Here is a 57,671-nt window from a genome sequence, read left to right as displayed (position 1 = left end):
CCATTGGTATCATAAAAAAGTGAGTCTGAAACTTTATATGAAAAACGCTGGGTTACGTACAATTGGGCGTTGGGAGGCGTGTATCTGAGCACGGGAGGCACATTTTGAGTTCCGTACAAATCCACCTTGATAACAAAAGCTGTCTCGACCGAATCGCCCCCATTGTCGTAAGCCCGAATTCCTAATTGATAGGTTCCCAATTGCGTTGGCGTTCCTGTCAACGTGCTTGTAGCGGCATCGTAGGTAAGCCACGCAGGAAGTCCTACCGCTTTTACTTTCGTGATTTGTCCATCAGGATCGGTGAAAATAGAAGTCGGGACTTTGAAACGAAAAGCTTTATTCTGAGCAATTGTTTTTTCGGGCAACAACTGTTTGACAATCGGCGACCGATTTAGGATTTTCACTTTAAAAGAAGTCTCCGCGTATGCACTGTCGTCATCAATGCCGCGCAACGTAATCGTAAACGTACCTTGTTCTTGTGGATACGCCGAAAACTCTTTTGAATTGAACGACATCCAAGGTCGTAAACCGATGGCCTGAGTGCGAACAATCACGCCGTCGGGGTCATCAAAAATATCACCCTGAATCGGGTACGAAATGGTTTGATTAAGCGAAGATTCAAAATCGGGAAGGGTTCGCTTGACGACAGGTTTTTGATTGACATTCACTATTTTAAGCAAAAAACTCGTTTGCACCGTTGCTCCTTCATCGTCGATTGCCCGCAAAGTAATTTTTGACTCTCCAAGTTGATCGGGCACTGTGCCCGTAAATGTACCATTTGAGAACGTCAACCACTGCGGTTTTTCAAGGGCTTCGATGGTCACGATTTCACCGTCAGGGTCTAAAAAAACGTCTTTGGGCAAGGTGTAAGAATACGTCTTTTTAGGTTTTGTGGCGCGGTCAATGATTGGATTTGCTACGACTGGATAGACATTGGCCGCCAAAATTCGCCAATAGTCTTCGCCCAAAATATCCTCTTCTAATTTTACATCAATGGGCGATGGCTGCGGATGGGTTCTCCACGCTTTTTCTACGATTGTTGAAGTCGAGTCGAGTACTTCGGTTGCTTTGTAAGTTATGGTCGCGTTGCTCCTTAGTTCACTCCAAGGTCTATTTTTCCATCGTGCTGCCACTGGACCAAAAATGGACGACAAACGGGCATCTTTTGTACTTGCCACCATGGTCACGACATTACAGCCGTTTTCAAAACATTCATCAAAATGTTTGATGAGCAAATCGTCCGAATAGACGGGCGAAAAGAACGTTTCGTTCATTATCCATTTCCCTGGACGATTAGACCGAACCACATCCGTAATAAAACGGTGATTCCAATAAAGGTCATTATGCACCTTGGTTCCGTCGGCGTTTTCGTCCAAATTTTTAAAGGCAATTGTACCCCGAACAGCGGCTTGTACGTCAATCACCGCGCCGTATTCATTGACCACTTTATACGACGGATTCACCTGTTTAATGGTACGAATGCTTTGGTCAATAAAGTTTTTAAGCTGGAGGTGCGAAAACAAATACCAATCTTTGCCCGCGCGGGTTCGGTACGCAGGCAAAGGGCGATAAGCAGTCGTTGGCGGTCGAACGTCGTTGAGGGACGTAAATTTGGCTCCCCAAATGTAGTTGAGTTTATTGATGCGCTTATACTGCTGCGTAATCCAACCTTTAAATGCCTCCAAGGAGGGCGACGAATAGTCAAAACCTGTGGGATACACCTGTTTGTAATCACCGTTTAATTCTGTCTCGTAATGATAGCCAAGCTCTTGGGTTGGGGTATTGACAAAAGTCACGTACAAGATAGTTCCTTGCGACTGATAGGCATTATAGCGTTGGCATACTTCTTTTAAAAAACTTTGGGCTTTGGTCACTGTTGGAGCGTGGGCAAAGCTAAAGCAGGTTCGCCCGTACGCCCCCCAAAGCGGTCGTCCTAAATCATCGTTCATGGTTTCGTTCAGCGTCCAAAAACCCTGAAGCCGTTCTATTTTCCGTCCAAGCATAATGCGGATGCCCGCTTTCACGCCCAGCCGTGCAATTTGTTCCATTTGGCGGTCGGGCTGTCGCCAATCGGGTTGTGAGGTGGCCGTTTTATATACTTCATCCCAATAAATCGTCAATACGACTAAATTGGCCCCCGCTCCTACTGACTGCTCGATGATGTCGGCGCCATAATCTGGTTCGGCATTTAGATTCAACAGCTGCAAACCTACGTATCGCTGTTGCGCTCCCTGCTGTGCAACCGCCATCGTAGCCCAAATCACTCCTAACCAAATTCCTACTATTTTTATCATTTTGGAATAATAAGTGGGTTGTGAGCAACCCTTGACACTTGAATACGGGTTGTGAGCAACCCTCTACACTCGAAATACGGGTTGTGAGCAACCCTCTACACTCGAAATACGGGTTGTGAGCAACCCTCTACACTTGAAATACGGGTTGTGAGCAACCCTCTACACTTGAAATACGGGTTGTGAACAACCCTTTTCACTTGATTAATACTTGACAACGCGAAACACTTTCCAGGTGGCATCTTCGAGTTGTAATTTTAAGAAATAAATGCCTGCACCAAGCCGCAGCTGCCGCAAATTGAACGAAATTTGCGTCCCTGAGCGGTACATTGTTTCTTCAGGAACAGTGATTTCCTGCCCCAAAAGCGTCACAAAACGAGGAGACAACAATTTGCCAGAGGGGTGTTTGAGATGGACAAAATCAGTGGCTGGATTTGGGAATACCGACCAATCTTCTACCGAAATAGGTTGTTTTGAGACTGGATCTGAGGGCAAAAACTCCAATTCATATTCTGTTGACGCAATCAGTTGTTTACGAAAATAAGCCTTGCCTCTCAAAAAATACTTCCCTGCCGTCACGGGAAGGCCAGCATCTCCTTCATAAAGCGAAAAAGGAGAGCTTGTTGTAGATGTTTTTTGGTACTGCGCACCCGTAATTTCCAAATCAAAAGCATCAAAAACGGCATCGCAATTGGCATACACATTGACCGCCGTTGGCAATTGGTGTTGCAACAATTGTTCTTTGGGCTGCAACCGTTTGATCAAAAATCGCTGTCCAGGTTTTCCCGCTTGGATTAAATCAAAGTAAACCGTGGGGTAATTGATGGTGATGGTAAAAGATGTTTCAACGACCGCATCTTCGTCGTCATACCCCCTTACCCGCAACGAATACACACCAACAGTATCCGCCAAACCACGAATTTCTCCTTTGCGGTACTGCGCCCATCCAGGCAAACCAATGACTTCCATTCGACTAATAAAACCATCTGAATCAACAAATGTGCTGTCTGAAATTGAAAAAATAAAGGGTTGTTTGTACAACCCTACAGCATTAGAGATACGTTTGCGAAGCGTCGGTGCTTGATTAAAACGGCCTAAATTATCGACAATAATCGTAAAGGTTGTTTCAACCGTCGCCCCGTCGTCGTCGGTGGCTCGAACGGTAAAAGTGTAAATTCCCGTTTGGGTCGGCGTTCCTGAAAAAATACCATTAGAAAACCTAAGCCATGACGGTTGTCCTTGCAGTACGACACTACTTATGGCACCATCGACGTCCACAAACACCTCCGAGCTCAAGCGATAAGAAAAGGGAGAGTTGACTTTAATGGTCTTGGTAGGTAGTGCGTTTTTGACATAAGGCGGGCGATTAATCGCTCCTTGCAGCGAATCAGCCAAAATATCTTCGACCATCCGAATATTCACTGGGCTTCGATTTGACTCTGGCCCTGCGCGATTGGCCCATTCCCCATAAACCCCTCCACTAAAATAGCCAAACTCCAACACCCGAGAAAGATTGTAGGTCATGTAATCCTTGGGCAATACATCGACAAAAGGAGCTGACAACCACTTAGTTGCTGTACTTTTTAGAATAGGTTTGGCTTGCTCCAATACTTCTTTTGTACCAAGTACCACACTAATCCAGCGTGCGCCGTGGGCGTAGCTTTCGTCAAATTGCTTGGTAATGAGATCACTTGCTTTTTGTGCCCTAAAATCGGGAAAAACTTCATTCAAAATCCACTGATTTGGCAATACATTGCTTCGCAGAATATCCATCGAAAAACGGTGGTCGTAGCGAACGTCGTTGTTGATTTTCACCCCATCCGTTCCTGCGTTTAAATCTCTGAACGCCACACTGCCACAAACCGCGCTGAGTTGGTCAAAGACTGAACCAAAATCTGTAATGACGCGGTAGCCCGAATGCACATTTTTGATGGTGCGGGTTGTTTGTTCGATAAACTGCTTAAAAATAGCATGCCGAAACACGTACCAATCTTTTCCCGCCTGCCCCCAAAATACTTGGTCGCGATTGGCCAAAGCCGTTTGGGGTTCCACATCTTGAAAGTCTTTGTAATCGGTTTGCCAAAAGACATTGAGACGGGCGATTTTGGTGTATTTTCGACTTAGCCAAATCCGAAACTCTCGCTTCATGGCGGGCGAATAATCAAACACCGTGGGGTGAGGATACCCCTCTGACGAATTTTCGAAAAAATAACCCGTTTCTTGCGTAGGAGTTAGACACACCGATACCCAAGAAATAATGCCTTGCTCTTGCGCAGTTTTATATCGCTCGCATACTTCTTTGATAAAACTATTGCCTTTATCAACCGCTGGCTGACTTGCAAAGCTAAAATACGTACTCGCATAGCCCGATACCAACGCACGGCCATGCTGGTCGCGCTGCCGTTCGTCATTGGACATAAAACCTGCAATTCTGCCCTCATTGCGGCCCAAATAAATACGCAACGCGACTTTTACGCCCAATTTCTGGGCCAACGCAATTTGGCTATCGTATTTTTTCCAATCGGGCTGAGAGGTGGCCGAAGGATACACGTAATCCCAATGTATCGTTAAGTGAACGGCATTACAGCCCGCCTTTACGGCCTCTTCCATCATGTCGAGTTCAGCATCCGCTGCCCGACTCAAATTGAGTTGAAGATAAGCCAAATACCGTTGCTGGTCGTTGGCATATACTCCCGAAACCATCAACATCATCCCCAACCACCACAAACACCATTGACGCTTCATAAGATGTGGATTATTAAAATGAAAAAAGGTTAGAAAGTAAAGAAAAGCAACGTTTTCCTAACTTCCTAACCTTCAAAAGTATTAAAAGGTTACTTAAATCGACTTTTTACCCGTCATACGGAAAGTATAAGTATAAGCTCTGCCCAAGCTATCTTTGTCATTTGAGACGTTCTCGAAAGTGATGGTATTGTTTCCAATTGTACCAATCTTCACGCCCGTATCCAACATTTCGTATTCAGACGTGCCTTCTACTTTTTTCAATTCAATACTGTCAAACGCATCGCTGTCTTTTTCAGTTTGGCCATTGGTGTATTTAACGGTTTGAACAAAGGCAATTGTAACAATATTTGACGCTTTTTTAGCAACGTCCAATACGGCCGTTAGTTCATAACCGTTGCCTTTGATTGGCAAAGAAATGGTCTCAGAAATCTCAGAAGCCGCAGAAGCATATTTGATTGATTCGGTTATTTTGTCAACGTTGTATGTTCCAATCACCTGTTCGGCAGGTTCTGGTTCTGGTTCCGTTTTCGAGCAGCCTGCCAAAAGTGCTACTGCGAAAAAGAGAGATGCGTAAACGTATTTTTTCATGGTGATTGAAATGTTAAAGTGGTTTCTTACTATGTATAACTGAGAATTCTTAGGCAAAGTATTAAATCTTTGGAAAAATTACAAATAAGGGCATTTTGTTTTGGTATATCTCTGCTCAAGGCCAATAGTCGTATTGTGCATAACGGGCGGCTTCGGTAGCAATTTCTGACCCTAGCAGCTTGCTTACCACGTAATACGACATGTCAATGCCCGCCGAAACCCCCGCCGATAAAATTACGGTTCCATTATCCATGTACCGAACTTTTTCGACTACCTCAATCTCAGCAGAAATAGCCCGCAACGAATCAAGCGCCATAAAATGCGTGGTTGCTTTTAACCCATTTAATAAACCTGCTTGTCCCAGAATCAATGCCCCCGTACAAACCGACAAAAGGAGTTCTACTTGTGTCGCCTGTTTTTTGACCCACTCCAGCACCACAGGGTTATTCATTTCACGTCGGCTACCAAAGGCTACTCCGTCGGGCGTATAACCACCCCCACCTGGTAGCAATACAATGTCCGCTTTGGGCATATTTTCGAATGTATAATCAGTGGTAACTTTCAGTCCGTTTCGTGCGACAATGGAAGGTTTTTCGGCCACCGTAAAAACATCAAACGGTTTCTGTGGGAGCGTCCGTAAACCAGCTACACTAAAGACCTCATAAGGCCCTGCAAAATCAAGCACTTCGACCTCATCGAAGAGAAAAATGGCTACGCTGCGTGTCATCAATTTTTTATTTTAGAGATTTTTAACAAAAAATAATTATTTTTTATATGTTTTTAATACAATAAAAACACAACTCAAATTAATATAACAGCCTGATTATCTGAATATAAGCATATAATTTTCTTTTAAATATTTTATTTGCAATATTTTTTATATTCTCTTCTTTTACGACTATTTTTTTTCTCGTAAATCCGCCAGATGAAAGCCAACCGTATGTACGGATGTATTTGATTTCCAAATGCAGTTAAACGTTACAATGCCTTATTTCTATGGAAAAATCAACTATTTCAGAAACAAAAGCCAAAGGGCCAACGGTTCCAAGCATTCCTTCTGCAGAGCGAAGATTATTTTTACGCCATTTGGGCATCTTTGCCGCATCTACGACTTCGTTTTTGATGGCTTGTTCAAAAAGCCTCGACCTTTCACCTACTGGTGGCTCGATGGCCCATTCTGGGGCAAGGGTAAATGCTGATGGCTCCATTGATTTGGGAGCAGGCGACATTGGAATCCTTAATTATGCGTATGCTTTGGAGCAATTAGAAACTGCTTTTTACACTGTTGCTCAAGAAAAAACGGCAGGATTGACTTTTAATGAACTCCAAATCTTGCAAGAAATTAGAGAGCACGAATTGGTACACCGCGAATTTTTCAGAGCAGTATTGGGGGCAAATGCCATTCCTGACCTAGACTTTGACTTTTCGACGGTCAACTTCAATGACCGTAACAACGTTTTTCAAGTTGCTAACATCCTAGAAAGTACTGGAGTGGGTGCTTATAATGGCGCGGCACGTTACATCAAAAACGCGGATATTATCGGAATTGCGGGTAAAATTGTCTCGGTAGAAGCCCGCCACGCTTCAGTTACGGGGCACATGTATTTGCCGCTACCTGGCTCTACTTACTCTTTCGGATTTGGTACGACTGATTCAAATGGTTTGGATATCGTCTATAAGCCATCGGAAGTGCTTCCTGTAGCGCAAGGGTTTATCAAACAAAAACTAAGCGGAGCCAATTTACCAACCACCAACGCCTAAAATCATAGCAAAACCATGAATATCTTCAATATTCTTTCTGACATTGAAAAAATTGACGGTGATGCCGCCGAAAAATTCAACTACTCGCGCCGCAAAATGTTAAAGACAACCTCTGTTGCAGCGGCAACGAGTGGCCTTTTTTTTGCAGGTGTACTAAATAAAGCCTATGGGCAAAGTAATACAATAACCGACGTGCTAAATTTTGCACTGGTACTGGAATACCTTGAAGCAGAGTTCTATATGAAAGGGATGAACTCTAGTCTTAACTTTGGGGCAGACCGAGGGCTTATTAACGAAATTGCCAAACACGAAGCACAACACGTTGCCTTTCTTAAAAGTGCATTGGGAGCTAGTGCAGTAGCAAAACCCGAGTTTGATTTTACTGCCAAAGGTGCTTTTCCCAATCCTTACACCAATTATCCTGTATTTCTTACCCTAGCGCAAGCATTTGAAGACACGGGGGTTCGTGCTTACAAGGGGCAAGCGCCTAATTTGGCAAGCAACCGAGATATTTTAGAGGCAGCGCTTCGTATTCACTCCGTGGAAGCTCGTCACGCTGGGGAAATTAGAATTATCCGTAGTATGTCGGCCTATGCCAGCGAAATGAACACAGGTGGGGTTCCTGCCGCTATCTATGCGCGTGAAAACAACACAACCCACGTAGCAGGGGTTGACATTGTGGCGCTTTCGCAACCAAAACTATTGTTCCAAAACAATGCTTCTCAAATGAGAGCCATGAAATTTGCGCAAGATTCGTTTGACGAGCCTTTGACAAAAGAAGAAGTATTGGCCATTGCAGGTCCATTCATTAAATAAGCGTTTAGATTAAAACGCGTGGGTATCTTTTTTAGCCTTAGCCTCGACTTTTGCGCATTCTATTGCAATAATGTTGAGGCTAAGGCCATTTTATTTACAAAGCAGTCATTTTAGCTTTTTACCGAAAAGCGGCGCCCCAACGTAATCAAAACCACTCCCGCCAACACCACCGCCGAAGCTACTAACGATCGGCTACTTGGCACTTCGTGAATAAACAAAGCGCCTAAAATGATGGCAACAACGGGATTGACATAAGCATAGGTAGCGGTCAACGTTGGAGGCGCATGGTGCAGCAGCCACACATAAGCCGAATACCCCACAAACGAACCCATAACGATAAGGTAAGCCAAAGAAAAATATGTTTGGTTCGTCATGTGCGACAAAGACTCACTCATTTTGGGCTCTAATGCCAAACTCATTACCAGCGAAAAAAACCCTCCCCCCAGCATTTGAATGGCAGTCGTTTGCATACGTGGTGGCATGTCCAAATAAGGGGATTGCAACGACCCCCACGCCCAAGTGATTGACCCAATAAATACCATGAATGCTGGCCAAAGCGGGATTTCACGGGTGTGTTCTTGCCCAAATGGGTTTAACAAAATATACATTCCAACTAGCCCCACGCCCAACCCAAGTACGGTAATCCATGAGGGTTTTTGACGCGCAAAGAAATAATAATCCAAACCCACCATCCAGCCTGGCAAAGTTGCAACCAACAAAGCCACTAACCCCGACGGCATGTAACCAATGGCATACGCTACTGCGCAGTTTCCGATGCCGCTCAACAACACACCTACCCAAGCTGCCGACAACCATTGTTTAAGCGAAGGAATACCGTATCCTCTGAGCAAGGTAAAGACAAATAAAAGGACACCACCCACTAAAAATCGAATGGTATTGGTCAACAACGGCGGTAACGTTTCGAGGGCATAGCGAACTCCTAAAAAGGTAGAACCCCAAATCACGTACACCAACAGAAGATTAACCCAAAGTTTTAACGAAGATGAAGATTGTTGCATTGTAGAATAATTCTCTAGTTTACTCTTTTCGCCCAATAACGGCCAACATTCGGCCTGTTTGCCCTTTTTCTAGTCGATAAGAGAAAAAGGTCTCGTTGTGCGTGATGGTTGAAAATGAGGAAATCTCTATTTGATTTTTTGGAATACCAAAAGCTACTAATTGAGCAGCATTGGCACGTTTTAAATCGACGAAGTATTTGTTAAGCCCTGTATCAAAGCGTTTGAATTCGGCCTCAAATTGGTCAGCTACCTCCTCTCCTACTTCAAACGAACACTCGTCGATGCAGGTTCCCACGTAGGCGAAACAATCTTTGGCTTGCGTCCCGTAAGTTTCGGCCATGGTTGTCAAGGTTTTGCGAACAATCTCGGCGACCGTTCCGCGCCAACCTGCATGAATGGCTCCTACGGCCAACTGTTTTGAGTCAAAAATCAAAATCGGGGTACAATCTGCCACCGTCACCCCCACAAACACATTTGGTTGATTGGTCACGAGCGCGTCGTACCCTTCAGCGCGGCCACCTTTTTCGACAATTTGCACTTCGGCACCGTGCACTTGAAATGACGACGCAAACTGAGTTTCTTCAATACCTAATTGTTGAAAAAAAATAGCCCGATTGGCTTGAACATTTTCAAAAGAATCTTGGGTATTAATTCCCAAATTTAACGACGAAAACGGTGGGCTACTTACTCCGCCAAGGCGGGTACTTTCGGCCGCAATTAGGTGATTAAATGGAGAAAATATAGATGGGATATTAACAGAGCTCATGCGAGAAGAATTAAAAACGCCCCGACAAAATGCCGAGGCGAGACAAATTTGTTATACGCCCCAGCTTCCTGGGTCTTTACGCCACTGCGCCAACGTTTCTAACTGGCCCTCAGTCACATAATCCAATTTTAAAGCCTCTTGTAATAAGCTATCGTAATTGCTTAAACACATTAACTCTACTCCTTTTTGGCTAAAGTTTTCATCGGCTAACGCAAAACCGTAGGTAAAAATGGCTGCCATTCCCAAGACTTCCGCACCTGCTTCACGCAAAACATCCACTACTTTCAACGAACTACCGCCCGTCGAAATCAAATCTTCCAAAACCACTACTTTTTGGCCTGGCAAAATACGCCCTTCGATTTGATTGCCCATGCCGTGTTTTTTGGGTTCAGGACGTACATAGGCATAAGGCATGTGCAGGACATCCGCAACAAGCGCTCCTTGAGCAATACCCGCTGTAGCAACGCCTGCAATCAGTTCGGCTGCTGGAAAAGCAACGCGAATGGCATCTGCAAGGGCATTTTTGATGTAAGTTCGTACTTCGGGGTACGAAAGTGAAAGGCGATTATCACAATAAATGGGTGAATTCCAGCCCGAGCTCCATTTAAAAGGTTGGTCGGGACGAAGACGAATGGCCTCGATATTGAGTAAGTGCGCCGCAATTTGACGCGATACATCCGAGTGGTTTTGCATGAAAATGCGTGCAAATGCACGAGTTTGAAGTTACTAGATACGCTATTTTGCGGGGCAAAATTACGCATAAAAAAAGAATGGCACGCCCCGCGCACCATTCTTTTCTGATTTTGTACGTCACTGTCAGACGATAGTCAAACAGTATTACGTCTAATCATCGTCTGACTATCGTCTGACAATGCGGCATTTAGTCAACATACCGTCTGACTATCGTCTGACGGTTGTTAATGACTCACTAATACTGGAATATCTGCATGATTAACAACGTCTTCGGCGATACTTCCATTGATAAAGTGATCCAAACCCTTGCGCCCGTGCGTGTACATCACAATAATATCCGCTTCTACTTCCTTGGCATAATCCAAAATTCCTTGCTCAATCGTATCATCATTAAAAATGGTAAACTCGTAATTTGTCAAGCCCAACTCAAGCGCAAGTTTTCCCATTTCATTTTTTAATTGCGGCCCGTCAAATTTTGCCATTCCGTTATCAACATACACAAAGTATGGTTCAATTTGCGCGGTATCCAACAAGGCCAATGACGTTTTAATAAATCCAATATTTTCAAAATCAATGGCTACTACAACGCGCTTAAACGCAGCAACGGGTGCTTTTACCACCAACACTGGGCAGCGAGAATAACGCACAACCTGCTCTGCATTAGAGCCTTTTGTCCACTCTTTCCAGCCCGTTGCCCCCGTAGAACCCATCACAATAAGGTCAACGTTTTGCTGCGTTACAATCGACGCCAGCGTATCCGTATCTCGCATGATTTTAAATCGAAACTTTACATTGTCGTACTTTGGCTTGTCCACCATGTCTTTAAGGCGCTCTTTCGAGTCTTGCGTTAAGTACTTATAAAATTCATCTTTCGACTCATAAAATTCGTTGTCTATCATGGTGTATTCGAGCGTTGGAAAAACAATTTTCTTCAACAGCGACACCGTTGCTCCTTGTTTTTTTGCAATTTCTACGGCTACCTCAAGGGCATATTCAGAGACATCGCTCAGGTCGGTGGGGACAAGTATCGTTTTCATTTTTAGGGAGAATTAGTTGGTGAACAGGTCAAATTTCTTTATTCAACCCACTAAAAAATATGATAAAACGCATTTATCTTGGCTGATAATTGTCACTTCTCTACAATTATTCGCACCTTCGCACGTTAGAAAAGTCAAGTTTCAAGAACTCTTGTACTCACCAACTCCTTTGTATCAATTCAACACAATTCACTATGGCAAATATCCTCTGGGCAGACGATGAAATAGACTTACTTAAACCCCATATTTTATTCTTAACGGGCAAAGGTTACACCATTACTCCAGTCAATAGCGGCGCAGACGCCCTCGAAAAAGTAGAGCAAGAACGTTTTGATGTCGTTTTTTTGGACGAAAATATGCCTGGGCTCACGGGGCTTGAAACCTTAGCTCAAATTAAGCAAAGTCGCCCAAACCTTCCCGTGGTTATGATTACCAAAAGCGAGGAAGAGCGCATCATGGAGGAAGCCATTGGTTCTAAAATTGCCGACTACCTCATCAAGCCGCTGAATCCCAATCAGATTTTATTGTCGGTCAAAAAGATTTTGGACAACAAGCGCTTGGTTAGTGAAAAAACAAACCACAATTACATGCAAGAGTTCCGCCAGCTGGCCATGCAATACCAAGACCGCATCGGCCACTCTGAGTGGGTAGAACTTTACAAAAAGCTCATATACTGGGAGTTAGAACTTGAGCAGAGCAAAGACAAAAGCATGGAAGAGGTGTTTTACACCCAAAAAGAAGAAGCAAACAACAACTTTTGCAAGTTTATCATTGACAATTACGAAGACTGGCTCAACGACCCTCATTCCGACAAACCCATTCTGTCGCACCAGTTAATGAAGCGGAAAGTATTTCCGTTGATGAAACCCAGCGAGCCGCTCTTTTTTATTCTCATCGACAACTTCCGTTTTGACCAATGGAAAGTAGTAGAACCTCTTCTGAATGAATACTTTACGATTGAAGAAGAAGGCTCTTATTATTCAATACTCCCTACGACGACGGGTTTTTCACGTAACTCCATTTTTGCGGGATTGATGCCGAGTGAAATCGAAAAACAATACCCAAATTGGTGGGTAAACGATGAAAACACTCCCGAAGGCGAAGAAGGGTTAAATAAGCACGAAGAAGATTTGTTGCGGAAGCAATTTGAACGTAATCGTATGCAAGTACGGTTTTCGTACAACAAAATCATCAACCAGAACCAAGGTAAAAACCTCGTTGATAACTTGCCTAATCTCTGGAAAAACCACTTGAACGTCATCGTCTATAACTTCGTGGACATGCTTTCGCACGCCCGAACCGACATGATGATGATCAAAGAATTAGCACCTGACGAAGCTGCCTATCGCTCCATTACCAAGTCTTGGTTTCAGCATTCGCCCATTATGGATTTGATTCAGAAAATTGCGGAGAAAAAAGGGCGCATTATCATTACTACCGATCATGGCATGACGCGTGTGAAGAAACCAGTAAAAATCGTCGGCTACCGCGAAACTAACACCAATTTGCGCTACAAACAGGGCAAAAACCTTGGTTTTGACGACAACCACCTTTACGTATGCCGCCGTCCTGAGCGATTGTTTTTACCGAAACTGAACGTATCAACTGCCTACGTTTTCACCCTTGGCGATTACTTTTTTGCCTACCCCAACAACTTCAATCAATACGTAAATATGTACCGTGATACGTTTCAACACGGAGGTGTCTCTATCGAAGAAATGATTATACCTTTTGTGTTTTTGAAGCCGAAAGGATAAACGGGAATATCGATTGTCGAATGCAAAATGTCGAACTGCTAAAGGGTAAAGGATGTTTTTTGAAGCATTCTTTACCCTTTTTCTTTCTCTCATTTTCAACAAATTACCCCTGCTTTTACCCTTATTCAATGACCAGCTCGATTAATTAATCTTCTAATTCTCTGAATTTTTCTGGTGAAATCGGAGTTGACTTTTTATAATCGCCTTTATTTAAACACATGACCAAACCACGCCTCATTTTAGACCAAGACGACGTATTGGCCGATACCCATGGTAAACTTGCAGACATCGTTCTTCGTGAATTTGACACCCAATTAACTTCAGCAGAACTTCACCAAGACTCTTTTTACGAAACCCTATCGCAAGCCGATCAAAAGCGACTTTACAAAATCCTCCACGAACCTGGCTTTTTTTCGGACATTCCACTCATTCCGAATGCCCAAGAAGCCGTGTTGGAATTGAGCAAAAAATACGAAATTTTTGTCGCAACAGCAGCGATGGAATTTCCCAACTCCTTTCGCGAAAAGTACGATTGGCTTCACCGTCATTTTGGGTTTATTTCTTGGTCAAACATCGTTTTTTGTGGCGATAAAAGTATCCTAAACGGCGATTACCTCATCGACGATATGCCCCGAAACCTGAAGACATTCAAAGGAAAAGGATTACTCTTCAACGCACCTCATAATCTCAAGGAAACGGAATTTGAGCGTGTCATGAACTGGGAAGAAATTTTAAAACGTCTCTTGTAGGGTTATTGCTTTGAAAATTTTCTCCAATAAAAAAGCGGGCTAGTTGACACTAACCCGCTTTTTTATTGGAAATATCTTTTGCTTCTTATGCCTCTCTTTCGTGCGCTGGTGCTGGTACCTCAACACCTACTTTTGATTCACGAAGTTTGATGATTTTAGTCCAACTCAAGAGTTTAATAACTGGATAAGTTGGGTCAAATTCAAACCATTTAGTACCAAAGTTGGCACGGTTTGGCAATTTGTGGTGGTTGTTTTGGAACAATTCGCCCATCATCAACAAATCAAAAATCAACGAATTTTTTGACTCATCGCGGTTGTCAAAGTTTTGGTAACCATACTTGTGACCACTCCAGTTGACGATAGCCCCGTGAACAGGCCCCATCAAAAAGTGGATAGGCAACAACAAGAAAAACGCCCAGTGCATATCCAAATAGATAAACGCAAAAATATAGAAAACCGAGTACGATACCCCCCAACCAACGCGCGAAATCCATGAGTCACCCAATTTTTCGAGTTTTTCCCAATATGGATAATCACGGTCAAAACGAGCTTCTACTTTCATTTTACGCTGCACAACGGCATTGTAAATATCTTTGGTTTTCCACATCATCGTAAACACGTTTTCGGTATGATGCGGCGAATGTGGGTCTTTTTCTGTGTCGCTAAACGCGTGGTGCATACGGTGTAAAATGGCGTAAGCACGTGGACTCAAATACGATGACCCTTGCGAAATGTAGGTCAAAGCGTAGAAAAACTTCTCCCAAAACTTGTTCATAGTGAACATCTTATGGGCAGAGTAACGGTGCAAAAAGAATGTTTGGCAAAACAATGAAAGATACCAATGTCCAAAAAAGGCAACCAAAACTGCGTACATGAAGCAAATGGATTATTTAAACTTATTATAAACTTGTACAAAACTAAGAAAAGCTTTGCTGACAAACAACCTTTTCGAGCGAATTTCCGCTTACTGGTTAACAGTAAGTGCGTACTGAACCAAATTCGCTCCCATACGCAAGGCTTGGAGGCGGAGTTCTTCGGGGTCGTTATAGACACTTTGGTCTTCCCAGCCGTTGCCTAGGTCGCATTCGTAGCTATAATAACAGACCAAACGTCCTTGCCAAAACAGCCCAAAACCTTGAGGGGGTTTAGAGTCGTGCTCGTGAACTTTGGGAAGCCCATTAGTGAAGTTAAATTTTTGGTGGTAAACGGGGTGATTAAAAGGCACTTCGACAAACTCCAGTTCGGGGAATACCTTTTTCATTTCTCGGCGAATAAATTTATCCAATCCGTAGTTATCGTCAAGATGAAGAAAACCTCCTGCAATCAGGTATTTACGAAGATTTCGGGCTTCCGAATCAGAAAAAAGGACGTTGCCGTGGCCTGTCAAGTGAACAAAAGGATATGAAAATAAATCGGGGCTTCCAGGCTCCACAATGTCTTCCTCGGGGAAAATATTCATGCGTAAGTTCTGATTGCAGAACTTAATGAGATTGGGTACTGATGTTTTGTTGGCGTACCAGTCGCCCCCACCACCGTACTTGAGTTTTGCGATTTTATAAGAATATTGGGCCGAAGCAGTGGTCAATATAAAGGCACTAAGCAACAGGGATAGAAACAGCTTTTGAAGGAGGCGCATAATGGGGGTGTCTTGATGAATGAACCGTTGCACGAACTTAACGTAAACGATTCAATCACGCAAGTTTGTACACCAATTACAACGAATCCTTATCAAATTTAGTACCAGTTTTAGAAGAAGGACTGTCTTGGCTATCTCTGGTATTTTTTTGAACAGCAATCGCCCCAAATAGTGCCAACAGAAACGCAAAAGCATAAAATCCTTTTTCGCTTGGAAGCATGGTGGCATTCCAAAGCCCTATCGCCAAAAGAGAAATGGACAAAATAGTTGAAAACCAACTGATTCCGTAATACACATCCGTCACTGGAATACCCTCCAAGCGGTCGCGCACGCTTTTTTGTACTGACACAACGGCGAATAACCCGTACATCAAAACCGTAAAATAATATCCTTTTTCATTAAGTGGGAGTTCGGCCCTCCAAAGCCCAATAATGTAGCCTGCCATGCCTGCGCCCAGTGCGACCCAAGAAGCGCCAATAAATGCCGAAGATGGTTTTTGATTCATGATTTGTATGGTTTACTAATTTCCCCAAAATTTTGTCAGTGCATTATCTTTTTTTAAGGCCCTACGTTTCCGCCGCGAAATGGGCAATTCTTCGCCGTTGAGCAACAGCACATTGTCAGGAGTCATCGTTACAATATGTTTGGCATTGACGAGGTACGACTTATGAATACGTACAAAATCAACGTTTCCCATAACTTCGTTGAAATGCTTCAAAGTTTTTGACTCCAAATAAGACTTCCCATTTTTTAAGAAAAGTCGGGTATAGTTCACCTCCGACTGCATATAGACGATTTGGAATTTATCGATAGGTCTAGGAATACCGCCCACATGCACAAATATATGCGATAAACGGCTTTCTTTTAACGGAGGGAGCGAAAAGTACGATGCCTGTGACATAATGGATGTAGCATTTTTAAGGGTTAAAATCAACATTCCAAAATTCAGGAAAGTAGCCACCATTAAAAAAAATGTCACAGTGAATCGGGATATTAAGTAAGTAAACCGTAGCAAACACGACCTAAACCGTGCAGCTTTATGGTATGTTTACGAGATGCAAAGTCTGACACGCCACCAACGCTGCCGTTTCCGTCCGCAAGCGGGTATTGCCCAACACGGCCATTTGAAACCCAAGTTGTTGCGTCAATTCGATTTCTTTGGTCGTAAAATCCCCCTCAGGGCCAATTAACACAAGGTAATTTTGTTTTGGAAGAGCACTTTTCAACAAATGCGGCGGAAGCACATCGTCGGGTAAATGGGCAATAAATTTTTGCGCCGTTGCTTCCGACGCTTTGGGCAACCATTTTTCAAAATCACCCACTTCTTCTAACTGAGGCAAGTACGCTTGCAACGACTGCTTCATGGCCGAAACGGCTATTTTTTGCAAGCGGTCTAGTTTAATCGTACGTCGTTCTGAGTGTTTGGTATAGAAAAACGAGATTTTATCCATTCCCATTTCCGTCGCTTTTTCGACAAACCATTCAATGCGGTCGATATTTTTGGTGGGGGCCAAAGCGATTTCGATGGAATACGGGCGTGGCTCGTAAGTGGTTTGTTTTAGAATTTGTAAATCACACCGCTTGGGCGTACTCTGACGCACTTGGGCGTCGTACCAACTTCCTTGGCCGTCGGTTACTTGAACGGTTTCTCCTTCGCGCAGGCGTAACACTTTGGCGGCGTGGAAAGCCTCATCGTCGGTGAGGGCAGAAATTGAAGAGAAATCAGGCTGGAAAAATAAATGCATATTTGGAGTTAAACTTTGCTGCGTTACCTTTAAACTTTCCCCGCAGATTTGCGCGGATTTAAAGTCGCAGATGACCGCAGATGAATATGTTTTACTATGTGTTTATCCTATCTGTGCCCTATGTGTTTTAAAATAGTTGGACTCAAACGCTCGTTTCAAATTTAATTTTAGGATTTTTCAAACATTTCATGGCTTGAGTCAATCCATTTAGGGTCAGTGGAAACATCCGATTTTCGGACCATTCTCGAATAATACTGATACTATGGGTATATTTCCAGTAGTCTGCTACCGCGATTGGATTTAACCATACGAAATGAGGGTATTGTTCTTTAAAACGATTCAACCACGTCATACCCGCTTCTTCGTTGTAATGTTCCACACTTCCTTTGGGATGAGTGATTTCGTAGGAAGCCATGGAAGCATCACCCACAAAAATTACTTTGTAGTCTTTGTTATACTTATGTAAAACCTCCAGCGTCGGTACTCGGCTCGACCGCCGACTGTTATCCCGCCAAAGGGTTTCGTAAATACAATTGTGGAAATAAAAGTATTCGATGTGCTTAAACTGGTATTTGGCCGCCGAAAACAACTGCGAACACAAATCAATGTGGTCGTCCATCGAACCTCCGACGTCGAGTAGCAACAGCACCTTTACGTTATTTTTTCGCGACGGGTGCAGATGAATATCCAAAATCCCACCATTTCGGCTTGTACCTTCGATGGTAGCGTTCATGTCAAGTTCTTCGTCGGCTCCTTCCCGCGTCAGGATTCGTAAACGCCGAAGGGCCATTTTCATGTTTCGGGTATTGAGTTCTACGTCTTCATCGTAGTTCTTGTACTCGCGTTGCTCCCACACTTTCAACGCCGTTCGGTTTCCTGCCGAAGGGCCTTTCACTCGAAAACCCTCAGGATTGTAACCATTATTGCCAAAAGGAGAAGTTCCCCCCGAACCAATCCACGTATTTCCTCCCGAATGACGTTCGTTTTGCTCATGCAATAATTGTTGAAAGCGCTCAAAGAGTTTCTCCAAACCTCCCATTTTTTCAATCAATTCTTTTTCTTCCTCCGTCAATTCTCGTTTGAGGGCGTCTTCAAACCAATCGGGCGGCACATTCACTTCCAACAATTTGGCTTCAACAGTTTCGGCGTTTTTGAAATACTCCGCAAACAGTCGGTCAAACAAATCGTAGTGCATTTCATTCTTAATCAATACCGTCCGACTGAAGTAGTAAAACTCTTCCACACTCATTTGAATGACCTGCTGCTTGAGTCCTTCCAACAGGTTCAGATACTCCCCCACTGATACAGGAAGTGCGTGTTTTTTGAGCAATAAAAAAAAGTCTAAAAACATCTTTGTGAGCGACGAAGTAAAGAATTAATGGATAATCACAAGCGCTTAATAAGGCCGAAAACCTTTGGAACGTAAGGCTGCGTATAAGTCGTTGTCTTGTTCATTTTTGAGCAATGCCCCAAAAAACGGCGGCACCTCGGGCATTGACTCAAGGTCTTTGAGATCATCGGCGGATACTTTCGCCCAAAGTAACAGCTTAATCCAATCAATCAATTCGCTGGTAGAGGGCTTCTTTTTCAGCGCTTTCACGTCCCGAACGGCGAAAAATAGTTTTAACGACCGTTCCAACAACTCTTTATCAAGGTCGGGATAGTGAACATTGACAATTTGGAGCATGGTTTCCCGATCAGGAAAACGAATGAAATGGAAAAAGCAACGCCGCAAAAACGCGTCGGGTAGTTCTTTTTCGTTGTTGGACGTAATGATGACAATCGGACGATGTTTTGCTGCAACGGTTCGGTTGAGTTCATAGCAAAAAAACTCCATACGGTCGAGTTCTTGCAACAAGTCATTGGGAAACTCAATGTCGGCTTTATCGATTTCGTCAATCAACAACACGACCTGCTCTTCGGCCTCAAAGGCTTCCCACAATTTCCCTTTTTTGATATAATTCTCCACGTCATACACCCGCTGATCACCAAGCTGTGAGTCACGCAGTCGCGAAACGGCATCGTATTCGTACAAACCTTGGTGCGCCAGTGTCGTTGATTTGATGTGCCACGTAATGAGTCGTTTTCCCAACGCTTTGGCCACTTCATAGGCAAGCATGGTTTTGCCCGTGCCAGGTTCTCCTTTGAGCAGCAGCGGTTTTTGCAAACTCACCGAGGCATTCACGGCCACGGCCAACTCACGTGTTGCGACGTACTTTTCGGTTCCTTCAAATTGAGGCGTCATGTGTGTAGGGGTTCCTATTTTTCTAAAATTCTTATTGAGTTTATAGTACTTCATCTAAGTAATGCTCTACAAAATACTTCAAACTAGGATTCTGTGCATAGTGGCTTTTTAATATCTTGTGTTTACAATAATCACGCGATAGTTTTTCATAAACTCTTGGTTCCTTACGACTAGGGTTAATGGCTTCTTTTTTGTTTTTCATCAATACCTGATTTAACTTATGAAGGCAGTTATTGACGGAAGACCGTGCTTTGTCCGAACAATAAAGTGGCAAAAGCCAACATTCAATTTCATCAACTGATATGGCAAAAAGAATGCGTTTTTGATACATCTCAAAAAACGCTTCGCCAAAACTTTTCAATATGAGCCCATCAAACTTTTCGACAATCCGTTCGATAAATTGTTCGATGGTTTCTCCATTTTTAGGTGGAATATCGAAGTGTTTATGATGAGAACAATCTGTGTCAATTTGCACGACCAAATAATCATTTTGCACAAAAGCCTCCTTAAAAACGCTAGATTGACAATATTCAAACACGTTGTACCAGCCGCCAAAACTTTCGGATAAAGTATCAGTATCGGTGGCATCCCGTAGAGGCTGCAACGGTCGTACGACAAGGTCGGGGTCATTAAAATAACCAATCAAAATATTCTCCAATACCACATGGTCAGTCACTCCTTCTGCCACGAGTCCAAATGTCGCCATGGTCTAAAAGTTTTTGGGTAATCCTCCGATATATCCCCGCAGAAATTGTTCCGACAAGCGTACCGGGTCGAGCCCCTCAGGAGTCGGTTTGTGCGTAATTCGAAGTGCTTTGGTATGCCCCAGTTTGTTTCTCGAAATGACAAACAATCGTTGTTCTTCATCCTTCAAATCCAATCCATCTAACACCGCAGGATTGTGCGTAGTCATAATCACTTGCTTATCATGCTCCTTGGCCAAGTGTGACAATTGTTTTACCAATTGACTAGCCAATTTGGGATTCATGGCATTATCAATGTTATCTATGGCAAAAAATTTGGGTGTATAATCGCTGACAAATAGAGAAAAATAGAAAAGTAGGTATAAAAAACCCTCGTTAGAACTTCGTTGGTCAAAATACGACAAACCATCTTCAATAAAGCGGTCTTTAATACGAATGCGCCGTTCTGTGAATCGTAAATCATCGGGTATTTCAAACCCTTCAAACCAATCAATTACCTCTAAATGTTCTCGAATTTTTTGGAACTGCTCAGGTTTTTCTTCATAAATAACAGACAATAATTTAAACAAACCCTCACCTCTAATTCCCAAAGGAGCTATTTGCGATTCGTCCTCAAAACGTCGAAGAAAGTAGTTTTCAGGGGAATAAATGAGAAAGTTGGTAGCCTCTACATTCAAGCCTGTGACGATTTCTTTAGATCTAGCTTCGGCTATTACTTTTGCCTCAATGTCTGCCATGTGATCTCTCCTACTTTCACTTATAAATTTTTGAAAGTCTCTTTCTATCCTTTCCAAATTTCTTTCCCTCCAACTATCAAATGCACCATTATTATTATAAATCAAATGTTTGTATTCACGTTCTCCTTTAAACTGAAATTGGATAATTATGTCTTTAATCAAGCTCTTCTGCTCAAATCCACTTCGCATCGCCTGAGGTTCAGTCACTCTAATTCCCCTCGAAGCTAAAAACTCATTACTCAATTTATTTTCCGCTGCTGCCGAACCCATAGCAATTGCTTCAAGGATATTGCTTTTCCCGCTTCCGTTTTCACCAATAAAGACATTTACCCGCCCCAACTCTAAGGTTAAGGATTCGATAGATTTGAAATTCTCAATCGTTACTTGCTGAACCATACGTTCCTATTTTTCTTTTACCAACGCAAATTACGTTTTTTTTGAAAGTTCTTCCTAACAAAGGGGGACGATAAAAAACAGCCCAAAATGATGGATAATAAAATAGAATCTTACGTACATTTGGGCAAAACTTACTCACAATGTTCTTACCTACTTTACTCTCAATTACTCTATTTTTTCAATCCTATAAGTACCCCATTTTACCCGTTGCGGGTACCAAAGTGGAATCGTTTGTGCTGAAGGGTTGGCACATTCACGAAAAAGCCGAAGGCGACCTCAACAAAGACAACCTTCCCGACCTCGCGGCGGTTATTGAAGCCGACAAACCCGTTAAAAACCTGAAAGAAACCGACAACGACCAGCAACCCCGTATTCTCTTGGTGGCATTCAAACAAGCTGATGGCAGTTACAAACTTGCGATTCAATCCAACGAATCAATCATGCTGTCCAACGAAGGCGGTGTCTTTGGCGACCCGTGGGAAGGGCTTTCAGTGGAAAGAGGCACCCTTTTGGTACGTTTTTACGGAGGGAGCTCTAGTCGATGGGGATATGCTTACCGTTGGAGATTCCAAGATAATGATTGGTTTATGATTGGTGCCACTTACACGGCAAGCTCTACGCACGACGGTTCGTACGAAAAATACGACTTTAACCTCATCACGGGTGCCACCGAGATTTCCAAAGGTGCAGGAGAAGATGCCAAAGGAAATACGCCAAAAGACAAAGTTACTAAGCTCAACATTGGCAAGAAGCCACTCTTGAAACTCAAAACGTTTAAACCCGTTCAGTACGCGATTTACAAAGACGTTTACCTCTAATATGACTCAAACCCTATCCTTTAAATCCAATGAAAAACCTATTTTCTATACTTTTTGTATTGCTTTTTTCCTTGAGCGTCGTTGCTCAAGAATACATGGTCGCACAACCCAAAGTGAGCGCTTTCAAAAATCCTGCCTCAACGGGGGCGACCGCAGGCAGTTATCGAATCGGAGCCAAAGTCAAACTTCTTGAAAAATCAGCCAATGGTAAATTTTTAAAAATTAGCCAAGACAAAGGAGCCACGGGTTGGGTAACCCCTTCCCAAATTGTGGCATTAGATAAACCTACGCCGAAGGAAGTCTCTTTGAGCATCGCTCATGGTTATAACAACAAACCCAAAGAAAGTGGAGCCGCCAACGTGGAAGTGGAAAGCTGGCTTACTGCCCTCAAAACGGATAAAACGCTCACTCCTACCGAATTGGCAGAGATAGAATTCTTTCGTTTGGTCACCATTCAACGCATTGCACGCAGCATTCCGTTTGGCACCAATGAACTAAAATATTGGACTGATAGCCATAAAAAAGAGGTCTATTACAGCGACTATGGGAACGCAGGCCATTTTTTACAACAAGACCTTTTGTGGAAACTGGAAGCGACAGTCCCTGCCACCGACCCGCTCAAAGAACGTATCGCCTACGAAGCAAGCCAACTCGAAACGGGTGGCGAATGTGAAGGCTATTGGGTGTGTGTGTTGGACCGTGCCCTATCCAAATCAGGTGAATACCTAAAACGACATCCCAAAGGAAAAAATGCCAACGCGCTGGTTCAGTCCGTTCTCGAAGAGTTTAAGTACTCAGATCCAGCAGAGACCAAAACCTACGATGCCGCCGACAAAAAATTAGTAAAAAAATCGGCAAATGATTGGAAAAACATTCTTAGCAAAACCACTGATAGTGCTGATAAAAAGCAACTTATTGCTATTTTAAACAAGTTTTAACTCTATCTTTTTATTTATTAACAATGCGCAGAATTCTTGTATTATTTTTCGTTTTGGGGTACTTTGCAAACACCTCTAATGGGCAAACCAAAACCGCCGCTCAAACAGTTCAGGACTTTTACAAATGGTACACCACCAAAGGCGCCATGCTTGAATGGCGTCAGGTGCTCAAGCGGCCCGAGTTTAGTCCTGCGTTTCGTAAACGATTAACCGTATTTTACCAAAAAATGGAAAAAGACAACGAAGGCGGCTACGACCCCATCGTTCAGGCGCAAGATTTTGATGATCAATTTAAAATCAAGCCCATCTCCAGTGCGGCTACCAAAGCAACTTTTGAGTTATGGATGTTTGGCGGAAAAGCCGCAACCGTCACACTCAACAATGTGGCCAACCAATGGCTGATTGATGATATAAAAGGGGTTCAATAACCCCTCTCTTCTTTACTGCTCATACGTAATCATGATTTTAATCGGTTTTGATAAAATTTGACCGCTGTTTGTGGGGTGGTTTCGGATCTGAATATTAGTTGCATCTGAAAAAAAATCAAATTGGTACCCATTCGTATTTGTATAAGAATGAGGGACATACTGCCCATTTGTCTCAAATTGAACCAACACAGTAATTGACAGTATTTTTGTGCTCGTAAGCCCGTGACTGATAGGAATTATATCTCCCTGTGCTGCCCCCGTAGTACCTGTCAATTTCTTCACCTTGATGGCAGGGGCATCATTGCCTAATTTTGAAAAGCCATTTACATCTAATGCATTATTGGTGGTTATCCTACCACTCACTGAAAAATCATTCTGAATCCTCAAGGGTGTTTTAAAAGTAGTCCAGTTGGCGTCTGGGATGGCATCAAAATACCCTGGGAATATCCCAAATTGCGTTGTACCATTTCTCACTGCAAATTTTTCGCCTGTTGCGAAGATACTTGTCCCAATACCCACATTGCCCGTTGTGTCAATGGTGAGTCGAGGAATGGCTTTTATGGTCAAATGCAGTTTTCCTGTTGTACCGTTGCCCGTCCCAAAATCAACATCTTCGGCAGCACCAGCAAAGGAACCCAAATAGCCGCGATAGACTCCATTTTCATGAAGGGCTATATACGTTTGTGCACCCACTCCATTGAATTTAGCAATAAAATTTGAAGGGCTGTTTACATCCAGAGTGGTAGCTGGGTTAATTAGTCCAATCCCTACTCTGCCATTGTGGTCAATCCTCATTCTTTCCTGAGTGGAGAGCGTATTCAAAAGGGTCGTATAAAATTGAATATTGGAGCCGTTTGCCGTGGGGGTGAAGTCTTGGGCGGCGCCAAAAGTAATGGCCGAGCTGGCGTTAGTGGAATATCCACTGCCATTATAGCCTCGTCCATAGATACTCATCATCCAGGCACCGCTCGGTAAAGCAGTCGGTGCTGCCGATGTCCCATCCGATCGTTGCCCGGTAATGTTGGGTACTGCTACCCCCGCCGCAGTCAAGGTAAGCTGCTTATCCGTGGTGGGGGTTAGCGTAACACTCTGTCCAAAAGCGGTAAAAGCGACAAAAAATAGAACCAGAAGGAAAGCAGCTGTTTTTTTCATGAGGATTAATGATGAGTTTCAAGGCATGAAATAAAGCCCAGCACAGAATAAATCCTTGGCAAAATCAAGTTTGCCAAGGATTTATTTTTGCAAAAGATTTTGCAAAGGGTATATTTATTCACCTTTACCCTATCACTCACTGGTTTATGTTGCTTAAAGACAAAATTTACTTGCACGAGCTTCGCGAACAATTTTTGCAACAGATTGTCAATGAATGGCCTTCCAAATGGCAAAAGGAGTTTGAGGAGTTCAGCAGTTTTGAAGCCCTTAAAAGTAAAAATGCGTTTTTGGAAACTCTGCTGGCTGATATTGAGGAAGTCTTACACCAACATCCCAACGGAGAAAGCAAAAACGAACTATTCAGCAAAGATTTTCTACGCCGCTTTATTTTTGAATACGGCACTAAAGAAGTTCGTATCCAAACCCGCTTCCGCAACGTCATAGCAGTCTATTTAGGTTATGCCGACTGGGCTGACTTTCAACAAAAAAACAATGAAATCGACCGCCAAAATATCCACATCAACTACGTCAATATCGAAGAATCGTTTTTGCCCGCCCTTCGTAAAACGCAGATAATTCCGCTATCTGACAGCCCATACACGACATTTAAGGTCATCAAACCGAAATTCACTCTCCCCAGATTCGTACCCATTTTCTTGGGAATCCTGGCCGTGTCGGTACTTGTTTATTTGAGTTTTAATTGGTGGCAAAGCCAACCTTTTTCGTCCGAAGAGGTCAAAGGAGTGCAGTTTAATGTCATCAAAACGGTGGGAAAATATCCTCAATCGGTTCGTATTATGTACGATGTACAGTCGCTTAAACGCGTTCGAGACGTAGAATTGATTTTGGGGGTTGGGAGAATTGTATCCGCAAACAATTACGTCAGTTACATCACGAGCAGTGCCAAGCCTTGTGACACAGTTTCTCAAACGTATTTTTACCCTGGGGTCTATCGTCTCAATTTATTGGTCAATAAACACAACATCAAAACCGACTATCATACCGTGTTTTCTTATCCAAATCAATGGGCAGCTTGGGGTTTTGGGGTAGCGTACGAAAAGAATTGGACGACCAACATCAGCACTGTTAAGACCTACATCAACGATGGGGTGCTTCATTTGGATCCGCGCGAATTACCCAACGAAATAAAAGGAGAAGACGATTATCGCCACTCCGTGTATGCACTCACGCAAGATTTCGGTCTTCGTCTTGATAGTGTGACCTTAGAAGCCCGCCTGAAAAACCCTGAAAATGAAGGCGGCGAAAGCTGTTTTAATACCGATATTTTGCTAACTGATAAACACCTTAATATTGCCGAGTCAGAATTTACGATGAAGGGTTGCTCCGATTATGCCAAATTGATCGTAGGTAAAACGATTTTCAGGAAAGGCAACCTCCAACAGGGCAAAAATGTAGATTTAGATAATTTTGGGATAAACCACAACGAATGGAATACCTTTAAACTCCAATTGAGGGGCAAGCAAGTCGAAGTGTTTGTCAATGGAATTTCGGTATTTCAGGGCGAGTATGAAGGCCGAGAAAACTTTTTCAACCTAACCGATATTCGTTTTACGTTTAAAGGAACGGGTTCCGTAGATTGGGTCAAAGTATCCAACTCCTACACGGGAAAAGTAGTCTATCAAACCGATTTTGATTAAACGGATTCTATCCACAAAAACCCGTTTAATCCATTCAATCCGTGTTCCAAGCACATCCTAACAACAACCCGAATTGGGCGTGCAACACGACGACGCTTGTTCTAACTCCAACAGCTTGATTTTGGGTTTCTCTACCGACTTCTTCATCACCGTGGCCGAACTTGGGCATAGACCGCTAAACTGCTGTGATTGTGCTATTTCAGTAGGGACAGCGGTGCGTTCTACTTTTTCAAAACCCTGTTTCGCAAAATAGGTTTCGGCCGTTGTTGTGATTAAATACAGTTCTTTTACCCACTGCAAACGCATTTGTTTGGTTAAATCATTGACCAAACGTTGCGCAATTTTATAGTTCCGAAAGGACTCTTTCACCGCTACCGAACGCAAAAGTCCGTAGTCGCCCGTTACCTCCACTCCTGCCGTACCAACCAGCTGACCATCCACAAATGCAAGTAAGAAATTGGAAAGTTCAGGACTCAAATCTGCCGTTGGCAGACCTGCCGATTGCAACAATTCCGTAACCGATTCTTTGTCAGTTGGTTTTGCCGTACGAATTCGGATTTCTGCCGCCGCTGGCGATGGTTTATCGGCGTAAACTGTAATGCTGTAAATTCCCAAATTCCCTTTACGGTACGCCTCAATTTCTTCGCTCGAAATGTATTCGGCCAAAATCGAATCAGGAAGTACAATTTCACGATCTTTCTGAAGAGTGATGTTGACAAATCCCGTTTTTTCAATCAATCCCAAATAGTCTGATTTCTGAATCGCCCCCGACACACAGCCTGCGTACATTTCAGCGGCATGTTGTAGCCCCGCTGGCAGTTCCCCTTCCAACACAATGTCAGAAATACTAAAATGCCCACCAGGCTTCAACGTACGGTAAATTTCTTTGAACACATTGGCTTTGTTCGGCACCAAATTCAATACACAATTGCTCACAACCACATCAGCGACATTATCACTAACAGGCATCGCTTCAATATCCCCTTGGCGAAACTCCACGTTATTGAAGCCCAATTTTTCGGCGTTGGCCCGTGCTTTGGCAATCATGGCTTCCGTAAAGTCCACTCCAATCACCTTGCCCGAATTCCCCGTTGCAGCCCGCGCTACAAAGGCATCGTTACCCGCGCCACTGCCTAAATCAATGACCGTATCGCCTTCTTTGATTTGGGCAAATTGGGTAGGAAGCCCACATCCCAAGCCCAAGTCGGCATCGGCCACGTATCCGCTTAATTTCGTATAATCTTCGGCCATGATTCCCAAAAATTCGCCGTCCGTTTCACAACTTGGGCCACAGCCACAACAAGAAGCCGCGTTGAAATCCTTTGATTGATTAGCCACCTCAGTGTATTTTTCACGCACCAAGTTTTTGAGCGATTCGTCTGTTGTCATTGTAAGCATTGGTTTCAATTGTAATATTACGATAAATATAAGCAAAAAATTTTAGCAGCAATCATTTTTAAGGTACGACGAAAACAACAGCCCAAACGACTGCATTGCTTCGTTCCAAACAACTTCGTCGATGCAGTAACAAACGCGCGGTGGAGCAATGTCCCCTTTGATGATGCCGATGCGTTTCAGCTCCTTCAAATGTTGCGAAACTGTGGCTTGGGAAAGCGGTAATTCATCCACCAAATCGCCACAAACGCAGGCTTTTTTCTCGGCTAAAAGTCGCAAAATAGCCACCCTGGCAGGATGCGCAAACGCCTTGGCCAAGTCCGCAATTCGGTTTTCTTCTTCGGTAAAAACCTCCGATTTTGTTGTTCCCATTTGGTGTAAAAATGCTAATTCATCGCAATATTACGATATAAATTTTAATTCAAAAAATTTGGCTAACAAAACTTTCTTTACTTACTTGGGGAAGCGTTCAACCCTATAAAAAAGTACCTAACTGATGAAGAAGTGGATTTTTGTTCTAGGATTATGCCTTTTATCGACCTTTTCTTTTGCCCAAAAACAAGCAGTCGATTCGACCCAAACCAACTCATTAACGACTGATATTCTGTCATTTGCAAAAAAGCACCTTAGCTACCGTTACCGCTCAGGCGGGAGTTCTCCCAAAGGCTTCGACTGCTCAGGTTTTGTACGATACTGTTTTTCTAAATTTGGGATGCTCCTTCCCCATTCTAGCGCCGCCCAAATCTCCCACGGCGTCGAAATCGCCCTTGGCGAAGCACGTCCAGGTGATTTAATTTTCTTCAAAGGAAGCAACTCAAAAAGCGCCCGTATTGGCCACGTCGGAATGATTGTCGCCGTTAGCGATGGCTACGTCAAATTCATCCACTCAGCTTGGAAAGGCGGCATCCGTTACGACGTCCTTCATGCCGACTATTACAAAAAGAGATATGTAGGTGTGCGGAGAGTGATTAAGTAATGTCGAGTGTGCTGAGGGTTTCTCAAAACCCGATCATCGTGCAAAGGGTTTCTCAAAACCCGCCCCTTCTTTGTTGCGCATCGTGCAAAGGGTTGCTCACAACCCGCCCTTTTTGCCTGATATTTTGAGAAACCCAATTTTGACACACTACTACAGTTTCACCAATCTTTCCACCGCTTTGTCGAGCGTTTCTTCTTTTTTTGCAAAGCAAAAACGCACAACACCGTTGTCGATAGCTTCTTGGTAAAATGCCGAAACAGGAATGCAAGCCACGCCGTGTTCTTTGGTTAGCCAAATAGAAAAGTCTTTGTCGGACAAATCGGAAAGGTGATCGAAATAATACAATTGAAAATAACTACCGTAACTCGGGAGGGGCTTGAAACGCGTTTGTTTCATCAATTCGGCAAAATAATCACGCTTCTTTTGATAAAAACCAGAAATTGAACGGTAAGCCTCCTTGTTTTTGAGGTACTCGGCCAAAGCAACTTGGGCGGGGGTATAACAGCTAAAGCAATTAAACTGGTGTACTTTACGAAACTCAGCCGTAAACGCAGGTGGCGCAATACAATACCCCATTTTCCAGCCTGTGCAATGATAAACCTTCCCAAACGAAAAATTAACGAAAGCCCGTTGGCGTAAATCTTCGTACCTCAAAATACTTTGATGAGGTTCTTCGTCGTAAATCAAATGTTCATACACCTCGTCAGACATGATGAGCAAATCAAATTCCTCCACTAGCTGACGCAGTTGTTCGATGTCCGAAGCCCGCAAAATACTGCCCGTAGGATTGTGAGGCGTATTGAGCGCAATCATGCGGGTGCGGGGCGTAATTTTAGCCCGAACCAACTCCCAATTGATCCGATAGGTCGGAAACTCCAGCGGAATCCGAACCGCCACTCCACCGTTGATTTCAATATTGGGAATATAACTATCGTAGGCGGGTTCAAACACAATTACCTCGTCGCCAGGCTGTAACACGGTGGTAAAAGCCGTATAAATCCCGTATGTTCCACCAGGGGTAATGGTAATTTCGGAATCAGGATTGATTTCAACCCCGTACAAATCATGAACTTTGGCAGCGATACTCTCCCGCAATGGCATCCAACCCGCCATGGGCGAATATTGATTATAGCCATTTTGCAGTGCTTCGCACGTAAGATTGACCAGATCATCGGGCATGTCAAAATCAGGAAAACCTTGCGAAAGGTTAATGGCTTTGTGTTCTGCCGCCAAAGCAGACATTACCGTAAATATCGTTGTACCAACGTTGGGAAGTTTTGAGGTTATTTTTTTACCACTCATGGAGGGTTTGGTTTTTTCGTGTAAAATTAGCTTATTGAAACCGAATAGCCCTTCAATTTTGAACTTTCTTAACTAAACAACTTATTTACTCACTCATTTATCAAAATGGATTCACTATTTACTGCAGAGGCCATCGTTAGTTTGTTAACCCTTACATTCCTAGAAATTGTTTTGGGGATCGACAACATCATTTTTATTTCAATTGCTGCCAACAAACTTGCCCGCAAAGACCAGCCCAAAGCACGTAACATTGGTTTGTTGTTGGCCATGATTTTTCGCGTAACGCTGTTATTTGGAATTTCATTTATTATTTCTCTATCAAAACCCTTTACGCACATTGACGCAGGCTGGTTTCATGCGGCCTTTTCTGGTCAAAGTGTCATTTTAGTAGTCGGAGGATTGTTTTTGTTGTACAAAAGTACCTCAGAGATTCACCATAAATTAGAAGGTGCGGAAGAAGAAGTTCAAAAACCAAAAGGAAGTGCCGCAAGCAAGTTGACAAATGTGGTCATGCAAATTGCACTTATCAACGTCGTTTTTTCGATTGACTCCATTTTGACGGCCATTGGTCTTACCCAAAACGTCACAGTAATGATTATTTCGGTAGTGCTTTCGGTCATTATTATGATGGCATTCTCAGGCCCTGTTGGCGATTTTGTCAACCGCCACCCGTCGGTGCAAATGCTCGGTTTGGCCTTCTTGATTGCCATTGGATTTATGCTCATTGCCGAAGGAGCGCACCTTGCCAACGTATCTGTCTTTGGTTCGCACGTGGGTTCAGTTCCAAAAGGTTATTTATACTTTGCCATTGCATTCTCCTTGCTAGTGGAAGTACTCAATATTCAAATGCGGAAGGGAAGCAAACCTGTTCAGCTTCACGATTATAAAGCGCAAGCCGAAAAAGAAGGTATTATCTCAGACAACGAAAGCGAATAATTTCTATAAATTCCAACGAAAAAGGCGGCCGAATGGCCGCCTTTTTCGTTGGTAACTACATCAATGTAATCAGCGCGTCCACCGCCTGCTTGATGTTATCACGAACTTCGACAATGTTCGCCTCCATCATGTAACAAGGAGCGGTTACAATTTTGAGTTTTTCGTCCACCACAATTTCTCGCACCGACGCCATTGTTGCCACTTGTCCAATCGACTCCATGCCTGCCGAAATGGCCGCGATTTCGTACGGAGAGGCTTCGTTGGGCGTTCCAACGGTCAAATGCGCGTGGTATGCTGTTCCTTCCAACGCTTTGGCAATGGTCGTGGGGCTCATACATAACCCCGCAATCGGTTTTCCTTGGGCTACTAGCTCCACAATCAGGTTTTTCACCGATTCCAAAATTGGCCCATCAGGCCCTTCAAACGCCCATTTTGTAATGTTTTTGGCCGTTCCAAAACCACCTGGCATTACCAATCCATCCAACTCCGACGCCTGAATATCGACAATGTCTTTGATATTGCCCCGCGCAATTCGCGCCGATTCTACCAACACATTGCGGATTTCGGGCATTTCTTCGCCCGTGGTATGGTTGAGCACGTGGTGCTGATTTACGTTGGGCGCAAAACAGACCGCCTCAGCTCCTGCTTCAGCAATTGCCAACAACGTAAAAACCGATTCGTGGATTTCTGAGCCATCAAATACCCCACTTCCGTGAAGCAAAACGCCAATTTTTTTCATATTTTCTTTTTATGTTTTAATAGTACACTTTACGCCCCAAAAGTCAAAATCAACTTGGGTCTAATCTTCACTCGGTTTTGAGAAACCGACTACACTGAATCCATAACGGCAACGCCTTCCTTTTTTACAGCATAATGGTTGAATAATTTTGCAAATTTCTATAATTTATCGTAGGATTACCCGCCAATTCCCATTCTACTAACCTACATGACTAACGTACCTAACACATCTCCCGAAGATGCTCACTTGTGGAATGCTTTTCGCGAAGGGGATGAAAATGCGTTTGGTCAAATTGCCCAAAAGTATTATCGAAGCTTATTTAGCTACGGAACCAAATTTTCCAGAGACCGAGAATTCATCAAAGATTGTCTGCAAGACCTTTTTATGGAACTCTGGTACAAGCGCGAAACGCTCGGTGACACCGACTTTGTTAAATTTTACCTTCTTAAATCGCTGCGACGAAAAATTCACCGCGAAAGTTTGAAACAACAATGGCTCACCGACGAAGACGAACTGGACTTCGATGCAGAAGATTTGGGAGAAATTTCGGTGGAACAACAAATCATTGAGGTTGAAACCAACCAAGAATTGCTTCAACAGCTCAATCGACAGTTGGCCGAACTGCCCAAGCGCCAACAAGAAATCATTTACTTGAAGTTTTACGAAAACCTCGACAACGAATCCATCGCTCAGGTAATGTCTATTTCGAGGCAAGCCGTGGCCAATTTATTGTACCGTACCTTGAAAGAATTGAAAGAAAAAATGTAGCGATATTGGCTCAAAATCAACATTTGAAAAAAAATGTGATTTTTTTTGATTATTCAAGGTTAAAGGCTGCCTATGTATAGATAGAAGCCTTTATTACAATGAATTTATACCACGACTATTGCCTCGAAGATTTTGTGTTGGACGCCCGCTTTCAACAGTGGGTGCGCTACCAACAGCCCGAAGACGTTACGTTTTGGGAAGGCTACCTCGCAAAAAATCCACACCAAACACAGGAAATTAAGCAAGCGAAAACACTCTTGAGCAGCGTGTATCGCCGTTACCAGTCGCCCATAAGCGACGTAGAGATTCAGTTTGAAATCCAAAAATTGGTCGAAAAAGCGCGGGCCGAAAAAGAAAAACAAGTGTTAGAGATCACCGATGAGCCCACTCCGACAGTACGTTTTCGGCCAGTTTTGACGTGGATTTGGCGAGTCGCCGCCGTTGTTGTTTTGGGATTAGGCATTCGGTTTTTACTTACCCAATCACCCCAAAGTTCGTACCAGCAAAGCACGTCGGGACAACAATTGGTAGAGAAAATAAACGAAAGCAATGCTCCCCAATCCGTCTTGTTGAGCGATGGCAGCAAAATAACCCTACAGCCCAAGGCGCGCCTTAGTTACCCTGCATCCTTCCAAAAAGACCATCGAAAAGTGTATCTCTCGGGCGTTGCTTTTTTTGAAGTTTCCAAAGACTCCAAGCGTCCTTTTTTGGTATATGCCAACGATTTGGTTACCAAAGTATTGGGGACAAGTTTTTTGGTAAATGCGCAAGAAGGTGCTGCCAAAACCATCGTTGAAGTCCGAGAAGGGCGGGTTTCTGTCTTCAAAAAACGTGACATTGAAACCCAAAAAAACCTCATAGGTCAAGAATCTAAGGGCGTTGTTTTGACGGCTAATCAAAAATTGGTGTTTGAACCCGAAAACAATCAATTGGTAAAAACCCTCAGTGAAACGCCCCAAATGGTGACCAGTGCCAATGAGCTAGTCAGCTTTTCATTTCACAATACGCCCGTTACGGAAGTACTTAAAATGCTTGAAAAAGCGTACCAAGTTGACATTCTTTTTGACGAAGATTTGCTTTCTGACTGTCCCCTCACCGCCACATTGACTAACCAAAGCCTTTATGAGAAATTGACCATCATTTGTGAAGCCATTGAAGCCCATTACGAAGTCATCGACGGGCAGATAGTGGTACACAGCAAAGGATGTAAATAAAAAAGGAGGGTAATGGTACCAGCATCGCCCTCCTAGTTTCGAAATCCCCTTAATGGTTCTGACGCCTAAGCACATCTTTTTTCAAGGATGCAGGGGATTGTTTTACCAAATTTTCACCTTAATAAAACAGTTCAAAAGTATGAAAAAAAGCGTACACCTCCAAGTATTCCTCAGAGCTATGCGTATCTCGCTCACTCAGATTTTAATCGCCGTTTGGTTCATGAGCAATGCCTACGCTACCGACAGCAACGCTCAGTCGGTGCTGAACCAAAAAATCACCCTTCGTCTCCAAAAACAAGACGTCGAAACCGTATTTAACCTCATTGAAAAACAAGTAAGTGCCAAATTTGTCTTTAGCTCAAAGATGATTCAGGCCAATCGCAAAATAAACATCAATGCCGACCAACAACCTCTACAAAAAGTGTTGGATGACGTAACCAAATCGTTGGAACTCAACTATAAAGTAACGGGCAACCTCATCATTATCAGTCGAACCGCCAAAAGCTCCTCCTCCTTTCCGCCCTCCTTTCAAAACGAGGAGGCCGCAAAAGCCGAAGGGCATACCATTTCGGGAAAAATAACCGATGCCAAAGGCGACGCACTGATCGGAACGACGGTGATTTTGAGCTACCAAAACAAAGGCCAAGTCGCGGATAAAAATGGGATGTTTACCTTTAGCGATATTCCCAATGGCAACTACACCCTCAACCTAAGTAGCATTGGTTTTATCTCGCTCAAAAAAGAAGTAGCCGTCGCAGGCAACGACGTTCAAATCACTATCATTCTTCAAGAAGACAATCTTCAGCTCGAACAAGTAGTGGTAACCTCTAGCGGTTCGCCCAAGAAAAAAATTGAATCGAGTGTGGCAATTTCGACCATCAACGCCAAACAACTGAGCCAACGCCCTCCCCTCAACAGTACCGATATGTTGAAGGCCATTCCAGGACTTTCGGTTGAAAGCAGTGGAGGCGACGGCCCAGGAAGTGTACGCGTTCGCGGCTTGCCTGGCGGTGGCTACGTTTTTATGGGTGTAATGGAAGACGGCCTTCCTGTGCTTCCAACGGGTTTTAGTACCAGCCCCTCCGCCGACCAGTACTACAAAGTAGATTTGACCATCAAAACCGTTGAAGCCGTTCGCGGTGGACACGCCGCCGTATTGTTGGCCAATACCCCTGGTGCCCTCATCAACGTGATTTCTAATACAGGGGGCGATAAATTTTCGGGGAAAGTAAAATACACCCGCGGTTTGTCTCAAAATGCCAATCGTTTTGATGCCAATTTTGGGGGTAAAATCGCGCCAAAGCTCAAGTTTAACGTAGGTGGTTTTTACCGCGCCGACGATGGAATTCGCCCGCCTTCGTACCGCGCCAACGAAGGTGGTCAGTTGAAAATGAACCTTACTTACGAAATCAAACCCAATAGCTACCTTCGTTTTTACGGAAAATACCTCAACGATAAAACAGCTTGGCTCGTGCCTTCGTACTACAGCTACGACGGTTCAGGACAAGGCAAAGCACTACCAGAGTTCGATTTGTTGACCCAAATCTTAGCCACCCGCGACACCAAAGTATCATTGGTAGCACCTACTGGCAAGACCTACAACTACGATTTTTCGGACGGCGCCCATTTGAAGTCATTAGCAGGAGGCATTGAATTTAAGCACATTACCAAAAACGAGTGGACGATTAAGAACAATTTGCGCTACCAAAGCACCACTTCCAATTTTACGGGTTCGATTGTAACTGCTGCTACTTCCTATAAATCCAACGTGAACTACTATTATTTAGATGGGCAAAAACTCAATAATCCGACGGGTTTTTACACAGGGCAATCGTTTATTGGAACCAACAGTACCGACAAACAATTTTCTGACAACTTAGACTTTAACAAACAATTAGGCAAACATTCACTTTCGTTTGGGGCGGGAATTCACACTTATGACATTGACCTTTTCTCACTAGGAGCAACATTCAACACCGAAATCGCGAACCAACCTCGTACCTTACTGATTGGAACTGCCACTGGCAATGGCTACAGCGGCATCAACATTGGTACCTACCGCAAAGGAACGACGGGCATTACCTCGGCTTGGGCTTCCGACGAAGTAAGTTTAGGAAACCTCACCCTTGACCTTGGTTTACGTGCCGACCGTTTCCACATCAAAGGGCAACGTTTACAAAACACGGCTCCCTTTACCAATTATACGCCTTTTGATGAAACCCGAACGTACGGCACCGCGTCGGTGGGTTTAAACTACAAAATCAATGACCATCACGCCTTGTTTGGACGCGCCACAAGAACGTACAGTGCTTTGAACATCGGTGACTATTCTAACTTTACCTTTAATCCTGATGCCGTCAAAGACCGTGGCGTGTTTATGTCAGAAGTAGGCTACAAAATCAACACGCCTAAGTTTTCGTTGTTTAGCTCATTGGTCTATGCAAAACTGACCAATATTGCTTCTAGTATGTTGATTCCGAATACCACCGCTGGGTTTATTTCCATTGGTACATTCGCCTCTAGCCGAAACCTAAGTGCCGAAATCGAAGCAACTTATACTCCTTCTAAAAACCTCAATTTCCGTTTAGTCACCACTTTCCAAAACAGCAAATACCCCCAATACGAAGTGACGGCCCCTTCCAATGCCCGTGCCGACTTAGCTGGTAAGCTATACTCTTGGTCGGGCAATTACGCAGAGCGTATTCCGAACGTCATTTGGGAGCTTTCGGGAACGTATAACTACAAAATTTTCGATTTGTTTGCCAGTTTCCGCCACATTGGTAAGCGTTGGAGCTCACCGAGTAACGTCTATCACATGGGTGGATACGATGAACTTTCGATGGGGTTAGATTGCAAAATCACCAAAAAGTTGGGCTTCCGCGTGTGGGGCGACAACCTCACCAATAGCCGTGGCTTGACCGAAGGGAATATACGTGGCGACCAGTTTTTATTGAACGGAAACTTTGAAAAAGGCTCGTTGCAAATTGGGCGCATTATTTTGCCACGCAGTTTCTGGACTTCCCTTACCTATTCCTTCTAATTTGCTTGCATTCATTGACCTACCTAGTTTTCATCCATTTGTTTCGTCTGCCGAGGTTTCTTGGCAGACGGACTTTTTTAAATCCAGCCAACGCACTAGAAACAAACAGTAGTAGCCTTTATAGAATTGAGTTTCGTATTTATAAAGATAAGGTTCAAAAACTTAACGTAACTTAGCCGCAATTTTTTTAGTTTCTAACTACACCTATACAAATGAAGTACCTCAAACTAACCTTAGCGCTTTTGAGCATGAGTACGCTTTGGGCGCAAACCAAACCAACCAAACCCGCGTCGTTAGCACGTCCCAAATTAGTGGTCGGCGTTGTCGTGGACCAAATGCGTTACGATTATTGGTTCCGTTACTATGACAAATACAGTGAAGGAGGGTTCAAACGACTCATGCGCGAAGGTTTCAACTGCCGAAACCACCATTATCACTACGCGCTTACGGTGACGGCGGCTGGCCACGCCTCGGTCTATACGGGTTCTACGCCTGCCATTCACGGAATTGTGGGGAACGATTGGTTCGACAAACGCCTCGGCAAAGGCATGTATTGCGTAGCTGACTCAACCGTACAGCCCGTGGGAACAACCAACGCTCCCGCAGGCAAAATGTCGCCAAAAAATATGTTGGTAAGCACCATTACTGACCAGTTACGCATCGGTACCAACTACCAAAACAAAACCATCGGAATTGCCATCAAAGACCGTGGGGCTATCTTACCCGCAGGTCACACGGCCAACGGCGCTTATTGGTTTGACAGCAAAACGGGAAGCTGGATTACCAGTACGTTTTATATGAACGACCTACCACAGTGGGTAAAAGATTACAATGCGAAGAAACGTCCGTCAGCGTTGATGAAACAAAACTGGAACACTTTGCTTCCGATTGAAAAATACACCGAAAGTACGGCCGATGACCAACCGTACGAGACCAAACTTCCTGGCGCAAAAAAATCAGTTTTCCCGTATGACTTAGCAGGAATTGCGGGTGACGCATTTGGTGTGTTGGCAAGTACCCCGCACGGCAACACCATTACCAAAGAAATGGCCTTAGAAGCCTTGAAAAACGAGCAACTTGGCAAAGGAAAATCAACCGACTTCTTGGCCGTAAGTTTCTCCACTCCCGATTACGTAGGACACGGTTTTGGCCCCAACTCAGTAGAAGAAGAAGACATTTACCTCCGCCTCGACCGCGACTTGGCCGAATTACTCAATGCCTTCGACGCACAAGTGGGGAAAGGGAATTACTTACTTTTCCTATCAGCTGACCACGGAGTAATGGACGTAACAGACCTTTGGAAAACAAACCGTTTGCCTGCGGGACGTTTGAACATTGGACAAGTCAATACGGCCGTCAAAGCAGTTTTGAAAGAGAAATTTGGCGACGGTGATTTTATTCGTGCTTCCGAAAATTACCAGTTTTACCTCAACCACGATTTGTTGAAACAAAAAAACTTATCGGTTGATAAAATCGTAGAAGCCATCCGCCCAACAATGCTTGATTTTGACGGCATAGCCGAAGTACTCAATACCCACGATTTGAGCAATGCCAACATCAACGATTATTTGCTTACCCTCTACAAAAACGGGACGCACGCCAAGCGCAGCGGAGATATTCAGATTGTGACCGAACCAGGCTGGATGTCGAGTTCCATTGCTGCCACCCACGGGGCACCCTATAATTATGACACCCACATTCCGTTGCTTTTCTTCGGTTGGGGAATCAAACCAGGAGAAACTTTCAGCCGTACGGCCGTTGCTGATACTGCTCCTACCGTGGCTGCATTGCTCAAATTATTGGAGCCAAGCGGAAATATCGGACACATCATCGAAGACGTGATGAAGAAATAAAAAATACCTGATTATCAATTATCTTGGAAATGTGTGGGGTAAATGACGGAATTTAGTCGAAGGATATTACGTTAAAAATTTGACAGGAAAAGAAATTTTCTTATCTTTCGACTAAGACATTGACCCCATACATTCAGGATATGCAACCAGAATTCGAGGAGAGACAACCCGATTGGCGGGATTCGGTTCAACGATTTGAGGTAATGCTCAAGAACCAAGAACACGAATTTTTTGATTTGGACACCTACGAACACATCGTAGAACATTACATTGGAGAGGGGAACTGGGAGCGTGCCTTGCAAGCCTGTGAGTATGGACTAGAGCATTTTCCACATTCGTTAGAGCTTTTACTGGACAAAGCACATTTACTTGCTCAAAAACAACGTTACGAAGAATCACTCGCATTACTTGAACGTGCCTCTCTTTTTCATCCCCACGACTTAGATGTCCTTTTTATGCAAGGTGGCATCTATAACATGATGGGCGATTATGAACAGTCGGTGGAAGTATATGAAGAAATGCTTCGCTACATCGAAGACGGAGATAAAGACGACGTGCTGTTCCAAATTGGCCAAGCCTACCAAAATTCGGGCAAATACGACGAGGCAATAAAGTACTACAAATCATCGCTTGAAATTAACCTAGACAACGAAAGCGCGTTGTACGAACTGGCCTTTTGCCTCGAAATCATGGGACAATTGGAAGACAGTATCGACTACTACAACGAACTCATCGACCGCGATCCGTATTCTTACAATGCTTGGTATAACCTGGGTATCGTCTATAGCAAACTCGGGCGCTACGAAGAGTCGCTCCATGCGTATGATTATGCCACGGTCATCAAGGAAGATTTTTCGTCGGCCTATTTCAACATGGCCAATGCGTACATGAACTTAGACCGATTTGCGGAGGCAAATACCAATTATTTACGTACGCTTCAATACGAATCTCCCACGGCCGATTTGCATTGCCACATTGGCGCTAGTTTTGAAAAAATCAAAGATTTTGGCAAAGCCCTTGAACATTACCGCGATGCCCTCAAACTGGACAAAGAATGGGATGAAGCTTGGTACGGCGTTGCGGTTTGCTTGGCCGTTGAGGACAAATGGGTAGAGGCGCTCAATTGCATTCGGAAAGCCATTAAAATCAATGAATTCATTGCCGACTATTGGTTGTTGGTGGGCGACTTGGAATACAAAATTGGGAATGTCTTCTCTAGTATGGAGGCGTTTGAAAAAGCCGCTGACCTTGAACCTGACTTTGAAGATGTTTGGCTCAAGTGGTCGTTGGCGTTGTTTGACCAGAGCGATTTTAAGAAAGCCTTTGACGTAATTCAGGAAGGGTTAGATACCATTCCCGACAGCGCCGCCATGTATTATCGGGCGGTGGCCTATTTGCTTCATGGTGGCGAATACAAGGAAGCACTGCTTCACCTTGAAATCGCCCTCACCCTCGACTACAATGCGCATGAGCAGTTGTACGTTTTTTTCCCTGATTTAGAAAAGCAAAAAGCCTTGTTTAAATTAATTGAACAGCACCGAAAATAATTCTTTCAATTCTGATTTAGATTGGACCATCTTTCCCCATACCCATGCGGAAGAACCATTCAAAAGCAGCAATAAAGTAGATTAGAACATTATTTTGATGCTCACTGTGTTGAATGACTACTAAATCAAACATTATTATGTTGCAGGATAAATATAAAACCATAACAATTTTAACCTTGATTTCACTTTTTGTATTGGTGATATTATTAAAACAATACTGGTTTTTACCTTTATTCGCAACAATATCGATTTACACCTATTACAAACGACTTCAAGTAATACCCAAAGAAGACAGATTAAAGGCTATCACACCTACAATTATAGGAATAAGCTTGATTTTTATTTTTCTTGTCATTTTTTGGAATATGGCATAAAAATTTGACATATGCATTCCTTTTGTCACTTTGACGATAGGAGGAGCCTATACCCGATTTGGATGTAGCCCCCTCCTAATGTCGGAGTGACAAAGAAATTTACTTCAACTCCAATACCCACGTTGTCATTGCAGGTATTTTGAGACTTCCGAGTGAATTTATCTTTTCTTCCGTCAAAACATTCATTGCTCCCGTCAACCCTTTTGTACGTTCAGCAAAACGAGCCGTTTCTAGCGTAGTTTCGGCTGAATTGCTATTCATGATTACCATAATTGTTTTGGCAGTATCATGCCTAAAATACACGTACACGCCGTTTTGGGGAAGGTATTGGGTAAACTTACCGTTGTACAATGATGGGGTATTTTTACGGTAATTGGCCAGTTTTTTTACCAAATCAAAGGCTTCATTTTCTTTGGCAGAGCGCCCAGCGGCCGTAAATTTGTTTTGTTTATCGCCTTTCCAGCCTCCCACAAAATCTTGGCGAACCTCGGCATCGGTGGGGTTTTTCGTATTTTTCATCAACACTTCTGTCCCATAATAAAGATGCGGAATGCCGCGCGTCGTCAACAGCCACGTGATTCCCATTTTGTATTTGGCAAAATCCTCCCCTATCACCGACAGAAAACGGTCGGTATCGTGGTTGTCCAAAAATGTTACCATCTTAGACGGGTTTTTGTAGAAATAATCTTGCGCCAACGTACTGTAAAGGCGATTTACCCCTCCATCCCAACTCCAAGGCTGCGTGAGGGCGTCGCCGATGGCCGAGTAACTTGGAAAATCGCAACTACCAGGAAGGTTACATTGGAAAGGATAATTGACGTTGTTCTGCACAAAATAATTCATAAAAGCAGGGTTAGTCACAAACGTTTCCCCAAAAATGAGCATGTCAGGATATTCATCCAACAAGGCTTTATTACAACGATTCATAAACTCCATGTCGTTGTATTTGTAGGTATCAATCCGCCAGCCGTCCACCCCAAACTCTTCCGTTGACCACAAAGCGTGTTGAATCATGTAAGTTGCAAAATGTGGATTTCGGGCGTTGACGTCGGGTAAAAATGGCATAAACCAACCATCAATCAATAAGCGGCGGTCAGCCTCTGTCCCATTAGGATCAAGCATGACTTGTTCTTTGTGGCTAGTGGCGGTATAAGTCGGCCACATATTGAACCAATCCTTCGTTGGCGGGTCCAGAAACATCCAATGGTCTTCTGACACATGGTTATAAACAGCATCCTGAACCAGTTTCATTCCACGCTGATGCAGCGCCGCCGACAACTTTTTATAGCCCTCATTGCCGCCAAAACGACGGTCGATTTTGTAATGGTCGCTAAAGTGATACCCGTGATAGGCCGCTTGCATATTGCCATGAAGCTCCTTTTTTAAGCCTGTATTGTTTTCAATGACGGGCGTATTCCACAACGTCGTTACCCCAAATTCTTGTAGATAATCCAAGTGACTGATAATTCCCTGAAAATCCCCTCCGTGGCGTAAATAAGGCACATTTTTATCCGCTTGCGTATCGAGCATATTCGAAAACTTATCGTTCGACTCGTCGCCGTTGGCAAAGCGATCAGGCATGAGTAAATAAATAAAATCGGCGGTGGTAATGTTATTTGGCTTGTGTTTGCGGGCTGCCAAAGGAAAAGGCTGGGTATTTTTAAATTTGCCATTGCTAAACACCAACTTAACAACCCCAGGTTGGGTCGTTTTGGCAATCACCAAGTCTATCAAAAGGTAATTGGGGTTTTCCAGCTTTTGCGTTTTTTTAATCTGAACACCTGGATAAGCCAAACTCACTTTGGCAGTACTGATGTTTTTACCATGGACTAACAGTTGCACATTCGGGTTTTTCATTCCAATCCACCAATTGGTCGGATGCAAATGTTGAATGTCTGGATTTTGTGCGATAGAAGACAGCCCTAGCCCTCCCACGCACAAGGCAAGGAAAAAGGATTTTACTACGTTCATCATAGGTTTAATAATCAATGGTCTAAAGGCCGAAGATAAAAAAACTTTTTAGATTTATATAGCATTCCTTTCGACTGTAAATCAGGAATGGCCGCATAAAATGTTATACTTCTACACTACAAAATCACTAACTTTGCGACGTTATTGTTAAAAACTTTGTAATGAATAATAAACAGTTCCCTTTTGGGAATTAGGGGGCTATAACCAGTAAATTGTATGCCAGGAACAGAATTATACGGCGCAGAAGAGCGCAAAGAAATTAATGACGTTTTAGAGACAGGAGTTTTCTTTCGTTTTAACCACGAAGCACAACGTAATAATATTTGGAAAGCCCGCGAAATGGAAGCGGAAGTGTGTAAAGTAGTAGGTGCCAAATACGCCCATGCCGTTTCAAGCGGTTCGACGGCCATTCAAACTGCGCTTGTAGCAGCAGGTATTGGCACAGGCGACGAAGTGATTGTACCACCGTTCACGTATATCGCTTCGGTTGAAGCCGTTTTGATGATTGGTGCCTTACCCGTTTTTGCCGAAATCGACGAAACACTTTGCCTTTCAGCCGAAGGAATCCGCAAAGTTGTCACACCTAAAACCAAAGCCATTTGTTTGGTACACATGTGTGGCCAAATGGCTGACATGGAAGCCATTATGGAGGTTGTCAATGAGCATAACCTTATTTTGGTAGAAGATGCAGGACAGGCGATGGGCGCCCATTATAAAGGAACGTTTACGGGGCTTTGGGGCAAAACAGGGGCCTATTCATATGACTTTTTCAAGATTGCTACCGCAGGTGAAGGCGGCGTATTCGTAACGAACGACGAACAAGCCTATAAATTTGCCGATAGCTATTCTGATCACGGTCACGACCACATTGGCAACAACCGTGGCATGGAACAACACCCGATTATCGGCTTCAACTACCGCATTTCAGAACTTCATGCGGCCGTAGGCTTGGCTCAAACGCGTCGTGTACCATACTTAGTAGAAAAGAACAACGAGCACAAAAAGTGGTTGATGAACCGCCTTGCCAACGTACCTGGGGTTTCTTTTGCACGCATCCCCGATACTGAAGGCGATTCAGCTACGTTTTTGAATTTATTGTTGCCAGATACTGAAAGTGCCCAAGCCGTAGTGGCCGAACTAAACGCTGCAGGTGTAGGTGGGTTCAACTATTGGTTTACCAACATGTACCACTTTATCAACCAGTGGGATCACCTCAAAGAAATGCGTACAGCGGGTAAATTAGCGGTTCAAGTATTGGGTGCTCCGCAAGATTATGCTAACCTTGATTTACCAAAATCGCAAGAAGTAATTGGACGTTTGATATCGTTTGGAGTACGCGTTACGTGGACACAAACTGAGCTTGAAACGCTTGCCAATAACCTCGAAAAGGCGATTCGCAAAGCAATGGCAGCTTATACGTGCTAAACTATTTTCTCAGATGAGAACAAAAACTTACTGAACCACCCAAAAGCCTGGGTCGTTGGTTGATGGAAAGTAAACGGCAATCCCAAAAGGAAATGCAGGAAGTTTACAAGAAAAATCCCAAAATCAAGGAAATTTTTGAAAAGCTAGAGGGAAAGCCTAAGCAATAATGAGTGGAAGCATATCCTTTTCAACTCTTCCCTGAAGAACATTTTTATCTTTTCAAAACAAGATATAATGTTCGTCATGCGATACGTTTCAAACCAAGTTTTTATGTACTTGATGCTGACCCTGTTATTGCCGACAACGTGTACGAATCAATCATAGCGCAAATTGAAAAGCCAGAAGGTTCAATTCCTCCTGATGAGCAGATTTTATATACCATTGCTGCCATTGCAGAAGATTTTTTCAAAAAAGCGGAAAATATTGCTATATATGTTTGTGATGACAGCGACGGGAAAGGGAAAGCACGTAAACGCAAATTTGACGGATGGTTCCACTACCTTAATTTTGAAGGACGGGGTTTTATAAAAATTGATCAAGGCTTTCATGAAGCAGACGGCTTTAGTTATTCAGCATCACTGATTTTCAAATCTGAGAATCGAATGAAAATTCAAATAATTACTGCATTAGACGATTTGGCTGCTAAGTACAATCAACCAAAGTAACACTTTAAATTTTTTCTTTAAGACGTACAGATTCATGCATAAAAATTTCAAAGGAATCGAAAAAACCGTTTTTGGACGGGGAAGTTTTAGCCAATTGGGTGAAATCATCGCCCCACACCGTAGCGAAAACAACGGCTACATGGTGTTTATTGTTGACAACTATTTCAAAGGAAAAGAATTAGAAGGCCGCTTGCCTGTTCAGCCCGAGGATACCGTTTATTTCATCGACGTTGACCCGCACGAACCTACCACTGAGCAAATTGACATCTTGCGCGATGAGATTTTGGCCAGCAAAGGTTTGCCTTCGGGCATCATTGGAATTGGCGGCGGGGCCATTATGGACATTGCCAAGTGCGTGTCGTTGATGGTAACCAACGAAGGGTCTTCTACCTTATACCAAGGCTTAAATCTCATCAAAAAACCAGGCATTTACCACGTGGGCGTTCCTACTATTTCGGGAACTGGCGCGGAGGTTTCGATGACGGCCGTATTGACAGGCCCTGAGAAAAAACTGGGCTTAAAATGCGAATGGACGGTTTTTAACCAAGTGGTACTTGACCCCGAGTTGATTGCGACTGTTCCACGCGACTGGTGGTTTTATGTGGGAATGGATACTTATATTCACTGCATCGAGTCAGAAAATGGGCAGTTTAATAATGCTTATTCGCACGCTTACGCCGAGCAATCGATGAAGCTTTGCCGTGATATTTATTTGGGTGAAAATAGCGGTCAAACTGCCGAAAATGACGACAAACTGATGGTTGCCTCGTTGATGGGTGGTTTGAGCTTGACGTATTCAGAAGTGGGTATTTGCCATGCGATTAGCTATGGTCTTTCAAAGATTCTGGGAATGCGCCATTGTTATTCCAACTGCATCGCCTTCAATCATTTGGCAGATTACTATCCAGAAGGGGTAGCCGAATTTAAACAAATGGTGGCTCAACATAACATCACATTACCACAAGGATTGTCGAAAGACTGGACCGATGAGCAAATCACAGCGATGGCCCATGTCTCGTACAAGCTTGATCACATGTGGAATCATGCTGTAGGATATGACTGGCAAGAGAAAGTAACGATTGCCGACATCGAAGCAATTTTTAGACGACTGTAATTTGAAAAAATCAGGTAAAATAAAGACACCTCCCGCTAAATTTCAGACCAAAAGTGCAGCGGTCATTGCCAAACGAACCGAAGAAATCAACGCAAATTCATTGAAAGGCTTGGTGATTCGTTCGACAGGCTCTTGGTACGACGTTCGTGATGAAGAAGCACAAATCTGGCGCTGCCGACTGCGGGGGAAATTTAAGTTTCAGGACTTAAAAGTAACCAACCCCGTGGCTGTAGGTGACCGTGTGTTTTGGGAAATTGAGGATGAATCGTTGCAAACGGGCATCATTAACGACATTGAACCACGTGCCAACTACATTGCACGAAAATCGGTTCAAAAGTCAGCACATTCGCACTTACTTGCCGCCAACGTTGACCAAGCGATTATCGTAGCCACCTTGACCTTTCCTCGTACATCGTTGGGGTTCATCGACCGTTTGCTGGTGGTTGCCGAATCGTTTCGGATTCCGAGTGCAATCATTTTCAACAAACAAGATTTGTTTGACGAAGAAACCAAAGAATACCAAGACTACTTGATTAATCTCTATCGAGGGTTGGGTTATACGTGTTTTACCACATCGAGCGTCACAGGTGAAGGCGTGGAATCTTTTCGGGAGCTTCTTTCGGGGAAGATTTCGGTTTTGTCGGGACACTCAGGCGTGGGTAAATCAACATTGGTCAATGCCATCGCTCCGCATCTTAACCTACGTACCAACGAAGTCTCAACCTTTGCCAACAAAGGCGTCCATACCACCACTTTTGCCGAAATGTTTGAGCTGGCGCCCTCTACCTTTATCATTGACTCCCCTGGCATCAAAGAGTTGGGGTTATCGGAGATTGAAGAAGAGGAAATCAGTCACTATTTCCCCGAAATGCGTGATTTGTTGAACGAATGTCGTTTTAACAATTGCCTTCACATTGACGAGCCTAAATGCGCCGTCAAAGACGCCGTAGAAGCAGGTACCATTGCCATGAGTCGCTACGAAAGCTACTTGAGCATGGTCGGCGGGCAAGACAATCGCAAATAATTTTTTTGATAGGCTTAAAAGCAAAAGAGGCGCAAATTGCGCCTCTTTTTTCTTGGTGGGGGTTGATTGAATTATTAATACCCTGGATTTTGTTGAAAAACAGAAACACCTTCTGCATTTTTTGCACTACGGTCAATCTGTGTTTGTGGAATTGGGCGCACGTTGTGAATAGCTTTGATGTTAGTGGCGGCTTGCGGATTATACTTCTGTACTCTCTCAACTAACAAACCCCAACGTTTCAAATCCATCCAACGAGTTTGCTCACCCGCCAACTCACGACCCCGCTCTTCAATGATTTGCTCAAAGTTCATGTCAGCTTCTTTGATAAGCATGGCATCTTTTTTACCTGGCCAACCTGCACGGAAACGTACTTGGTTGAATGCTGCGACGGCTTCTGCCTTGTTTCCTGACTGCAAATAAGCTTCTGCTTGCATCAGTAACACATCCGCCAAACGGAACACAAAATAATCACGGCTACCTGCTTCATACGTTAGGTCAGGGCGCTTGGTATCAAAAAACTTGGTCAATGTAGGAAATAAAGCCTCATTGTACATACTTGGCACCAATACTTGGTATTTTTTGGCAGCACGTTGCGCCTTTGTCCATTCAACTCCTGGAATAAAAATGGCCGTGTCGCCAGCAGCGAAGGTTATCTTCGTTTTTGAATCATCAAAAGAAGGATTCAAGTTGGCTCCTGGGTTATTTGAGAGCCACGTATCTCTGAACGTCTTTTTGTAGCGTGAGTCATTGGTTCTATCTGCAAAAAGCGTATTCAACAAATACGAAGTAGGTCTCAAGCGTTTGAACGGACGGCCATAGAATACGTCGCGTTTCATACCTGGCTGCACATCATACTGCATCCCAAAGAACAAGTGAAGGTTATTTCCACCGTTAGTTGCCCCTGTGTTGTTGGTCAAGTTAGTCAAAGGATCCGACGTATATTGAACTGCAAATACTACTTCACTATTCACTTGGTTGTTTTCGTCAAAAACACTTGCAAAATCATCCAACAACTTAAAGCCATACGCTGTAGTCACTGTTTTGCACAAAGCCGCAGCTTTTGCAAAGTCGTCAGCGGCTTTAGAAGCAGAATAAGCTTTGGCTAAATATACTTTCGCCAACAAAGTTTCAGCTGCAGGTTTTGTTGCACGTCCATAGTCAGATGATTGTGCTTTTGCTTCCAATGCAGGAATGGCATCTTCCAAGTCTTTGATGATAGCCGCATACATTTCAGCATCCGAAGCTCTTTTGGTCTCTTTGGTAGGAGCCAAAGTTTCCTTCAAACGCAAATCAACCCCACCAAATTGTTGGTGCAAAATATAGTAATAATGCGCTCTCAAGAACTTAGCTTCAGCAACTCTCAATTTTTTGACAGCATCCGAAACTGTTGCCGCTGGGGCCCTATCAATAATTGCATTACAAGTGTTGATACCGCGATAAAGTTCATCCCACGTATTAATGATATAATCGACGGTTGGGTTAAGTTGGGTATCGTAAAAGTGAAAACCTTTATAACCTCCATCCGCACCCGTCGCATAAATATCGGTGCCATACTCCGTGAGGGTAAGCCCTTGCTGAGTTGCGTAGTAATACCTAAGTGAGGAATAAGCTGACTTTACTGCGTCTTCAAATCCTTTCGGGGTATTTATGTAGTCATTACCAATGCCTGATACGACTTTTTCATCCAAAAGATCCTTACATGACTGAGTTGTTAATAACAACGCTGCCACACCAAAGATTTTAATGGGTTTTATTATATTGTTTAATTTCATTGTCGTGAATGTTTTAAAAGTCTTTGTTTAAAAATCTAAATTAGAACCGAACGTTCAAACCCACCGTTGTAACCGACGTTGCAGGAACAACGTTTGCGCTAACCGATGTTGTACCATTACCCGATGAAGTAATTGTTGCTTCAGGGTCGATACCATTGTACTTGCTACGGTATTCAGACCAGATTTTTGGCTGTTGAATACTCACATACAGACGTAGCGACTCTAATTTCAATTTATTAGCAACACTTTGTGGAACCGTGTACCCAAAGTTAACATTTCTTAATTTAACGAATGTTCCGTCAAAATAAATCAATGTAGTATTGTACTGAGGGAATTCTTGGGTACTAAATGGACGAGGGAACTCATTCGTTGGATTGTTTGGTGTCCAATAATCTACTTTGATTTGTTGATAACGACCAGCCAATTGGTTTCTATCTTGGTGGAAACCACTTACAATCATATTACCGAAACGACCGAACAAGAAGGCTGACAAATCAAATCCTTTGTAAGAAAAGCGTGTTGTAAACCCTGCGCTAAAGTTAGGAATATCCGAGCCGAGCAATACCCTATCCAAAGCATTGATGATACCGTCTCCATTCGTATCTTGTACTTTTATTTGGCCTACACCTGCGCCAAGTGGGTTCGCTTTATCGCCTGGATAGAATTTAGCAGCAGTTTCTTTTTCTTCTAATTGCCAAATACCTAACTTTTTATAGTCAAAGTACGAGTTCAAAGGCTGTCCGATAAACCAACGGTTACCTAAGTCATCCACTTTTCCGTTGTAAAGTGAGATAATCTCTTCTTTATTTTTGGTAAATGTGAAATCAGTAGTCCATTTGAAACCACCCGCAGTATTTACGTTAACAGTCGTAAAGCCTAACTCAATTCCTTTGTTACGCGTTTGACCAACGTTACGAGTCACGGCTCCAAAACCAATTGAACCTGGCAGCTGATCAGACAATAGTAAGTCGGTTGTATTTGTTTCGTACAATTCCAACGAACCTTGGATACGGCCTCTCAAGAAACTAAAGTCAACCCCAATGTTAGCAGTAGCCGATGTTTCCCATTTCAAGTCAGGGTTTCCGATGGTATTTGGACGGTATCCAAAGGCTGCGGTAGTTCCCCAAGCATAAGCAGTTCTTGTCAACAACCCTTGTGTTTGGTAAGGTGCTACCCCTTGGTTACCCACTTTACCCCAACCTGCACGAAGTTTCAATAGATCAATCCAAGTCACCCCTTTCAAGAAAGGCTCATTGCTAATGTTCCATCCCAATGCAATTCCAGGGAAGTTACCATATTTCGTATTTTCACCGAAACGGCTAGAACCATCGCGACGAATAGTAGCCGTCAAGAGGTATTTATCGTTAAAATCGTAATTGATACGAGCCATGTACGAGTTAATCGTCCATTGAGTCAAACCACTACCTACACCCAATACTGACCCTGCGTTTCCAAGGTTATAAAACTGTTGTGATTCAGCAGGAACACCCTGTACGTCAGTCGTGTATCTTTCAAAATTATCTCTTTGAATAGATTGAAGTACTGTGGCACCAAAGTTGTGTTTTTGAGCGAAAGTTTTATTGTACGTTACAATATTCTCCAATGTCCAGTTGAAACCAAAGTCATTGCGTGTAGAGGCTTGCGGATCTCCGAATTTACGCGCATTGGTAGCTGCACCAATAAAACGTCCCCAACGTGAAATCGTAAAATCTGGGCCAAAGTTTACACGATACTTCAAGCCTTCGATAATTTTCACTTCTGCATAAATACTATTGAAGATTCGATATTTTTTGGTGTTGTCAATTTGAGCACCTGGCACAATCTCTGATAATGGGTTGGTCAACAAGGCATCATTCGTTGGAGAAAAGATGATGTTTCCATTATCATCATAAGGACGCGCCAATGGGTTTTGCTGAATTGTAAAACCATAAGGGTTTAAGTTTTCGCCATTTCTGATACTATACATCGTATAAGAAGAAAGACCGACCTTCAACCACTTGTTAACACTATGGTCGATATTAGCTCTCAACGAAATACGCGTATAATCTAATCCAGCGGTAATCCCTTTATCTTGAAAATAACCTCCCGAGATATAAAACTGCGTTCTATCATTTCCACCTTGTACACCTAGAGAGTGGTTTTGCATAGCTCCGTTTCTTAAAAGCAAATCCTGCCAATCTGTATTTGTACCAGCGGCAAGTCCTTTCGCTACGGCAGGGTCACCACCTAAAACGGCCACTTTGGCATCTGCTGCGGCATCAGCAACACCCGTTGGAACAGGATTTCCAGCAGCATCTTTATAACCGTTGGTAGCACGATAGGCTTCACGAACATATTCTGCAAATTCTGGCCCGCTAAACAATTGAATCTTATCGAGTGGCTTAGAAACCCCACCGTACGTATCAAATGTTACCGTCGTTTTTCCTTTCACTGGGCCTCTTTTCGTTGTTACAAGTACTACCCCGTTGGCACCTCTGGCACCGTAGATAGCCGTAGCCGTAGCATCTTTCAATACTTCCATTGAGGCCACGTCACTTGGGTTTAAGTCTTCATAACCCGCAGAAAGAGGAATCCCATCAACTACATAAAGTGGGTCGTTTCCAGCATTAAACGAACGACGACCACGAATCAAAATTTTAGGAACTGACCCAGGTCTCGAACCTGACTGAGATACATCAACCCCAGCTACGCGTCCTTGCATGGCCTGGCCGATACTGGTGATAGGCATCTCTTGAAGTTGTTTGGCCGTTACCTGCGAAATCGCCCCCGTCATTTGGCTCTTTCTCTGCGTACCATAACCCACAACGACTACTTCCGTCAGTGATTTTTGGTCAACCACAAACGTCACATTGATTGTTGTACGGTTTCCAACGGTGATTTCTTGCTTTTCAAAACCAACGGCCGAAAAAACCAACACAGCGCTATTGTCTTTTACAGTCAGCTTAAAGTTACCATCAGCGTCGGTATTAGTCCCAGTTGTAGTACCTTTTACGATAATACTTACGCCAGGGATTGCAGTATTATCTTCGGAAGACACAACCTTACCTGTCACCGTCTTATCTGCATTCACAGTTGCAGTTACTCTCACGCTACTGCCATTCGTTGGTGGGGTTTTGGCCTCTGCCCCTGATGCACTAAGCACCACAGCCGCCGCCCACACACTACACAAGATAGAAATTTTCCTCATGATTTGTCAAGGTGATTTTAAGTAGGAGATAGAATTATTTTGGGTTTTTGTATTTACTAATAGGTTTGAAACACGTTCGAGTTTAAGATTACTCTTCAAAACAGACAATATTTTATCCAGATTATTCTACGCAAACGTTATCGGGAACGTTGCCAAAATGGTAGTTTTCAAATTCAAAGTTGGTTTTATTTCATTTTTTCAGACATATTACCTTTATTTACACTTTGAACAATCGACTATATTTTTGTACTATTTTAATATCAAAAAGTTATTTCAGTACACCAATAGGCTTTTTTTGCCGATGTAATTTGTTTCTAAGAAATTTTCCAGATAATCAAACCAAGGAGAGCAACCCCTACCACTAGGGCAATAAACCAGCGAATAAAATAAAGGGCAGAAGCCAAAGGTTTGACTTCTTGATCGAGGGGGTCAATTTCGGGAATGGTGTTTACAGTCTCAATCACACGCTTCCAAAGACCACGCACCTCTTGGGCAGACATACCCATATATGCATCCGACAATTGGCCTACCAATGCCCGTGCTTCTTCGACTTCATCTGATTTGTAGGGGTGGTTATTGAGCCAAACTTGCCAGAAGTTACTCAATTCCATATCGTCAGGTTGCTGCACCCACTTTATAAAAAGTGGTTCTGCTGCAAAATCCTCAACGGTGTACTGAGCAAAATTTTTCATCGGGTACTTTGGCAATTCAACTAAGAATAAATACTGCCAAATAAGCGACCAACTCCACGATTCTACTGACAAAAACCTAAATTTTAGAAACAGACTTTTAAGTGTGTCTTAATCGTAGTTAATACGGCTTACGATACTGCGCCCGAGGGTGATTTCGTCGGCATACTCCAAATCACCTCCGATGGGGATGCCACGCGCTATGGTTGAGGTTTTTACGCCAAAAGGCTTCAATTTTTTCTGCAAATAAAACGAAGTAGTATCGCCTTCCATGGTGGGGCTAAGGGCCAAAATAATTTCTTTGACCTCCGTATTGCTTTGTAGGCGTGAAAGCAGACTTTCTATGTTCAAATCGCTCGGACTTATCCCTTCTAGGGGTGAAATTATCCCCCCTAGTACATGATATAGCCCATTAAATTGCCCCGTATTTTCAATGGCCAAAACGTCGCGACTGTCTTGTACAACGCACAAAATACTACGATCGCGTTTGGTACTGAGGCACACCCCACAGAGCTCATCATCCGAAATATTGTGGCACTGTTTGCAGTATTGCGTTTTTGTCCGCACCGCCACCAAAGCAGTGGCCAAGCTTTGAACATCTTTTTCTGGCCGTTTGAGCATGTGTAACACAATACGAAGCGCGCTTTTTTTTCCGATACCAGGCAATTTGGCTACTTCACTAACGGCTTCTTCGATCAGTTTGGAGGGGAAATTCATGTAGAGCTATAAACGAATATTTTACAAAAATACGAATTGTAGCAGCATTCTGCAAAGGCTTTTTGGGCACTCAACGCTTGTCAATGGCAATGGCAAAAGCTGACGACAATCAGTTTTTGTGTGTGAGAGATGTTACAAAAGGCCGTGGGGTAACCCCCTACTTTTGTTCCAACAATTAACAACACAAAAACACATTTACTAACATGAAAATCGAGCAAATTTACACGGGATGTATTGCCCACGCGGCCTATTATTTGGAGAGCAACGGCCAAGCAGCCATTTTTGACCCCCTCCGCGAAGTACAGCCGTACATCGACCGCGCGGCCAAAGACAATGCCAAAATCAAATACGTTTTTGAAACCCACTTTCACGCCGATTTTGTCAGCGGTCATTTAGATTTGATGAAAAAAACGGGCGCGACCATTGTATTTGGCCCTACTGCCAAACCTGCCTACGAAGCTACTGTTGCCGAAGACAACCAACTTTTTCAGGTTGGCGACTGCACCGTGAAGGTCATTCATACGCCTGGGCACACCATGGAAAGCACCACCTATTTGCTCATCGACGAAAATGGCAAGGAGCATGGCCTGATTACGGGAGACACCTTATTTATAGGTGACGTTGGTCGGCCTGATTTGGCACAACACGTCATTGCAGATTTGACAGAAGAAAAACTAGCTGGTTATCTTTTCGATTCGTTACGAAATAAAATCATGCCCCTCAGCGACGACCTCATCGTTTATCCTAATCACGGGGCAGGTAGTGCCTGTGGTAAAATGATGAGTAAAGAGACAACAGACACCCTCGGCAATCAGAAGAAGTTTAATTATGCCCTTCGTCCTGACATGACAAAAGACGAATTTATCACGTCCTTATTGACAGGATTGACAACGCCTCCTGGCTATTTTCCGCAAAACGTTTTGATGAACATCAAAGGTTACGAAAGTTTGGATAACATCATGGATCGCGGAAAACGTCCGCTTTCGGCTGAAGAATTTGAGACGGCAGCCAATGAAACCCAAGCACTGGTACTCGACACCCGCAGTGCAACCGACTTTGCCAAAGGCTTTATTCCTAACAGTATCAATATTGGCATCGACGGTAGTTTTGCCCAATGGGTCGGTGAAATGATTCCTGGCGTAAAACAAGAGATTTTGCTAGTGACCGACGAAGGCCGCGAGGAGGAGTCTATTATCCGTCTTTCTCGGGTAGGGTATGACAACACATTGGGGTATCTCAAAGGTGGCTTTAACGCTTGGAAATCTGCCAACAAAGACATCGAAACCGTCGATAGAATCACCGCTGAGGAGTTTGCAGAACAATTCACGACGCAGCAGCCGATTGTGATTGATGTGCGCAAAAAAAGTGAATTTGATTCAGAACACGTGGAGGGTGTCACCAATATTCCATTAAATACCATCAACCAACATTTAGCCGAATTTCCGAAAGACAAACCCTTTATTTTACATTGTGCAGGCGGATACCGCAGTATGCTGGCTGCGTCAATTTTAAAATCCAGAGGTTGGGATAATTTTGTGGACGTAGCAGGTGGGTTTGTCGCCATTAAAGCTACAGCTAAAGTCCCCGTTTCAGATTATGTTTGTCCAAGTACCTTGTTATAGTACATCAATATATCTATAAACAGAAAAGCCCCTGCCGAAGCAGGGGCTTTTCTGTTTATAGATTCTATTTATTCAACTAGAACTTCACCACTTTGAGCGTTGCTTGCTTATCTGGGGTGGTTACACGTAAGAAATAGATACCTTCTACCAGCTTCTCAACCTCAAACTCTTCTTGATGTGATTGCGTTTCTGGCACAAATTTACGCTCTAACATTGAGCGACCCGCCACATCGACCAGTTCTGCTTTTACAGCTTGTCCTTTGGCACCTTGAATACCCAAACGCATCACTTTCGTGACTGGGTTTGGCATTACCTGCGCGAAAGAAGTAGAATTTGATGACATATCTCCGTCTGCTAACTGCTGACCGTTTACGGCTGACCTTGCCGCACCTTGGCCTGGCCCATCTTTTGAAACAATACGGAACCAAAACTCTTGGTAGGCTAACACATTACCCTGTGCTTGACGTGTAGCTGGATAAATACTTCCCCAACCCTTCATATCCCAGTAACGAACGCTAAGCTTGTACAACCCTTTGGGCAAACCTTCGTCATAAACATTTTGACCCTGTTCATTCAGTTGATAGAAGCCATAAGCAGGGTGGTTAGGTGCATATAACTCAGTCCAGCCTTCACGGTTAGCATACATAAAGTAAGGCGCGTTGTTCTCATGTGTGTTGAACGAACGAATCACGCCCATTTCTGGCGTTGCTCGCATATCAAACGTCAACGAACCATTTGTTCCTAAAGCACAAGCATCGGCATGAATCGTCCAATAACGGGGTGCAGTTTTATTTACGTTTTCTGTAAAATAAATCGTCGGATTACCTTGCGTGCTTTGCTCCAATTCGGGACCTCCATCTTTAGTAATAAATTGACTATTCCACAAAGACTTATCATTCGCAGGTTTCACCGCCGATTGGCTTTGGCCAATGTTGATCAATGTTACTACAAAAGCATTCCAATAAATATCCTTGTGAATACTTTCCGCACTTTGGCAACCGCCTTCAAAAAGACACTTCGCCCAATACGTTTGCTTCGTTACGTTGTTGAAGGCTACTTCAAAACTTGGTGCAGTGACACCCGTGTTCCAAAACGTCTGACTGCCTACGGGACAATTCGCCGAAATCGTGACCGTCGTGCCTGTACAAACTGATTCTGCACTTGCAGTCACAATCGGCGCCACGTTCACAGGTAACACTGTGTAAGTAACGGTGTTGCTAGGCGTACTCAAACAACCCTCAGCATTTTGACAACGAGCATAGTACGATGTAGTGGTTGTCGGTGGAGTCGTTGGCAAATTTGGTAATGCTTGGTTAGTCACCGCATTGTACCACAAAGTCGTGAAGCTACTGCAGGTTGTGCTTCCTGTAAACGTAGCCGAAGGTGTACAGCTGTTAAGCGGTGTAATTGACACTGTAGGTGTAATACTTATCGTTGTCAACTTTAATCTCATAACCGCCGACTCAGTTTCAATACACGAAGGTGTCCCGTCAGATTTACGGCAACGAACGCGGTAATTATGGAAGTTTCCATCCACAATCTGAGAAGGAATTGTTGTTGAATAGTCTCCTCCATCAACCGAATAAAGTAACACCTCACCTGCTCCACAAGTCGCATTAAATACCAACGCATTACCATCCTGATCACACAATGTTGCCGACTGCCCCGCTGGGATAGTTGTTCCGTCAGCTACCATTGACACATTTTGCGGTATTGATGCACGATAATTAATCGTCAATTCTATTACCCCCGAATAGGTCGAAGCACAATTGGCATCACAGGCCGCTTGGTAGCGGTGGGGTTGGTTATTAGATGATTGAGAAACTGGTGCTGTTGTCGACCATCCGCTCCATGCACCACTGCCTACTTGAACTCGCCAAACGGGATTACCCACCACACACAAACCTGTAACATTAAACTGTAAACCGTTTTCAGGATTCGCATCGGTGTCGCAAAGAACGGGATTGTTGCCCTCGTTCAAGGTTTGTTGAAGCGTAGTTAGGGTAATCGTTGGTTTGTTTTGAACGGCCACACTGCCTGTAACGTTCGGCGAAACACAACCTCCAGCATTGCTCATGACAAGTGTATAAATGATCGAACTACCCGTCGCAGGGCCACTCAAATTAACCACAATCGGCGTTGAAGGTAGTGAGCCGTTGGTAACCGATGTAATTCCTGCTCCCGTAATCGAATAGCTTGTTGGGGTACCCGTCGTGACTGTGTAAGGTATTGTAAAGGAGGTCGCTCCTGCACAAATAGGCGAGCTTGCTCCTGTTGTAATGCTTATGTTACTAGGTGGAGTAACAATGTCTGCACCCACACTCGCCTCCGAAGTACAGCCTGCATCATTCATTACTGTAAACGTGTATGTTCCTGAAGACAACCCTGAAACTGTCGTAGTAGCCCCCATTCCCGTACTAGTTACTGACCCAGGATTACGCGTCAATGTCCATGTGCCACTTGATGGTAACCCACTCAACGCTACGCTACCCGTTGCCAATGCACACGTCGGTTGTGTTATTGTACCAATTGTTGGGGGAGTTGGGTTTTGCGTAAACGTCACCGCCACATCATCCGTTGAAGCAACACAAGGACTGTTACTTATCGTCCAGCGAAGTGTGTAACTACTGCCTGCCGTACCTGTAAAAGTGGACGTCGGGCT

48 protein-coding genes (1 of these 48 running past the window's edge) are annotated in these 57,671 nt (G+C 43.7%); 20 read left to right on the top strand and 28 right to left on the bottom strand.

Translation table 11 applies throughout. The features are described from left to right. The 4 genes from FHS57_RS17250 to FHS57_RS17235 form a co-directional block, all read right to left on the bottom strand. Window positions 1-2,294, bottom strand: the 5' portion of a protein-coding gene (locus tag FHS57_RS17250) for a putative Ig domain-containing protein (protein ID WP_183975852.1). 766 nt of this gene lie to the left of the window's left edge; only the first 2,294 of its 3,060 coding nucleotides appear in the window; the start codon lies at window positions 2,292-2,294; its stop codon lies beyond the left edge, outside the window. 201 nt (window positions 2,295-2,495) lie between these two features. Further along, window positions 2,496-5,036, bottom strand: coding sequence for a putative Ig domain-containing protein (locus FHS57_RS17245; protein WP_183975850.1), 2,541 nt, complete (start codon window positions 5,034-5,036; stop codon window positions 2,496-2,498). A gap of 93 nt (window positions 5,037-5,129) precedes the next feature. Beyond that, window positions 5,130-5,624 carry a hypothetical protein gene (locus FHS57_RS17240; protein ID WP_183975848.1) on the bottom strand — a complete coding sequence of 165 codons (495 nt, stop codon included), beginning with the start codon at window positions 5,622-5,624 and terminating at the stop codon, window positions 5,130-5,132. Between the two features lie 115 nt (window positions 5,625-5,739). After that, window positions 5,740-6,351, bottom strand: coding sequence for a DJ-1/PfpI family protein (locus FHS57_RS17235; RefSeq protein ID WP_183975846.1), 612 nt, complete (start codon window positions 6,349-6,351; stop codon window positions 5,740-5,742). Between the two features lie 269 nt (window positions 6,352-6,620). Here FHS57_RS17235 and FHS57_RS17230 point away from each other — a divergent pair, with 269 nt between their 5' ends. Continuing rightward, window positions 6,621-7,385: a ferritin-like domain-containing protein gene (locus tag FHS57_RS17230; protein ID WP_183975844.1), complete on the top strand. Its 765-nt coding sequence runs from the start codon at window positions 6,621-6,623 to the stop codon at window positions 7,383-7,385. Window positions 7,386-7,400: 15 nt separating this feature from the next. Continuing rightward, on the top strand, window positions 7,401-8,201 hold the full coding sequence (locus FHS57_RS17225; RefSeq protein ID WP_183975842.1) for a ferritin-like domain-containing protein: 801 nt from the start codon (window positions 7,401-7,403) through the stop codon (window positions 8,199-8,201). Window positions 8,202-8,311: 110 nt separating this feature from the next. On the opposite strand, the gene FHS57_RS17220 is transcribed toward FHS57_RS17225, so the two are convergent. The 4 genes from FHS57_RS17220 to FHS57_RS17205 all read right to left on the bottom strand — a co-directional run bounded on the left by FHS57_RS17220 (window position 8,312) and on the right by FHS57_RS17205 (window position 11,716). Next, window positions 8,312-9,220, bottom strand: coding sequence for an EamA family transporter (locus FHS57_RS17220; protein ID WP_183975840.1), 909 nt, complete (start codon window positions 9,218-9,220; stop codon window positions 8,312-8,314). Between the two features lie 19 nt (window positions 9,221-9,239). After that, window positions 9,240-9,986 (bottom strand): peptidoglycan editing factor PgeF, encoded by a 747-nt coding sequence (gene pgeF / locus FHS57_RS17215; RefSeq protein ID WP_183975838.1) that lies wholly within the window; start codon window positions 9,984-9,986, stop codon window positions 9,240-9,242. A gap of 51 nt (window positions 9,987-10,037) precedes the next feature. Continuing rightward, on the bottom strand, window positions 10,038-10,679 hold the full coding sequence (gene pyrE / locus FHS57_RS17210) for an orotate phosphoribosyltransferase (RefSeq protein WP_037300879.1): 642 nt from the start codon (window positions 10,677-10,679) through the stop codon (window positions 10,038-10,040). Window positions 10,680-10,903: 224 nt separating this feature from the next. Continuing rightward, window positions 10,904-11,716 (bottom strand): universal stress protein, encoded by an 813-nt coding sequence (locus FHS57_RS17205; protein WP_183975836.1) that lies wholly within the window; start codon window positions 11,714-11,716, stop codon window positions 10,904-10,906. A gap of 194 nt (window positions 11,717-11,910) precedes the next feature. On the opposite strand from FHS57_RS17205, the gene porX reads away from it, so the two are divergent. Together porX and FHS57_RS17195 are read left to right on the top strand one after the other, a co-directional pair. Then, window positions 11,911-13,473, top strand: a complete 1,563-nt coding sequence (gene porX, locus FHS57_RS17200) for a T9SS response regulator signal transducer PorX (protein WP_183975834.1) — start codon at window positions 11,911-11,913, stop codon at window positions 13,471-13,473. Window positions 13,474-13,691: 218 nt separating this feature from the next. After that, window positions 13,692-14,222 (top strand): 5' nucleotidase, NT5C type, encoded by a 531-nt coding sequence (locus FHS57_RS17195; RefSeq protein ID WP_183975833.1) that lies wholly within the window; start codon window positions 13,692-13,694, stop codon window positions 14,220-14,222. Between the two features lie 85 nt (window positions 14,223-14,307). On the opposite strand, the gene FHS57_RS17190 is transcribed toward FHS57_RS17195, so the two are convergent. The 9 genes from FHS57_RS17190 to FHS57_RS17150 all read right to left on the bottom strand — a co-directional run bounded on the left by FHS57_RS17190 (window position 14,308) and on the right by FHS57_RS17150 (window position 21,685). After that, complete coding sequence (locus FHS57_RS17190) at window positions 14,308-15,096, bottom strand: acyl-CoA desaturase (protein ID WP_183975832.1); 789 nt, start codon at window positions 15,094-15,096, stop codon at window positions 14,308-14,310. Window positions 15,097-15,186: 90 nt separating this feature from the next. After that, complete coding sequence (locus tag FHS57_RS17185) at window positions 15,187-15,858, bottom strand: DUF4159 domain-containing protein (RefSeq protein ID WP_028524808.1); 672 nt, start codon at window positions 15,856-15,858, stop codon at window positions 15,187-15,189. A gap of 76 nt (window positions 15,859-15,934) precedes the next feature. After that, on the bottom strand, window positions 15,935-16,363 hold the full coding sequence (gene yiaA / locus FHS57_RS17180) for an inner membrane protein YiaA (protein ID WP_122929858.1): 429 nt from the start codon (window positions 16,361-16,363) through the stop codon (window positions 15,935-15,937). A gap of 15 nt (window positions 16,364-16,378) precedes the next feature. Next, window positions 16,379-16,837: a LytR/AlgR family response regulator transcription factor gene (locus FHS57_RS32095; protein WP_183975831.1), complete on the bottom strand. Its 459-nt coding sequence runs from the start codon at window positions 16,835-16,837 to the stop codon at window positions 16,379-16,381. A 58-nt stretch (window positions 16,838-16,895) separates the two neighbouring features. Beyond that, window positions 16,896-17,603: a 16S rRNA (uracil(1498)-N(3))-methyltransferase gene (locus FHS57_RS17170; protein ID WP_183975830.1), complete on the bottom strand. Its 708-nt coding sequence runs from the start codon at window positions 17,601-17,603 to the stop codon at window positions 16,896-16,898. A 142-nt stretch (window positions 17,604-17,745) separates the two neighbouring features. Beyond that, complete coding sequence (locus FHS57_RS17165) at window positions 17,746-18,954, bottom strand: vWA domain-containing protein (RefSeq protein ID WP_183975829.1); 1,209 nt, start codon at window positions 18,952-18,954, stop codon at window positions 17,746-17,748. A gap of 45 nt (window positions 18,955-18,999) precedes the next feature. Continuing rightward, window positions 19,000-19,848: an AAA family ATPase gene (locus tag FHS57_RS17160; RefSeq protein ID WP_183975828.1), complete on the bottom strand. Its 849-nt coding sequence runs from the start codon at window positions 19,846-19,848 to the stop codon at window positions 19,000-19,002. 40 nt (window positions 19,849-19,888) lie between these two features. Beyond that, entirely contained in the window at window positions 19,889-20,554 is a 666-nt protein-coding gene (locus tag FHS57_RS17155) for a phage tail protein (RefSeq protein WP_183975827.1), read from the bottom strand. Between the two features lie 3 nt (window positions 20,555-20,557). Beyond that, window positions 20,558-21,685 carry an AAA family ATPase gene (locus FHS57_RS17150; RefSeq protein ID WP_183975824.1) on the bottom strand — a complete coding sequence of 376 codons (1,128 nt, stop codon included), beginning with the start codon at window positions 21,683-21,685 and terminating at the stop codon, window positions 20,558-20,560. A gap of 140 nt (window positions 21,686-21,825) precedes the next feature. Here FHS57_RS17150 and FHS57_RS17145 point away from each other — a divergent pair, with 140 nt between their 5' ends. Genes FHS57_RS17145 through FHS57_RS17135 form a run of 3 tightly spaced genes read left to right on the top strand, consistent with a single transcriptional unit; the run spans window position 21,826 to window position 23,869 of the window. Continuing rightward, a complete protein-coding gene (locus FHS57_RS17145) occupies window positions 21,826-22,503 on the top strand; it encodes a hypothetical protein (protein ID WP_183975822.1) in 678 nt (225 codons plus the stop codon). Between the two features lie 29 nt (window positions 22,504-22,532). Next, the gene (locus tag FHS57_RS17140; RefSeq protein WP_183975820.1) at window positions 22,533-23,441 is read left to right on the top strand and encodes a hypothetical protein; all 909 of its coding nucleotides are present in this window, start codon (window positions 22,533-22,535) and stop codon (window positions 23,439-23,441) included. Between the two features lie 23 nt (window positions 23,442-23,464). Continuing rightward, window positions 23,465-23,869: a YqhG/Tai3 family protein gene (locus FHS57_RS17135; RefSeq protein WP_183975818.1), complete on the top strand. Its 405-nt coding sequence runs from the start codon at window positions 23,465-23,467 to the stop codon at window positions 23,867-23,869. A gap of 12 nt (window positions 23,870-23,881) precedes the next feature. Here FHS57_RS17135 and FHS57_RS17130 read toward each other — a convergent pair whose 3' ends face one another. Further along, window positions 23,882-25,021 (bottom strand): hypothetical protein, encoded by a 1,140-nt coding sequence (locus tag FHS57_RS17130; protein ID WP_183975816.1) that lies wholly within the window; start codon window positions 25,019-25,021, stop codon window positions 23,882-23,884. 146 nt (window positions 25,022-25,167) lie between these two features. Here FHS57_RS17130 and FHS57_RS17125 point away from each other — a divergent pair, with 146 nt between their 5' ends. Continuing rightward, window positions 25,168-26,679: a hypothetical protein gene (locus FHS57_RS17125; protein ID WP_183975814.1), complete on the top strand. Its 1,512-nt coding sequence runs from the start codon at window positions 25,168-25,170 to the stop codon at window positions 26,677-26,679. Window positions 26,680-26,736: 57 nt separating this feature from the next. Here the strand turns inward: FHS57_RS17125 and arsN2 are convergent, their stop codons facing one another. Together arsN2 and FHS57_RS17115 are read right to left on the bottom strand one after the other, a co-directional pair. Next, a complete protein-coding gene (gene arsN2 / locus FHS57_RS32090; RefSeq protein ID WP_183975813.1) occupies window positions 26,737-28,068 on the bottom strand; it encodes an arsenic resistance N-acetyltransferase ArsN2 in 1,332 nt (443 codons plus the stop codon). A gap of 51 nt (window positions 28,069-28,119) precedes the next feature. Next, window positions 28,120-28,446, bottom strand: coding sequence for an ArsR/SmtB family transcription factor (locus FHS57_RS17115; protein ID WP_183975811.1), 327 nt, complete (start codon window positions 28,444-28,446; stop codon window positions 28,120-28,122). Between the two features lie 124 nt (window positions 28,447-28,570). Here FHS57_RS17115 and FHS57_RS17110 point away from each other — a divergent pair, with 124 nt between their 5' ends. Beyond that, window positions 28,571-29,050 (top strand): C40 family peptidase, encoded by a 480-nt coding sequence (locus FHS57_RS17110; protein WP_183975808.1) that lies wholly within the window; start codon window positions 28,571-28,573, stop codon window positions 29,048-29,050. Between the two features lie 150 nt (window positions 29,051-29,200). Here FHS57_RS17110 and FHS57_RS17105 read toward each other — a convergent pair whose 3' ends face one another. Then, a complete protein-coding gene (locus FHS57_RS17105) occupies window positions 29,201-30,352 on the bottom strand; it encodes a methionine aminotransferase (RefSeq protein ID WP_183975806.1) in 1,152 nt (383 codons plus the stop codon). A 105-nt stretch (window positions 30,353-30,457) separates the two neighbouring features. Here FHS57_RS17105 and FHS57_RS17100 point away from each other — a divergent pair, with 105 nt between their 5' ends. Further along, window positions 30,458-31,288, top strand: coding sequence for a TerC family protein (locus FHS57_RS17100; RefSeq protein WP_183975804.1), 831 nt, complete (start codon window positions 30,458-30,460; stop codon window positions 31,286-31,288). A gap of 55 nt (window positions 31,289-31,343) precedes the next feature. On the opposite strand, the gene elbB is transcribed toward FHS57_RS17100, so the two are convergent. Then, window positions 31,344-32,027 (bottom strand): isoprenoid biosynthesis glyoxalase ElbB, encoded by a 684-nt coding sequence (gene elbB / locus FHS57_RS17095; protein WP_183975802.1) that lies wholly within the window; start codon window positions 32,025-32,027, stop codon window positions 31,344-31,346. A 207-nt stretch (window positions 32,028-32,234) separates the two neighbouring features. Here elbB and FHS57_RS17090 point away from each other — a divergent pair, with 207 nt between their 5' ends. The 5 genes from FHS57_RS17090 to FHS57_RS17070 all read left to right on the top strand — a co-directional run bounded on the left by FHS57_RS17090 (window position 32,235) and on the right by FHS57_RS17070 (window position 40,449). After that, window positions 32,235-32,795, top strand: coding sequence for an RNA polymerase sigma factor (locus FHS57_RS17090; RefSeq protein WP_183975800.1), 561 nt, complete (start codon window positions 32,235-32,237; stop codon window positions 32,793-32,795). Between the two features lie 98 nt (window positions 32,796-32,893). Further along, a complete protein-coding gene (locus FHS57_RS17085) occupies window positions 32,894-34,009 on the top strand; it encodes a FecR family protein (RefSeq protein WP_183975798.1) in 1,116 nt (371 codons plus the stop codon). A 139-nt stretch (window positions 34,010-34,148) separates the two neighbouring features. Beyond that, the gene (locus FHS57_RS17080) at window positions 34,149-37,049 is read left to right on the top strand and encodes a TonB-dependent receptor domain-containing protein (RefSeq protein ID WP_183975796.1); all 2,901 of its coding nucleotides are present in this window, start codon (window positions 34,149-34,151) and stop codon (window positions 37,047-37,049) included. Window positions 37,050-37,261: 212 nt separating this feature from the next. After that, the gene (gene pafA / locus FHS57_RS17075; RefSeq protein WP_183975794.1) at window positions 37,262-38,902 is read left to right on the top strand and encodes an alkaline phosphatase PafA; all 1,641 of its coding nucleotides are present in this window, start codon (window positions 37,262-37,264) and stop codon (window positions 38,900-38,902) included. Window positions 38,903-39,042: 140 nt separating this feature from the next. Further along, entirely contained in the window at window positions 39,043-40,449 is a 1,407-nt protein-coding gene (locus FHS57_RS17070; protein ID WP_183975792.1) for a tetratricopeptide repeat protein, read from the top strand. 473 nt (window positions 40,450-40,922) lie between these two features. On the opposite strand, the gene FHS57_RS17065 is transcribed toward FHS57_RS17070, so the two are convergent. Further along, window positions 40,923-42,797 (bottom strand): glycoside hydrolase family 13 protein, encoded by a 1,875-nt coding sequence (locus tag FHS57_RS17065; protein ID WP_183975790.1) that lies wholly within the window; start codon window positions 42,795-42,797, stop codon window positions 40,923-40,925. Window positions 42,798-43,010: 213 nt separating this feature from the next. On the opposite strand from FHS57_RS17065, the gene FHS57_RS17060 reads away from it, so the two are divergent. The 4 genes from FHS57_RS17060 to rsgA all read left to right on the top strand — a co-directional run bounded on the left by FHS57_RS17060 (window position 43,011) and on the right by rsgA (window position 47,022). After that, window positions 43,011-44,219 (top strand): DegT/DnrJ/EryC1/StrS family aminotransferase, encoded by a 1,209-nt coding sequence (locus FHS57_RS17060; RefSeq protein ID WP_183975788.1) that lies wholly within the window; start codon window positions 43,011-43,013, stop codon window positions 44,217-44,219. Between the two features lie 170 nt (window positions 44,220-44,389). Further along, window positions 44,390-44,884 carry a DUF6169 family protein gene (locus tag FHS57_RS32085; protein ID WP_183975786.1) on the top strand — a complete coding sequence of 165 codons (495 nt, stop codon included), beginning with the start codon at window positions 44,390-44,392 and terminating at the stop codon, window positions 44,882-44,884. A 34-nt stretch (window positions 44,885-44,918) separates the two neighbouring features. After that, window positions 44,919-45,998 carry an iron-containing alcohol dehydrogenase family protein gene (locus FHS57_RS17050; RefSeq protein WP_183975784.1) on the top strand — a complete coding sequence of 360 codons (1,080 nt, stop codon included), beginning with the start codon at window positions 44,919-44,921 and terminating at the stop codon, window positions 45,996-45,998. A 100-nt stretch (window positions 45,999-46,098) separates the two neighbouring features. Beyond that, on the top strand, window positions 46,099-47,022 hold the full coding sequence (gene rsgA, locus FHS57_RS17045) for a ribosome small subunit-dependent GTPase A (protein WP_229601388.1): 924 nt from the start codon (window positions 46,099-46,101) through the stop codon (window positions 47,020-47,022). Window positions 47,023-47,096: 74 nt separating this feature from the next. On the opposite strand, the gene FHS57_RS17040 is transcribed toward rsgA, so the two are convergent. The 4 genes from FHS57_RS17040 to recR form a co-directional block, all read right to left on the bottom strand. Further along, window positions 47,097-48,794: a RagB/SusD family nutrient uptake outer membrane protein gene (locus FHS57_RS17040; protein WP_183975774.1), complete on the bottom strand. Its 1,698-nt coding sequence runs from the start codon at window positions 48,792-48,794 to the stop codon at window positions 47,097-47,099. Window positions 48,795-48,834: 40 nt separating this feature from the next. Then, window positions 48,835-51,981: a SusC/RagA family TonB-linked outer membrane protein gene (locus tag FHS57_RS17035; RefSeq protein WP_183975772.1), complete on the bottom strand. Its 3,147-nt coding sequence runs from the start codon at window positions 51,979-51,981 to the stop codon at window positions 48,835-48,837. A 314-nt stretch (window positions 51,982-52,295) separates the two neighbouring features. Continuing rightward, complete coding sequence (locus tag FHS57_RS17030) at window positions 52,296-52,673, bottom strand: hypothetical protein (protein ID WP_028522310.1); 378 nt, start codon at window positions 52,671-52,673, stop codon at window positions 52,296-52,298. 108 nt (window positions 52,674-52,781) lie between these two features. After that, window positions 52,782-53,387, bottom strand: a complete 606-nt coding sequence (gene recR, locus FHS57_RS17025; protein WP_028522309.1) for a recombination mediator RecR — start codon at window positions 53,385-53,387, stop codon at window positions 52,782-52,784. A 203-nt stretch (window positions 53,388-53,590) separates the two neighbouring features. On the opposite strand from recR, the gene FHS57_RS17020 reads away from it, so the two are divergent. After that, complete coding sequence (locus FHS57_RS17020) at window positions 53,591-55,009, top strand: MBL fold metallo-hydrolase (RefSeq protein ID WP_183975770.1); 1,419 nt, start codon at window positions 53,591-53,593, stop codon at window positions 55,007-55,009. A 76-nt stretch (window positions 55,010-55,085) separates the two neighbouring features. On the opposite strand, the gene FHS57_RS17015 is transcribed toward FHS57_RS17020, so the two are convergent. Then, window positions 55,086-57,671, bottom strand: a 2,586-nt coding sequence (locus FHS57_RS17015; protein WP_183975768.1) for a T9SS type A sorting domain-containing protein, incomplete at its 5' end; no start/stop codon positions are given.

The organism is Runella defluvii (genome assembly GCF_014195535.1).
Classification (GTDB): domain Bacteria; phylum Bacteroidota; class Bacteroidia; order Cytophagales; family Spirosomataceae; genus Runella; species Runella defluvii.
Note: the sequence above shows the minus strand (reverse complement) of the source record. Positions and strands in the feature narration are given on the sequence as shown.

Coding starts and splice junctions, on each gene's coding strand:
- FHS57_RS17220 (WP_183975840.1), bottom strand. CDS start 9,220: ATGCAACAATCTTCATCTTCGTTAAAACTTTGGGTTAATCTTCTGTTG.
- FHS57_RS17155 (WP_183975827.1), bottom strand. CDS start 20,554: ATGGCGACATTTGGACTCGTGGCAGAAGGAGTGACTGACCATGTGGTA.
- FHS57_RS17125 (WP_183975814.1), top strand. CDS start 25,168: ATGTTGCTTAAAGACAAAATTTACTTGCACGAGCTTCGCGAACAATTT.
- pyrE (WP_037300879.1), bottom strand. CDS start 10,679: ATGCAAAACCACTCGGATGTATCGCGTCAAATTGCGGCGCACTTACTC.
- FHS57_RS17070 (WP_183975792.1), top strand. CDS start 39,043: ATGCAACCAGAATTCGAGGAGAGACAACCCGATTGGCGGGATTCGGTT.
- FHS57_RS17065 (WP_183975790.1), bottom strand. CDS start 42,797: ATGATGAACGTAGTAAAATCCTTTTTCCTTGCCTTGTGCGTGGGAGGG.
- FHS57_RS17020 (WP_183975770.1), top strand. CDS start 53,591: ATGAAAATCGAGCAAATTTACACGGGATGTATTGCCCACGCGGCCTAT.
- FHS57_RS17035 (WP_183975772.1), bottom strand. CDS start 51,981: ATGAGGAAAATTTCTATCTTGTGTAGTGTGTGGGCGGCGGCTGTGGTG.
- FHS57_RS17105 (WP_183975806.1), bottom strand. CDS start 30,352: ATGAGTGGTAAAAAAATAACCTCAAAACTTCCCAACGTTGGTACAACG.
- FHS57_RS17050 (WP_183975784.1), top strand. CDS start 44,919: ATGCATAAAAATTTCAAAGGAATCGAAAAAACCGTTTTTGGACGGGGA.
- FHS57_RS17230 (WP_183975844.1), top strand. CDS start 6,621: ATGGAAAAATCAACTATTTCAGAAACAAAAGCCAAAGGGCCAACGGTT.
- FHS57_RS17190 (WP_183975832.1), bottom strand. CDS start 15,096: ATGTACGCAGTTTTGGTTGCCTTTTTTGGACATTGGTATCTTTCATTG.
- FHS57_RS17145 (WP_183975822.1), top strand. CDS start 21,826: ATGTTCTTACCTACTTTACTCTCAATTACTCTATTTTTTCAATCCTAT.
- pafA (WP_183975794.1), top strand. CDS start 37,262: ATGAAGTACCTCAAACTAACCTTAGCGCTTTTGAGCATGAGTACGCTT.
- FHS57_RS17135 (WP_183975818.1), top strand. CDS start 23,465: ATGCGCAGAATTCTTGTATTATTTTTCGTTTTGGGGTACTTTGCAAAC.
- FHS57_RS17110 (WP_183975808.1), top strand. CDS start 28,571: ATGAAGAAGTGGATTTTTGTTCTAGGATTATGCCTTTTATCGACCTTT.
- recR (WP_028522309.1), bottom strand. CDS start 53,387: ATGAATTTCCCCTCCAAACTGATCGAAGAAGCCGTTAGTGAAGTAGCC.
- FHS57_RS17240 (WP_183975848.1), bottom strand. CDS start 5,624: ATGAAAAAATACGTTTACGCATCTCTCTTTTTCGCAGTAGCACTTTTG.
- pgeF (WP_183975838.1), bottom strand. CDS start 9,986: ATGAGCTCTGTTAATATCCCATCTATATTTTCTCCATTTAATCACCTA.
- porX (WP_183975834.1), top strand. CDS start 11,911: ATGGCAAATATCCTCTGGGCAGACGATGAAATAGACTTACTTAAACCC.
- FHS57_RS17085 (WP_183975798.1), top strand. CDS start 32,894: ATGAATTTATACCACGACTATTGCCTCGAAGATTTTGTGTTGGACGCC.
- FHS57_RS17060 (WP_183975788.1), top strand. CDS start 43,011: ATGCCAGGAACAGAATTATACGGCGCAGAAGAGCGCAAAGAAATTAAT.
- FHS57_RS17030 (WP_028522310.1), bottom strand. CDS start 52,673: ATGAAAAATTTTGCTCAGTACACCGTTGAGGATTTTGCAGCAGAACCA.
- FHS57_RS17205 (WP_183975836.1), bottom strand. CDS start 11,716: ATGAAAACGATACTTGTCCCCACCGACCTGAGCGATGTCTCTGAATAT.
- FHS57_RS17090 (WP_183975800.1), top strand. CDS start 32,235: ATGACTAACGTACCTAACACATCTCCCGAAGATGCTCACTTGTGGAAT.
- FHS57_RS17150 (WP_183975824.1), bottom strand. CDS start 21,685: ATGGTTCAGCAAGTAACGATTGAGAATTTCAAATCTATCGAATCCTTA.
- FHS57_RS17080 (WP_183975796.1), top strand. CDS start 34,149: ATGAAAAAAAGCGTACACCTCCAAGTATTCCTCAGAGCTATGCGTATC.
- FHS57_RS17140 (WP_183975820.1), top strand. CDS start 22,533: ATGAAAAACCTATTTTCTATACTTTTTGTATTGCTTTTTTCCTTGAGC.
- FHS57_RS17195 (WP_183975833.1), top strand. CDS start 13,692: ATGACCAAACCACGCCTCATTTTAGACCAAGACGACGTATTGGCCGAT.
- FHS57_RS17040 (WP_183975774.1), bottom strand. CDS start 48,794: ATGAAATTAAACAATATAATAAAACCCATTAAAATCTTTGGTGTGGCA.
- FHS57_RS17245 (WP_183975850.1), bottom strand. CDS start 5,036: ATGAAGCGTCAATGGTGTTTGTGGTGGTTGGGGATGATGTTGATGGTT.
- FHS57_RS17185 (WP_028524808.1), bottom strand. CDS start 15,858: ATGCGCCTCCTTCAAAAGCTGTTTCTATCCCTGTTGCTTAGTGCCTTT.
- elbB (WP_183975802.1), bottom strand. CDS start 32,027: ATGAAAAAAATTGGCGTTTTGCTTCACGGAAGTGGGGTATTTGATGGC.
- FHS57_RS17235 (WP_183975846.1), bottom strand. CDS start 6,351: ATGACACGCAGCGTAGCCATTTTTCTCTTCGATGAGGTCGAAGTGCTT.
- FHS57_RS17225 (WP_183975842.1), top strand. CDS start 7,401: ATGAATATCTTCAATATTCTTTCTGACATTGAAAAAATTGACGGTGAT.
- FHS57_RS17130 (WP_183975816.1), bottom strand. CDS start 25,021: ATGAAAAAAACAGCTGCTTTCCTTCTGGTTCTATTTTTTGTCGCTTTT.
- arsN2 (WP_183975813.1), bottom strand. CDS start 28,068: ATGACAACAGACGAATCGCTCAAAAACTTGGTGCGTGAAAAATACACT.
- FHS57_RS17160 (WP_183975828.1), bottom strand. CDS start 19,848: ATGACGCCTCAATTTGAAGGAACCGAAAAGTACGTCGCAACACGTGAG.
- FHS57_RS17165 (WP_183975829.1), bottom strand. CDS start 18,954: ATGTTTTTAGACTTTTTTTTATTGCTCAAAAAACACGCACTTCCTGTA.
- FHS57_RS17170 (WP_183975830.1), bottom strand. CDS start 17,603: ATGCATTTATTTTTCCAGCCTGATTTCTCTTCAATTTCTGCCCTCACC.
- FHS57_RS17100 (WP_183975804.1), top strand. CDS start 30,458: ATGGATTCACTATTTACTGCAGAGGCCATCGTTAGTTTGTTAACCCTT.
- FHS57_RS17115 (WP_183975811.1), bottom strand. CDS start 28,446: ATGGGAACAACAAAATCGGAGGTTTTTACCGAAGAAGAAAACCGAATT.
- yiaA (WP_122929858.1), bottom strand. CDS start 16,363: ATGAATCAAAAACCATCTTCGGCATTTATTGGCGCTTCTTGGGTCGCA.